The following is a 57671-nucleotide window of genomic DNA, read 5'->3' as shown; positions in this document are numbered from 1 at the left end:
CTACAACAGCCACGGGGATGTCGTGAAGATCAAAGGTTCGAGCGGGAATGTGTTGAATACGTATGAGTACGACATCTGGGGCAACTTGATTGCGGACAAAGTCAAGGAAACGATGATGAACCCGTTTGCGTATGCAGGGGAAATGTACGACAAGGAGAGCGGTTTTTACTACCTGCGTGCGCGGTATTATGATCCGAAGATGGGGAGGTTTGTGTCGGAGGATACGGTTAAGGGACAGGTTGACAATCCGCTGACGCTCAACAGGTATACGTATACTCACAACAATCCGGTTAGGTATATTGATCCTACAGGACATGATGCATGGCTAGTTCATGGGACGTTTTCAGATAATTCTACTTGGAAAGATGATTTTGTTACGTATTTCAAAGGTTTATATAAAGAGGATGTAAGGAAATTTGAGTGGTCAGGTGATAACGATAATACGGCAAGGGTAAAGGCCGCACAATCTTTGGCAGCAGATATTATGAATTGGCGAAGTATTAAAGGGAATGAGAAGAAACCAATTCGGCTAATTGGTCACAGTCATGGCGGAAATGTATCAATATTAGCAGCTAATGTTTTGGAACATGAAGGAATTCAGGTGGAAACGCTTGTTACTATTGCTACTCCTGTAAGGGAACTTGAATATTATTTAGAGTATCCAGTGGGACAGCATCTACATGTTTACAATGAACGAGATGGTGTACAAGTAAATGGGGGAAGCGTATGGCTACTTGGCGAAGCCAAACGGGAGTTTACAAATGCAGCAAATATAAAAATTGAAGTAGGGGAGGAGTATGACCCAATTGCGGCTCACTCTGCAATGCACTCTAATGTTGAGACGTGGAAAAAATATATCACACCGTATCTCGAAAAATTTTATGTGGAACCAAAAAGATAAGAAATTATCTTACTACGAAACCAGATTAATTTAGAAGGAGGGGGAATGCCAATGCGATTGTGGCTGAAGTTAATTTGGATCATCACTATACTCGTTAATTTATCAGGTGTTATCTGGTTTGTACTTGGCTCGACTGCAAATTTTCAACGTGGCATAGACTTGATTTCCACGGTAATACTTTTGTATCTAGGTATACCCTCAATTTTATTAATAGTCGTTTCTTGTTTTCTATTATTAAAAAAGTGGAGTCCATATAGATGGTGGGAGTTCATTGGGGTTTTAATTATCATCATTGCCATGCTTTTAATGACACCACATTTGTATAAAAACGTAGAGACGAGTGGATGGTTAACAGAAAAAATAAGAACTGATTCCATACAGAAGACACCGGATGGTCGATTTGAATACTGCATGGAGCTGATTAATTTGTTTCAGAAAAATAGTTCAGCTCGTTTATATTTAAAGAATACCGAGACATTGGAGGAAATAAGAATTCATTTAGAGTTTCCTACAAAGGAGATCACAGGTGTATCTTGGGGTGATGTTAATTATTTTGTTAAGCTCGAACCAACTACTAGCTCAAATATTTACATTCTTAATACTACCGAGGAGTTTCCTTTTCCAAATGAGAAATTTGAAATTAATATACTGGAGAAAACAGCAGTAAAAATAAACAATCAATAGAACTACCTTTATCCCCCAAACGAGTAATCTATACTCGTTTGGGGTTTTTTATTAGTGGCTTTAGCCAGTTGAGTGCGTGAAACGCACGAAACAAAAAACCACCCGCTATGCGGGTAGAGGGATCGAGGGTTTGACCAACAAGACCATTCCGATAAAATTGAGATGTTCAGGCTCAATTTTATCGGAATGGTCTTAGATGGCAAACAAGAGCTATAGTTTAGCTCACACGAAGTGGATGTGCAAATACCACATTGTGTTCACCCCGAAGTATAGACGGAAAGAGATATATAATCAAGTGAGGAAACTTTTAAGCCCCAAAATTGGATTTGAGTCATACCCCCTTATCTTGTTAAGCTGATATCAGAAGAACAGAGGGGGATATTTTTATGCAACGGAGACGCTATTCAATCGAGTTCAAACAACAACTGATCCAGGAAGCCCACGAAGTAGGAAACGCTAGCCAAGTAGCCAGACGGCATGGGATAGACCCTAAAATGCTGTATCGATGGATACGTGACTCCAAACACGCAGATTGGCAGAATACGTCTTCCGAAGCTAAAGCTGTAACAAGCTATACACCAAGTCCAGGAGAGTTTCGGGAACTGGAAACGGAGAATGATAAACTGAAGAAATTACTGGGAGAAAAGGACTTGGAAATCGCGATCCTTCGTGATCTTGTAAAAAAGGTGAACCCAGCTTATCGGACAAAATGGAGATAGCCGACAAGTGGATACAGCTGGGGTACACAGCCAAACTAGTGCTACGTATTGTCGGCATCCTGGAAGCAACCTACTATTACCGAAAAAACAAAGCCTCCCAAAAACCTCGCGTTTATCACGGAGGAAGACCTATACCCGGTTATTCGTTGTCAAAAGACGGACAACCTGTCAGTGACGAACAAATCAAAGAATGGCTATCCGAGCTGATTGCCGATGAAGAATCTGCTTATGGATATCGAAAGCTTACCGTCTGCCTACGGCGAGACCACCAACTGGTCATCAACAAGAAAAAGGTTTACCGCTTGCTGAAAGAAGAAGAACTCCTGCAACCACAACGACAAAAGAAAAGGAAACATCCTCGAAAGTTGGCAAACAACCGAGAGATTACCGCTCCGAATCAATTGTGGGAGATGGACGTAAAATACGGATTTATCGTAGGAGAACAGCGTTTCTTTTTCCTGATGAGTCTCATTGATGTCTATGATCGAGCGATCGTGGACTACCATTTCGGACTGACCTGCGAAGGAAAACATGCTGCTCAGATTCTCCAACGTGCTTTGTGGAAACGGCAGCAATTCAATTGTGATGATCGCCCTGTTATCCGTACGGATAACGGTCCACAGTTTATTAGCCATGCCTTTGAAGAAGCCTGTCAGCATTTCCAAACGGTGCATGAGCGAATTCCTCCAAAGACACCCAATAAAAACGCTCACATTGAGTCATTTCACAGTGTTTTGGAGAAAGAATGTTTGCAGCGGAATGAATTTCAGAGCTATCAAGAAGCCTATGAAATCGTGACAAACTATCTGCTCTTTTATAATCAGCGACGGATTCATGGAAGCTTGTACGATTTATCACCTGTAGAATTTGGTAAAGCCTTTGCCTTGCAACTCATTACACCATTTGTTGTGAAAGTGTAGTATGGCAAAGGATTGCAGAATGATCCCTACTTCAACCTAGCTGACAAGCAGGAAGGAAAACGTCTGGGGTCAAGTGATCTCCTTGACGCTAGGCGCTTTCCTTCCTAGACTCCTAGGTGGTTGAAGGAGGGAAGAAGCATATGAAAATGCGAGAATAAGGGAGAAAGACTCAAATTTTAAGGGGTTAAACCGGAACGTGAAACTAACTGGGAGTATATTGGAACAAGAAATAAGGGAGCAACTTAAAGAATCCAATCAATCACTATTTAAGAGTGAAGAGAAACGAAGACTACTTGAAGTGATTAGAAGTTCATATCCAGAAATGAACACAGCTTATATTGTTCACTGGATACCCGAGCAGGGTGAGGATATTTATAAGATTTTAGTTAACGATAGCATTATCGCAGAAATTGAATTAGACCGCTATAACGCTGAAATTGAACCAATTATTGTAACTAAACGATTTCCCAATATTTACAAGGACTCAGTAAACAGTGTCGAATTAAATTAGCGGTTGCTCTTGATTTAGGGAAGCAAGACTTGAAGAATGTGGACTGACCATTGAATAAGTTACTTGATTGGCTTAATGCCTTTCAAGGAGTCTTATCTAATAGAAGCTACCCAGTACCGAACAATGATGCTTTGTGCGGAGGAAAAAATATTAACGGGTTTACTTCTGAGAAGCAGGATCCTACAATAAAACCAATAAACCAAACCACTAGCGTTGCATTAATCTTTTCATACCATTCAAAATCATCATAACTTTCAGCGTTCAAGTGTTCTCAGGCATAAAAAAATCCTTTACACTGGAAAGGTCAGGTAGTTCCTGTCCAAATCCAACGCAAAGGATAGACCATGGACAAGAATACCCTATTTTCTTCATTTGGTAAATACATTTCACCCATTAATATTGTGAAATTTCAACAACGGATAGACGAAACGGATCAGGACAAGTACGTGAAAAAGTTAACGACCAAAGCATATCTACTCCTGTTTTTGCATGCTCAACTTCAGCAACGAGAAGGACTCCGAGCCATTGCAGATGATGTTTTATCAAAGAAATTCCAGCGAGAGTTAGGACTGTCGTCGATTAGTCCCGCTCAGCTTAGTCGCAAAAACAATCGAGTAGATCCAGCTTTGCTTGAAGAAATATTTGTTGACCTTGTAGGGCAAATTCAGAGACACTCGGGCAACACGTATTCCCTTCGAAAAGACATGAAAATCATTGATTCTACAACGATTGGGCTGTGTTTGCAGAAGTACAAATGGGCAACTTTCCGTAAAACCAAGGCTGGCATCAAACTTCATCTTCGTCTCGTCTTTGCCGACCAGGGGGATGTGTATCCTGAAAAAATAACCATCACGGGTGCCAAGTCCAATGACCGCACTCAAATGGAATCGTTGATTGATGAGATCGGTATGATGTACGTCTTTGATCGAGGGTATGTGGATTATGAAAAATTTGATGAATACACGGACAAAGGCATCTTTTTCGCTTCTCGTCTAAAAGATAACGCCGAAATCCGTCATCTTTATGAATTCAAAATCCCCTTGGAAAGCTCCGTTTTATCGGATTCCATGATCCTTCTTGGAACGCCTCAAAAGCGGGTAGATAACGTGCTGCGACTCATTGAAACGCTTGATTCGAAGGGAAATCTCATTCGAATCATTACGAATCGGTTCGACCTGGAAGCAGAAGAACTCAGCGACATCTATCGTTGGCGTTGGCAAATTGAGCTGTTTTTCAAGTGGATAAAGCAGCATGTAAAGATCAAGAACTTCTATGGAACGAGTGAAAATGCGGTACGAAACCAAGTATTACTCGCACTCATTGCCTACTGCCTGTTGCTCCTTGTCAAACTGGAACAAAACAGTCAGCACAGCTTGTTGCAGATCAGGAGATGGCTAAAAGTGTTTCTTTGGCAAACGTTCGAACAATGGATAGGTAGAATGAATTACCAGTCCAAACGAACATCCAGAGGGCGACAGAAAAGGAATTAGGTATTGGTTGCTGTTATCACGATTGTAATAAATGTATAAAACTACCAAATGGACAGTGGCTACCTTTTGCTTGGTTGCTGCCGTTTTTGGTTGTGTAGCTGAAAATGTCATTCAGAATACTTCGACAAATTACGAACGCATTTTTTATGCAACGCTAGTGAAACCAAACACAAAAAACTTGACATCCACAGTTGATAAACTTTCAAAGGCTTATTCCAACTTGAACGATAAGGAGGAATGAGCCTTTTTGGCATGTCCAAAATCAAAAGAGGAAAAGGAAAATGGCTAAACAAGTACAGGAAGTAGAGGAAAAGGTAGGTTTAATTGCAAAGGCGGAAGCAGAGTATGAGGCGATAGTTGAAGAAGTAAGAAACTATTACAGCCACAACATAAATAGAATAATCATCATCCTCGGAGGCTTGCCAATATCCGAGAGATCACCGCTCCGAATCAATTGTGGGAGCTGGACGAAAAATACGGATTTATCGCCGGGGAACATCGTTTCTTTTTCCTGATGAGTCTCATTCACGTCTATGATCGAGCGAATGTGTACAATGGAATGAATTTCAGAGCTATCAAGAAGCCTATGAAACCATGATAAACTATCTGCTCTTTTACAATCAGCGCCGGATTCATGGAAGCTCGTCCGATTTATCCCCGGCAGATTTGGTAAAGCCTATGCCCTGCAACGCATTGCACCATTCGTTGTGAAATTGTAGTATAGCAAAGGATTGCAGAATGATCCCTACTTCAACCTAGCTGCCTAGACTCCCAGGTGCTTGATGAAGGAAGAAGCATATGTAAAATGCGAGAATAAGGGAGAACGACTCAAACTTTGAGTGGTTAAACCGGGGCCAAACTCATTTGAAGTTAGGTTAGCGGCCCCGAAAGGTCAACTAAGACCTCAGATGCCGTCTGCCACCAACATAAGAATAGTAGGTGAAAAATAATGCTTGATAATTTTCAAATTTGGGCTAGAGAGATAAAGGGATGGTTACAAGCTAAGGGAGTTGAGACGGAAGAAATAAATATTGTAGACTCAACAATCTCTGATAATCCTAGTATCACTGTACATCACTATTCCCCTGAAAAATTCATTGGTTTGATTACACTCTGGGAAACCAATACCGCTTATGTTGAGATACTCGAATATTCAAGTGGCGAAACGGTGATATCCGAACATCTACAGATACAAGCAAATTCGGATTTTAATGAGGTTTTCAAAAGTTATCTTTCTACAATTTCAAAATGAGTTTAATACCGTATTCCCTGATTTAAAATGTCAGGGATTTCTTTTATGGGGGAAAGCCAGTGCAATTAATCGACCACCGATTGGAACAAGAACAGGCGGGTAACATCAGATAGGTTGAGTTTGATATAGATTCTCTTTGTGACGATCTGAACATACGATCTGGAGAGCAAAAAAGGCTTCCGGGCGTTTTCCCAGTTGAAGGCCATGCGAACGCAGGCGACCTCCGCGTCCGGCGAGCCGTACTATTCGAACATTTCCTACGAGTACAACGACCAGTATTTGCTGCGAAAAGAAACGGAAATTCACTCGTTCCCGGTGAACGTGTCGGGCTACAAAAGCCAGATTACCGAGCGAACCTATGAATACACGAATGCGCAGCTTTATTCGATCACGGAAAACTTTGGCGGAAAGACGAGAACGCAGACGTTTTCCGCGTACGATTCGTACGGCGTGCAACCTACACAAATATCTCTGACTGGCATCGAGCTGGAGAGCGGGAAAACGGACGTCCTGAACTTCTCGCTGGAGATCGACAACCAAAGCCAGGTAAAAAGCCAGACGTACCCAAACGGCAGCAAAGTCACCTACGAATATGACACGCTGGGAAGAGTCCTCACCGAGAGCTTCCGCCACCAGGGCGCGACCCGCACCACCACGTACGTGTATCGGGACGGCGACGCATCCGGCACGAGCGCGGAGGGGCCTGGGATCGTCGAGAGAATTTTGCCCGATTCGTCTCGGGTCATCACCTACTACACGCCATACGGAGACATCGCCTATCAGGAGCAGCGAGGGACGAGCGGAGGCAAACGCCCGCTGGTAGAAAACGAGTTTACCCCGAACGGTATGCAGATCAGCCGCACGATTCCATACGGAAACCAGGCGCAGAGCACCACATATGCCTACGATTGGGACGGCTTCGTCTACCAGACCACGAACGCCCTGGGAACGACCCGCTCCCATCGGGCCAATGCGTATTCAGACGGCACCAGCTATTTGCCGCGCCTGACCGAGCAAACGTTGTCCCCGAACGGCTACATCGTCACCACCTACCGCGACCTGTACGGGCGGGTAGAGAGCGTGGAAGAAACGACCCAACGAGGCAGCCACCGCCGCGTGACCACCTACCAGACCGACCGCTTCGGAAAAGTCACGGACAAAGAAGTCTCGGACGGCAGCACCTCCCAACGCTGGACGATGCGCTACGATCACAACGACCAGTTGGTCTATTTGCGCGACCCGGAAAACAACATCAACGAATACAGCTACGACGGACTCGGCAACCTGACCACCGTGCTCGAAAACGGCACTCCTACTGCCGTGTACGCGTACAACGCGCTGTCCTGGAAGCTGTCCGAGAAAAACCCGGAGACTAAAGCCGAGCAGTACACCTATGACAAAAACGGTGCCGTCAAAACTTTCAAAGATAAAAACGGCGTCCTTTTCAGCTACCAATATTCGCCGTTCAACGAAAGGACGAAAGTGTCTGCGGGCAGCGGCTTCTACGAAGAACGCACCTACGATCCGCTCTCCGGCTCGCTTTTGACGGAAACAAACAACAACGGCCAAACCGTCCGCTACGGCTACGACGAATACCGTCGCCTGAACCGCCAAAAGATGATGGGAAAAGACTACCAGCTCGTCTACACCGACTACGATGAGGCCATCGACGCCATCGTCTATCCATCCCGCAGAGCATTAGATTTACCCAGAATAACATTAAGGGTGAGTTTAAAAGTGGAGGAAATGTCTACGATGTTATTGAAGGATTGAAATCAGGTAAAATCAATCCTAATGATATACCTGTAATTGAAATATTTGAGTTAGATGGTAAAATTTACACGCTTGATAATAGACGATTATTTGTATTTCAACAGGCAGGCATAAATATCCGGTATGTAAAAGCACCTTTAGAAAAAGTAATGAGTCAGAGCAGTTGGAAGTTCACTACAATTAACGATGGGGCATCAATTAAGGTTCGGATTGGAGGAAGCAAAAAATAATGAATGTTAAAATAGCTATGAGTAATGTACAAATTCATGAGACTCCATTAGAGGAAATTAATTTTGATTCCAATACAATAGTAGTTACATTTGATGATAATAACGAGAAAAGATGGAAATTGACATTCAGCCCATACCAAGCTATCAAAACTACTACAAAAGATTGTTACCCATTCTCAAATCTCGTAATAAAAGATGCGATTGACGAGATTGGCATTTACCGAAGCTATTTACTTGAAGTAACTGACTCCCAATGGAAAAAATCTTTATACGACGAACTAAAGTTAAACGACTCGAACGCTACTTTCTTAGATAAATCAAATCACTACATTTTACCTTTTCAGGACATTGTATTAGAGATTATAGCCTGGGACTATCACTTAGAAGAAGTATAAAGGAAGGAAAACGGCTGATGTGCCTCAAACGAGAAATCAACTACTCGTTTGGGGCTTCTTTAATTTATTTCTGAAAGAAGTAAAAAACTCACTATTGTTGAACTCGCCGTTCAACGAAAGGACGAAAGTATCTGCGGGCAGCGGCTTCTACGAAGAACGCACCTACGATCCGTTATCCGGCTCGCTTTTGACAGAAACAAACAACGACGGCCAAACCGTCCGCTACGGCAACGTCGAAGACGGTCGCCTGAACCGCCAAACGATGATGGGAAAAGACTACCAGCTTGTCTAACAACGGAGAGACAAACACCGTCTCCTACCCCGGCCAGTCGTCGGTGATGCAAAAGACGATCAGCTCCTTTGCCGAGATCACAGGAATGAACCACGCCGACGGCTGGAACGAGACCAACGGCTACGACCTGTTCGGCAACATCACGAGCCAAAAGCGCGGCGGAGCCAACTACGGCACGTTCGCTTACGACAAGCTGTCCCGGATCAAAGAAGAAACCATCCAGGGCAACACCCGCCAGTACGCCTACGACCGCCGCGGCAACCGCCAAATCTATGCCAACGCACCCGCCGATTCGACGCGCAGCTACGAACTGAAACACGACTTGCTGAATCGCCTGACCGAATAACAAGGACGCCAAAGGCACAACGGCGTACACGTACTATCCAGGCGGTCTGCGCGCGACGAAACAGCAGACCGGAAGCGTAACGGACACGACCCACTATGTGTACCTCAATGGGCAAGTGATCGAGGAACTGACCCAGGACGGCCGGGTCAAAGCCCGCAATGTCTTTGGCAACCAGTTGATCTGGCGCAAAGACTACACGACGAACCAGGAAGGCACGTACTACTACAACAGCCACGGAGATGTCGTGAAGATCAAAGGTCCGAGCGGGAATGTGTTGAATACGTATGAGTACGACATCTGGGGCAACTTGATTGCGGACAAAGTCAAGGAAACGATGATGAACCCGTTTGCGTATGCAGGGGAAATGTACGACAAGGAGAGTGGGTTTTACTACCTGCGTGCCCGGTATTATGATCCGAAGATGGGGCGGTTTGTGTCGGAGGATACGGTTAAGGGGCAGGTGGATAATCCGCTTAGTTTGAATCGATATACGTATGTGAGTAATAATCCGTTAAAGTTTGTGGATCCGAGTGGTCACATACAGGAGATGACGGGAGGAGTAGGTGGCTTTTCCTCACCGGCAGAAGAGTACATGCATTGGGCAAAGGTTGCTGCACGAAGGGCATACGAAGAGGGGATAGAACCCGAAGATGCGGTAAGAAAGTATGTACCAACGCAGTATCAGAGGGAAGTTCTTTCGACAGCTATCGTCACATTTAATAATACGGTTGGCATGAATCATGGGGATGCTCCTGATTTGGGATTGGGTGTTGCTGGAGCAGGTGCGGTAGCAGGTATAATAAATAATGTAGAAAAACCTAAACTTCTGTTAAATCAAGCCACTAAAGTAGCAGATCATCACATTTTCCCAAAATTTAGAGGGAACGATAAGTATGCTAAATTTTTTAAAGAAAAAGGAATAAATGTGGATGATTTTACGGTAACATTAGCTCATGGGAAAGATAGCCACCATCTAAAATTCATTCATGGACAAGGAAAGTGGAACGAGACTTGGAAAGCATGGATAGATGCGAATCCAAATGCAACAGCTAAGGAAATATTCCAACAAGCAGGGAAAATGATGGATGAGTATGGACTCTCGGGTATCAGGATTCATCCATATAAAAAGTAGGGGAGGTACTATGCAAATAGTAAATATTTTAAACGAGACTTACGAAAAATTGTCACGAATTCCAGATTTATCATTGGATCAAATAATCATTGCCCCTCCTATTGATCCGTATGAATTAACTGAAATCGAAAATACTATTGGCTTTACTTTTCCCAACGTTTTAAGAGAGTTTTATTTAAATGACTCTCAATCTGTTACATTTAACTGGACTTCCTCAAACGGTAACTATGGTGAGGAGTGTAAGATAGGAGGGATTAAGATTCTCTCACCAAGCATGATTAGAGATGATTACAATGAAATGCTTCAAATGGTCGAAGAAGCCAAAGAAAATGATGAGGATTTAAAAGATAATGCTGGATTAATGGCACTAATAAATGATTGGCCAAACTGGATACCAATTATTAGGTTTATGAATGGTGATGCATTTTGTATAAATAAAAAAGATACTTTACAAACAGTAGTCTTTTTAGAACATGATGTAATGGATGGTGGGCCCTATATTCATGGTCTTACAGTAGCTTTAAATATTATTGATCTGATGGAAAAATGGTCGAAAGTGGGTTTTGTGGAGCTATTTGATTGGTCCCAATATGTAAAAGATAACAGTTTAGATGTAACACATGCTGAACTGAGTAGGCTTAGAGAAGCTTTGGCACTGGCCTGAAAATTATATTCGGCGTTGGATTTAATCTACCCCAAACGAGTAACCAACTACTCGCCTGGGGTTTTTTATTTAGCGACAGGCCGCACAAATAAAAATGGTTAGCGTCATGGAACTCTGTCAATAACCGCCCGTATCAACTGGAGCAAACCTCCTTCAAGGACGGGCTGGTGCGACTTTTTCAGGACAGATACGCGTTAAGCTACGCGTCAACAAAGTGACGTACAGCTACACATTAAAAACACCAAAGGGCACGAACACATACAGGCTGGAAAAAAGCTATGCGGACAACGGCCAGTTTTACGAGCTGTGGAAAGTGCCCAAGGACCAGTTACCTCGTCGGGCGAGCCGTACTATTCGAACATTTCCTACGAGTACAACGACCAGTATTTGCTGCGAAAAGAAACGGAAATTCACTCGTTCCCGGTGAACTTGTCGGGCTACAAAAGCCAGATTACCGAGCGAACCTATGAATACACGAATGCGCAGCTTTATTCGATCACGGAAAACTTTGGCGGAAAGACGAGAACGCAGACGTTTTCCGCGTACGATTCGTACGGCGTGCAACCTACACAAATATCTCTGACTGGAATCGAGCTGGAGAGCGGGAAAACGGACGTCCTGAACTTCTCGCTCGAGATCGACAACCAAAGTCAGGTAAAAAGCCAGACGTACCCAAACGGCAGCAAAGTCACCTACGAATATGACACGCTGGGAAGAGTCCTCAGTGAAAGCTTCCGCCACCAGGGCGCGACCCGCACCACCACGTACGTGTATCGGGACGGCGAAGCATCCGGCACGAGCGCGGAGGGGCCGGGGATCGTCGAGAGAATTTTGCCGGACTCGTCTCGGGTCATCACCTACTACACGCCATACGGAGACATCGCCTATCAGGAACAGAGAGGGACGAGCGGAGGCAAACGCCCGCTGGTAGAAAACGAGTTTACCCCGGACGGTATGCAGATCAGCCGCACGATTCCATACGGGAACCAGGCGCAGAGCACCACGTATGCCTACGACTGGGACGGCTTCGTCTACCAGACCACGAACGCCCTGGGAACGACCCGCTCCCATCGGGCCAATGCGTATTCAGACGGCACCAGCTATTTGCCGCGCCTGACCGAGCAAACGTTGTCCCCGAACGGCTACATCGTCACCACCTACCGCGACCTGTACGGGCGGGTAGAGAGCGTGGAAGAAACGACGCAACGAGGCAGCCACCGCCGCGTGACCACCTACCAGACCGACCGCTTCGGAAAAGTCACGGACAAAGAAGTCTCGGACGGCAGCACCTCCCAACGCTGGACGATGCGCTACGATCACAACGACCAGTTGGTCTATTTGCGCGACCCGGAAAACAACATCCACGAATACAGCTACGACGGACTCGGCAACCTGACCACCGTGCTCGAAAACGGCACGCCCACTGCCGTGTACACGTATAACGCGCTGTCCTGGAAGTTGTCCGAGAAGAACCCGGAGACTAAAGCCGAGCAGTACACCTATGAAAAAAACGGTGCCGTCAAAACGTTCAAAGACAAAAACGGCGTCCTTTTCAGCTACCAGTATTCGCCGTTCAACGAAAGGACGAAGGTATCCGCAGGCAGCGGCTTCTACGAAGAACGCAGCTACGATCCGCTATCCGGCTCGCTTTTGACGGAAACAAACAACAACGGCCAAACCGTCCGCTACGGCTACGACGAATACCGCCGCCTGAATCGCCAAACGATGATGGGAAAAGACTACCAGCTCGTCTACACCGACCACGATGAGGCCATCGACGCCATCGTCTATCCATCCCGCAGCGCTGTTTCCGGCTCGGCTCCCGCCTTGCGCGTCGATTACACCTACGACAATGCCAGCCGCCTCAGCGCCGTAACCATTCCCGGCGTAGGAACGACGAGCTACACCTACGACATGAACAACAGTGGAGAGACGAACACCGTCTCCTACCCCGGCCAGTCGTCGGTGATGCAAAAGACGATTAGCTCCTTTGCCGAGATCACAGGAATGAACCACGCCGACGGCTGGAACGAGACCAACGGCTACGACCTGTTCGGCAACATCACGAGCCAAAAGCGCGGCGGAGCCAACTACGGCACGTTCGCTTACGACAAGCTGTCCCGGATCAAAGAAGAAACGATCCAGGGCAACACCCGCCAGTACGCCTACGACCGCCGCGGCAACCGCCAAATCTATGCCAACGCACCCGCCGATTCGACGCGCAGCTACGAACTGAAACACGACTTGCTGAATCGCCTGACCGAATACAAGGACGCCAAAGGAACAACGACGTACACGTACTATCCAGGCGGCCTGCGCGCGACGAAACAGCAGACCGGAAGCGTCACGGATACGACCCACTACGTGTACTTGAACGGGCAAGTGATCGAGGAGCTGACCCAGGACGGACGGCTCAAAGCTCGCAACGTCTTTGGTAACCAACTGATCTGGCGCAAAGACTACACGACGAACCAGGAAGGCACCTACTACTACAACAGCCACGGAGATGTCGTGAAGATCAAAGGTCCGAGCGGGAATGTGTTGAATATGTATGAGTACGACATCTGGGGCAACTTGATTGCGGATAAAGTCAAGGAAACGATGATGAACCCGTTTGCGTATGCAGGGGAAATGTACGACAAGGAGAGCGGTTTTTACTACCTGCGTGCCCGGTATTATGATCCGAAGATGGGGAGGTTTGTGTCGGAGGATACGGTTAAGGGGCAAGTGGATAATCCGCTTAGTTTGAATCGATATACGTATGTGAGTAATAATCCGTTAAAGTTTGTGGATCCGAGTGGTCACATACAGGAGATGACGGGAGGAGTAGGTGGCTTTTCCTCACCGGCAGAAGAATACATGCATTGGGCAAAGGTTGCGGCACGAAGGGCATACGAAGAGGGGATAGAACCCGAAGATGCGGTAAGAAAGTATGTACCAACGCAGTATCAGAGGGAAGTTCTTTCGACAGCTATCGTTACATTTAACAATACGGTTGGCATGAATCATGGGGATGCTCCTGATTTGGGATTGGGAGCTGCTGGTGCGGGGGCAGCAGTAGGGACAATTAGAAATCCAGGTAAAAATGTTGCAAACGGGACGGGTAATGAATTTAATAAAGCAAGTTATCAGAAACCTACAGCCAATAAAACAACATTATGGGATATTACTAAGATATGGTAAAGGCTAATTATAAAGGGAAGCCTATCAATGTTTATGAGGATTCCAATGGCCTTTGGTGGGCAAAGGATTTACAGGGTGATGGAGGTTCAGCATTTAAAGTATTTAAAAGATCAGGTAAAGAATTAAATTGGTATAGAGATGCTGATCCGTATGGAAATTTTATTCCTCTTGATTCAAAGCATAAAGGCCCTGTGGGATTAAAACTAAAAATTCAGTAGGTGTTAAGATATGTATTTGGGAGAAAAAGATGCAAAAAAATTAATATCATTAGGCTTTAAGAGAACATACTATGTGGATGAAATTGCACCATTTGATATTTACAAGCTTAACGATGATGAGTGGTGTGTAGGTGGGAGAATTATTCCCGATGAAATATTGTTATCACCCGAAGAAGTTTATAAAAATGGCTTATGGCTTCCAAACATCTATGACTTAATGTTATGGCTTGAGAGAAACGAATTTAAGTATATTTTAAGTCATAATTATGAAGGTTTATTATACAGAATCGAAGTCTTTGATGAGGATAAAAATATTCTAGTGAAAGCAAAAGGAGGCACAGTAGAAAACGTCTTATTTAAAGCGATTAGTAAATTGTTGGAAATGAAAATATAGAACTATATATAACTCGAAAGCCCCAAACGAGTAACCAACTACTTGTCTGGGGCTTCTTTTTTCCTCTATATGCAGCGCGAACAATATTGATTTTGTGGAACAATTAACAGAATAGAAGATTCTTTGGCATTATGTGTCGTCCAGCAAGTATCAGCAAGCGCCACTCACGATTACCGCTCCGAAGTCCAGTCCCACCAATTTCGCCCGCACAGTGGGGACAAGCAGGAGGTAGCAGATTTTGCCCAGGCGCTGGTGAAGCATCGGGCGAATCCGGCTGAGCTGGAGAAGCTGCTGGCCAAAGACTCGTTGAACCATTTTGCGATGCAAGACTATGTAAAAGGGTTGGCGCTGTTCAAGTCCGTTCAGGTCGTCGAGGCCGTGCCGGAGAAGCTGTACACGGTGACAAAGGAAGATGCCTACAACAATTACCGCGCCATCGTGAAGTTCAAATATGTCGGCTATACGGCAGACAACAGAGTGATCGAAAAAACAGATTGGATCGGCCTCGTCAAACGCGGCAGTATGGACGGGGCCGCCTGGCAGGCATGGGGCGTCATCTGGCAAGATTCCGGGATCGATGTGTCCGATGTGAGGCTGATCCAGCTCGAAAAGCCGCAAAAAGGAGAAGAAATAGGCGTGATGACCACAGATGCGGGGGTCATCAAGCTCAGGCTGTTTCCGGACAAGGCTCCGAAAGCGGTGGAAAACTTTAAGACGCTGGCCAAAAAAGGCGCCTACAACGACATGATTTTTCACCGGGTCATCAACGATTTCATGATTCAGGCAGGCGAACTGACAGGGCCGGATGGCAAGGAGCTGCCGAGCATATACGGCCAAGATTTTGAAGACGAGTTTAACCGCGACCTGTTCAATTTCCGCGGAGCGCTCAGCATGGGCAACGCGGGACCCAATACGAACAGCACACATTTTTATATCGTACAAAGTCCCAAGGTAGATCAGGAGTACCTCGATCTATCCGCGCTCCCACTGAATGCAGAAGCCAAGTACAAGGAAATAGGCGGACGGGCCTACCTGGACAACCGCCACACGGTATTTGGGCATGTGTTTGAAGGGATGGAAGTCGTCGACAAGATTGCCGCGCAAAAAACGGATGAGGCGGCAAGGCCGCTGAACAATCCGGTGAAGGTGCAGAAGATCGAGTTTGTCATTTACAATCCGTAAACGCAACAGAAACCAGGTACCCCCTTTCAGCCCGATGCTTTTGGGAGAACAGGGGGCTTTTTGCGAAAAAAAGCAGCTCAAAACGGTTCCCAGCGCAGTTTCCGCGCCTGCTGGAAGCGCTCCTGCACGTAGGGCCAATGGACGATGTTCCACCAGTTTTCCACGTATTTGTCCCGCTGGTTTTGATACTGGAGAAAATAGGCGTGCTCCCAGACGTCCAGCACGAGCAGCGGGACCGTATCCCATTGCGCCAGGTTTTGATGCTTTTCCGCCGTCAAGATTTCCAGGTGCTGGGCGCGCGGTGACCAGACGAGGATCGCCCAGCCGGGGCCTTCCACTTTTCCGGCTGCCTGGGAAAACTGCTGCTTGAATGCGTCAAAAGACCCGAAGTACCGCTGAATCGCTTCAGCCAGATCGCCTGTTGGCGTGCCGCCTCCGTGCGGGCTCATGGACGGCCAGAAAATCGTATGCAAATAATGGCCAGCTCCGTTAAAAGCCAGCTCGCGCTCCCAGTGGCGAATCAAGTCGTAGTTGCCGCTTTGGCGGGCTTCGACCAGCTTTCGCTCCGCCGTATTCAGATCGTCTACGTACTTCTGGTGCAGCTTCTCGTGATGAATGCGCATCGTCTGCTCGTCGATATACGGCTCAAGGGCGTTCGGCGCGTACGGCAGCGGGGGAAGCGTATGACGGCCAGGGGCGACGGGGCGTGCGACGCGAACCGGCTCGCGTGCGGTGTCTCGTACGGCCTGGTAGGCAGCAGGGGCGGGGATGGCGGCCTGGTTCATCTGAGCGGGTGTGACTGCGAGCGCCTCCTGTGCTCCTTGTACCGCTTCCGTTTCCAAAAGCTCCTCGTGCGCCATTGTCGGCTCGTCGAACCGTTCATCCTCCGTAAGCTGGGCCAGCCGCAAAAAATGGTGGAACTGCTCCTGTACTTGCTCTGCCCGCGCGATGAGCGCCGGGAGCAACTCTATTGCTTCGGTCTTATCCATCCGCGTAGCCTGTCTTCCTATTTTGGTAAAAGATTCTTCAAATTTGTGCAGATGCCGCTCCAGCTCCCGGTTCAGTGTTTTTTGTCTCCGCAAATGATCGATCCATTGGCAGCCCCACTGACTCCAATCCAGCAATTGCTTGGTTTTCTCTTCCAAAAAAATTCCTCCTCACTTGGGCGCATCTCATTTTCAGATTATGAACGCAGCCCAGAGAAGGTGCGACATTCGCGGAGTACAAGAAAATTAAACTCGGCATATGGTAGTAGCACAAATGTTTGAGTGGTATGCTGTACTATATTCATTACAACAGGGGAGACACATTTGCATGAGTAGAGATGGAGCGATTGCCGTCATTGATTCAGGAGTGGGAGGATTGACCGTAGCCAAAGAAGTCATGCGTCAGCTACCCGAAGAAACGATCATCTACGTAGGAGACAACGCGCGGTGCCCGTACGGCTCCAAGTCCCCGGAAGAGATTCGGACATACAGCTTTCAAATGATTGATTACGTCATGAATACGCCGCTCAAGGCGCTGGTGATTGCCTGCAATACGGCAACAGCGGTCGTCCTGGAGGAAGCGATGGCTTATTTGCCGCTGCCGGTGATCGGGGTGATCGAGCCGGGAGCGCGTGCAGCCGTTTCGGTGACCAAAAATGGACGGGTTGGCGTGATCGGAACCGAGATGACGATTCGCACGAAAGCATACGAACGTGCCCTCTTGCGTGCCGAGCCGGATTTGTATGTGGTGGGCAAGGCTTGTCCGGCGTTCGTGCCGCTGGTGGAAAATCATCAGGCGAACTCGGACCAGGCGCGCATGATCGTAAAAGAAGCATTGGCGCCTTTGCTCGCGGAGAATCTGGACACTTTGATTCTCGGCTGTACCCACTATCCGCTCTTGGCGCCCGTGATCCAGGAGGTCATGGGAGAGGGCGTCCGGTTAATCAGCTCCGCCGAGGAAACAGCGCGCGAGTTGTCCGTCCAGATCGCTCCGTTGGCTGGTCGCGGACAGCAAGAGCCGGGCCAGCATCTGTTCGTCACGAGCGGAGACGCTGAGCGCTTCCGGGCGATCGCCGAAGAGTGGCTGGCCAGCAAGGTGAACGTCCTGCATCACTCCCTGGAAAAATCGGTACAGCCGTAAAAACGCGGCTGGCTGTCCTTTTTGCCAGACAAACTTTCAACGCATAAACCCAAGCCCTGCTCGTATACATGGTAGTACAAAGTGTCTGGAGGAGGCTGGGGAAATGAAGATGGGACACATAGGCAAAATGACGGCCGTTCTGGGGGTAAGCGCCGTGCTTTTGTCGGGCTGCGGTCTGTTTGGCCCGGAATCGGAAACGAGCAGCATCGACGCACCGCCACAGTCACAGGTTTCAGCCGATCAGCCAAACGGTACAGTTTCACCCGATGTCGCCGTCCAAGGCAGCGAGCAAGCGGTCCAACAGACAAGTGACAAGACCGTCTATCTGCTCGACGCAAACGGCTACGTCGTACCGGTGTCGCTGACGCTTCCGAAATCAGAAGGTCCTGCCAAGCAAGTGTTGAGCTACATGGTCAAGGGCGGGCCTGTCGAGAGCATGCTGCAGGGAGGCTTTTCAGCCGTGCTGCCGGCAGGGACGGAAGTGAAAGGATTGGTTATCAAAGACGGCGTGGCGACGGTGGACTTTTCCAAAGAGTTCAAAACGTATGAGGAAAAAGACGAGAAAAAAATTCTCGACGCAGTGACGCGGGCGCTGACCGAGTTTTCCAACGTCAAGACGGTGCAAATCTGGGTGAACGGAACACCGCTTACCGAGATGCCGGCCGCCAGCACGCCGATTACGCAGTTGGACCGCAACCACGGGGTCAATCTGGAGCTGGCGGACGGAGCGACACCGGGCAATACGTCAGCGGTCACGGTTTATTTCCAGGGGCAACTGGATGACAAGCGCACGTACTACGTTCCGGTCACCCGTCTCGTTCCGGAGACAGCGGACATCGCCAAGGCGACCGTGGAGGAGCTTATCAAAGGGCCGAAGCAAGGCTCGCAACTGTTCAGCTCCCTGCTGCGGACGACCCGCGTGCTGGACGTAAAACAGGAGAAAGACCTGATTACCGTCAACCTGAGCAGCGACATTCTCAAGTACGACGACGGCAAGGAAGCAAGCCCGGAGGCGCTGCAATCCCTCGTGCTTTCCTTGACGGACTCGACGGGAGCCAAGCAGGTGCAGCTTCTCGTCGAGGGCAAACCGCTTGCCAGCGGCGATTTTACGAAGCCTGTGAGCCGTCCGTTGCAGCTCAATCCGATCGCGTTTTAATTCCGTCAAGCCTGCCTACCCACGCCCGAATGTTGCGAGCGTGGTTTTTTCTTTTCCAAACATTTTTTCGCGCCCCTTTACCGCCAAAAAAGAGTCAACCGAATATTTGCAATTGCTGTAAATAAGGCAGAGTCGTTTGGGCAGTGGCAGATCGTTTCCTGCCTCTGGTATAATGAGCGGAGTGTATCAAAGCGATTTAGGAGGAACTTGGAATGAGAGTGGATGGCCGTGCCCATGACCAGTTGCGCCCAGTAACGATTACGCGCAATTACATTAAACACGCAGAAGGATCGTGCCTGATCGAAGTCGGAGACACCAAGGTAATTTGTACGGCAACTCTGGAGGATCGGGTACCGCCTTTCATGCGTGGCGGCGGGAAGGGCTGGATCACAGCCGAGTACTCCATGCTTCCCCGCGCGACAGCGACCCGCAACGCGCGTGAGTCTTCCAAAGGCAAGGTCGGAGGACGGACGATGGAAATTCAGCGTCTGATCGGCCGCGCGCTGCGTTCGGTGGTGCATCTGGAGGCGATGGGAGAACGCACGATCTGGCTGGATTGCGACGTGATTCAGGCGGACGGCGGTACGCGCACCGCTTCCATCACGGGCGCGTATGTGGCGATGGTCGACGCGATGCAAAAGCTGGTGGAGAGCGGCGTCTGGAAGCAACTGCCGCTGAACGATTTTCTGGCGGCGACCTCTGTTGGGGTGATCGGCGAAGAGACCGTGCTGGATTTGAACTACAAAGAAGACTCGACAGCGACGGTGGACATGAATGTCGTCATGACAGGCAAAGGCAAGTTCGTCGAGCTGCAAGGCACCGGCGAGGACGCGCCGTTTTCCCCGGAGCAGTTGCAGGAGATGATCGCGCTTGCGAAAATCGGGATCGGCAATCTGATCCAGAGCCAGAAGCAGGCGCTCTCTGATGTTCCCCTGACGTTTGCCGAAAACGTAGCGGAGGAAAGCCATGTCTGATCGAAAAAAAGTCGTCCTGGCGACACGCAACCAGGGAAAAGTGAAAGAGTTCAACCGACTGTTTGCCGATTACGGCTGGGAAGGCACCAGCCTTGCGCAGTACGAGGGCGTGCCGGAAGTGGTGGAGGACGGGGACACGTTTGAAGCCAATGCGCTGAAAAAGGCAATCGAAATCTCTACATACTTGCAACTGCCGGCTCTTGGCGACGACTCCGGGCTGGAGGTGGACGCGCTGGACGGACGCCCGGGCGTCTACTCCGCCCGATACGCCGGGGAAGAAGCGACAGACGAACAAAACTGGCGCAAGCTGCTGCACGAGCTAGAAGACGTGCCGATGGAGCAGCGCACCGCGCGTTTTCGCTGCACGTTGGCGCTGGTCGTTCCGGGCGAGGAGCCGATTATCGCGACAGGCGCCTGTGAAGGGCTGATCGCTCGCGAGCCAAAAGGAACAAACGGCTTCGGCTACGACCCCGTCTTCTACATTCCCGAGCTGGAAAAAAGGATGGCGGAGCTTTTGCCGGAGGAAAAGAACCAGATCAGCCACCGGGCCAAAGCGATGCAGAAGCTCTTGGAAGTGCTGAAATAGCGGGCGCACAGCCTGACAGAAGAGAACACGGGAGAGTGAGGCGCGATGGGCATTCTCGTCGTAAGTGACAGCCACGGTCTTGTCCGCGAAGTTGCTCAGGTGGCAGACCGACATTCGGTCGACAAAATTTTGCATTGCGGCGATTTTTGCGTCGACCACAAGCGCGAGCCGTTTTCCCGGATGACGCTTGTGCGAGGCAACTGTGATGCGACTTCTGAGGTTCCTGTCGAGCAGCAGACCAACTGGCGGGACCTGCACATCCTGCAAACGCACGGGCACCTGTTCGGAGTCAAAAGCTCGCTCCTTCGCCTGCATTACCGGGCCGAGGAAGTCGGCGCAAACGTGGTCGTCTTCGGTCACTCGCACGTTCCGGCCTGTGGCGTGGAGCGGGATATTCTGTTTTTGAATCCGGGCAGCCTGCAGTTGCCGAGAGGCTTTGACGTGCCGACCTACGCGATCATCGAGGAGACGGGCGTCACGCCAAAAACGGTTCAGGTGGCCGTCACCTTTTACGACTACCAGGGCAACGTGGTGCGTGATTTGGGCGGAAGCTATTCGATTCGGCGCTGAATCGAGTGGCTTCTTGTCAAATAAAAGATTTATGCTATACTAGAATGGTTATAATGGCTAGAATATTATCATCCGAGCCTGCGAAGATACCATGGCGCGGCTGGCGATGTTCTGTTGATTCGATTTAGGAGGGGAAGTTTACGTGGCAGCAAATTGGGAAAAGGTAGAGAATAACCAGGGAGTCCTGACGGTTGAGGTAGATGCTTCGCAAGTAGACGCAGCATTGGATCAAGCGTTTAAAAAAGTTGTGCAAAAGGTTCAGGTTCCAGGATTCCGCAAAGGAAAAGTACCGCGCAAAATGTTCGAATCCCGTTTTGGTGTGGAGTCTCTGTACCAAGACGCGCTCGATATTCTGCTTCCAGCCGCTTACGGACAAGCTGTTCGTGAAACTGGCATCGAGCCGGTAGATCGTCCAGAAGTAGACGTAGAGCAAATGGAAAAAGGGAAAAACCTGATCTTCAAAGCTACTGTAACCGTGAAGCCAGAAGTGAAGCTCGGCGACTACAAAGGTCTGACCATCGAAGAAAAAGACTTCACTGTGACTGACGAGACCGTGGATGCTGAACTGAAGCGCATGCAAGAGCGTCACGCTGAACTGGTAGCAGTTGAAGAAGGCGCTGCCCAAGAAGGCGACATCGTTGTCATTGATTTCGAAGGCTTCCAAGACGGTGTTGCATTCGAAGGCGGAAAAGCAGAAGACTACTCTCTGGAACTGGGTTCCGGCACTTTCATCGCTGGCTTTGAAGAGCAACTCGTAGGTCTTGCTATCGGCGATGAAAAAGAAATCAAGGTAACCTTCCCGGAAGAGTACCATTCTCCTAACCTCGCTGGCAAAGAAGCGGTATTCAAAGTGAAATTGAACAGCCTGAAGCGCAAAAACCTGCCAGTGCTGGACGACGAGTTCGCAAAAGACGTGAGCGAGTTCGACACGCTGGAAGAGCTGAAAGCTGACACCAAGAAAAAACTCGAAGAAAAAGCTGCGCAAGAAAAAGAACAGTATGTTCGCGAACAACTGGTTCTGAAAGCAGCGGAAAACGCGGAAATCGATCTGCCGGCTGTGATGGTTGAGCACGAGCTGGACCAAATGGTGAACGAGTTCGGCCAACGCCTCCAATACCAAGGCATGACACTGGAGCTGTACTACCAGTTCTCCGGTATGGACGAAAGCCAACTGCGCGACCAACTGCGTGCAGATGCGACCTCCCGCGTGCGCACATCTTTGACACTGGAAGCAATCGGCAAAGCGGAAAAAATCGAAGCGACAGAAGAAGATGTAACCGAAGAGCTGAACAAGCTGGCTGGCGTTTACGGCCGTCCTGCTGACGAGCTGCGCAAAATCTTCACTGCCCAAGACAACATGCTGGCACTGTACCGCGACGTGCAAATTCGCAAAACAGTCGATTTCCTGGTTGCACAAAGCAAAGTAAGCGCATAAGCTTAGGAAGAACGCATGATTGGCCAGTGGTCAGGCTCTCTTGGCCACTGGCTGTACCAACTACAAGGCACGATGCACTCGTGCCTTGTTTTTCCACCATCGACTTTTTGGTAAAATCCTTCTCAACTAAAGGGCGACCCCTTTTACCGCAAAGGAGGAAAGATACATAATGCTGATCCCAATGGTCATCGAGCAAACAAGCAGAGGCGAGCGCTCCTACGATATTTACTCGCGCCTCTTGAAAGACCGGATTATTCTGCTCGGCACGGAGATTGACGATGAAGTTGCCAATCTGGTAGTGGCCCAACTGCTCTTTTTGCAGGCGGAAGATCCGGAAAAAGACATTTCGCTATACATAAACTCTCCAGGCGGTTCTGTAACAGCAGGTATGGCTATCTACGACACGATGCAGTACATCAAGCCGGATGTGTCCACGATTTGCGTGGGCATGGCTGCCAGCATGGGAGCGTTTCTCCTCGCTGCTGGCGCCAAAGGCAAGCGCTTTGCTTTGCCAAACAGCGAAGTGATGATTCATCAGCCACTCGGAGGCGTGCGTGGACAGGCAGAGGACATCCGTATTCACGCGGAATGGATTCTGAAAACGAAGCGCCAACTGAACCAGATTTTGTCCGAGCGTACAGGTCAACCGTATGAGCGGGTCGAGCTGGATACCGATCGCGACAACTTCATGAGTGCAGAAGAAGCCAAGGCCTATGGATTGATTGACACGATTATCGAACGCAAAAACTGACCCGTTGTGAGGTGAAGCGCATGTTTAAGTTTAACGACGACAAAGGCCAACTGAAGTGCTCCTTCTGCGGCAAGTCCCAGGAACAGGTGCGCAAGCTGGTAGCCGGTCCTGGCGTTTACATTTGTGACGAGTGTATCGAACTGTGCAACGAAATTGTGCAGGAAGAGCTGGGCACGGAAGAAGAAATCGACATGAAAGAAATTCCGAAGCCTGTGGAAATCCGCAAAATCTTGGACGACTATGTCATCGGCCAGGACTTGGCGAAAAAATCGCTGTCTGTAGCGGTGTACAACCACTACAAGCGGATTAACTCCGGGGCGAAGATCGAGGATGTGGAGCTGCAAAAGTCCAACATTCTGCTGATCGGGCCGACAGGTAGCGGGAAAACGTTGCTCGCGCAAACGCTGGCGCGCATCTTGAACGTGCCGTTTGCGATCGCGGACGCCACCTCTCTGACGGAGGCCGGCTACGTGGGCGAAGACGTGGAAAACATTTTGCTCAAGCTGATCCAGGCTGCTGACTACGATGTGGAAAAAGCCGAAAAAGGCATCATCTACATCGATGAAATTGATAAAGTCGCACGCAAGTCGGAAAACCCTTCGATTACGCGCGACGTTTCCGGCGAAGGCGTGCAGCAGGCTCTCCTGAAAATTTTGGAGGGCACGGTTGCCAGCGTTCCACCGCAAGGCGGACGCAAGCATCCGCATCAGGAATTTATCCAGATCGACACGTCGAACATTTTGTTCATCTGTGGCGGTGCATTCGATGGGGTAGAGCAAATCATCAAGCGTCGTCTGGGCAAAAAGGTAATCGGCTTCGGCGCTGATTTTGCCGATGGTGTCAAAGGCGATCTGAAAGCGGGCGAGTACCTCAAGTACATCCTGCCGGAAGACTTGCTGAAATTCGGCCTGATCCCAGAGTTCGTCGGCCGTTTGCCAGTTCTGGCTACATTGGAGCCGCTGGACGAGGAGACGCTCGTGCGCATCTTGACCGAGCCGAAAAACTCGCTGGTGAAGCAGTATCAAAAACTGCTCAGCCTGGACGGCGTCGAGCTGGAGTTTGATGCCGGCGCCCTCCTGCAAATTGCCAAAGAGGCGATCAAGCGCAATACCGGTGCGCGCGGACTGCGTGCCATCATCGAGCAGATCATGCTCGACATGATGTATGAGCTGCCTTCCCGCGAGGACGTGACCAAGTGCGTCATCACGGAAGAAACGGTGCGCGACAAAGTGAAGCCGCGCCTTATGACCAAAGAAGGCCGCGAGTTGCACGGCGAAACTGCATAATCGTTGTTTGAGCGAACCATCCCGCTTTTGCGGGGTGGTTTTTGTTTTTTCAAGAGACGTTGCTACCTTCTTCCATATTCATCCAGTTGGCTTTGCGGGTTTATGGTTTACGTACTCGTTTGCGGGGCAATACTACTTGATATCGTTGAAGAGACGCTTTTACATATGCGTAAAAAAGCTGCAAGGACGCATGGGAGGGACTGCATATGGACTATACCACGTTGGTCATTGCTGTCATTGAAGTGGTTGTTGGAATTGTGATTGGCACCTACTTCTGGAATTTGCTGCGAGCGCAGAGAAACACGAAAACTTCCACGGAAAAAGAATCGCGAAAAGATCTGGACACGATTCGCAGAATGAGAATGATCGCCTTGACAGAACCGTTGTCAGAAAAAACACGGCCCGCTACCCTGGAGGAAATCGTAGGGCAGGAGGATGGGCTGCGGGCGTTGCGTGCCGCGCTGTGCGGACCGAACCCGCAGCACGTCATCATCTACGGACCGCCGGGAGTGGGCAAGACCGCTGCTGCCCGGGTCGTGCTGGAAGAAGCGAAGAAAAACAAGCTTTCGCCTTTTAATGCGGACGCCAAGTTTATCGAAATTGACGCGACGATTGCCCGGTTTGACGAGCGGGGGATTGCGGACCCGCTGATCGGCTCTGTTCACGACCCGATCTACCAAGGGGCGGGCTCGCTCGGTCAGGCCGGCATTCCCCAGCCGAAGCCGGGCGCGGTAACGAAAGCGCACGGAGGCATGCTTTTTCTCGATGAGATCGGGGAGCTTCACCCTGTGCAAATGAACAAGCTGCTGAAAGTGCTCGAAGACCGCAAAGTCATGCTGGAAAGCGCCTATTACAGCGAGGAAAACAATCAGATTCCGTCGCATATTCACGATGTGTTCAAATATGGGCTGCCTGCCGATTTTCGTCTGGTCGGCGCGACGACAAGGCTGCCTGAAGAGCTTCCTGCCGCCCTGCGCTCTCGTTGTCTGGAGATTTTCTTCCGGCCGTTGAAAGGCGCGGAAATCGGCAGCATCGTGCGCACAGCCGTTCCCAAGATGCAGATGACCATCGAGGACAGTGCAGTGGCAGTCATCGAGCGTTACGCCACCAATGGCCGCGAAGCGATCAACACGCTGCAAATCGCTGCAGGGATTGCGCTAACCGAGGAACGCAATACGATCATCGCGCAAGATGTGGAGTGGGTCGTACACAGCAGCCAAAAATCGCCGCGCCCCGAAAAGCAGGTGCACGATACGCCACAGGTGGGGCTGGTGAACGGGCTTGCCGTTTACGGGCCGAACATGGGCAGCGTCATGGAGCTGGAAGTGACGGCTACGCCAACCGCCGTGCCTGGTCAGGGGCGAATGACGATGACGGGCATGGCCGAGGAAGAGGAAATGGGCAGCCGCAGCCGCACGATTCGCCGGAAGTCCATGGCCAAAGGGTCGATCGAAAACGTCCTGACCGTGTTGAACCGGATGGGAGTTCGTCCGTACGATTACGATCTGCATGTCAACTTCCCGGGCGGAGTCCCTGTCGACGGACCTTCCGCAGGGATCGCGATTGCGGTCGCCATCTATTCGGCGATTATGGAAGTGCCGGTAGACAACCTGCTCGCCATGACGGGCGAAGTGAGCATTCACGGCAAGGTGAAGCCGGTGGGCGGCGTGGTCGCCAAGGTCGAGGCGGCCCGGCAGGCGGGAGCGACGCGCGTGCTGATTCCCGAAGAAAACTGGCAGAGCATTTTCGCTGACATGAAGGGCATCGAGGTGATTCCGGTTTCGACCGTCTCGCAAGTCATGGAACTGGCTGTGCCGAAGGTCGCTGTGCAGGATGAGGAAGCGCCTGGATTTACCTTGCAGATTCCGGCGGAGGATTTGGCCTCCTCGCCAATGACGCTCTAACAGTCGCAAGCGCCCGCGGATTAGACATCGGATTGTGTTTGCGCTACAATGGTAAAAAGCTTCTGCTTGCAAAGAGCCCGGGGCCCTACCCGGCCTGTAACGGGCTCCCCAAATGCTGGGGATGGACGCGTCAGAATGACTGTCTGTTCTACGTGTCGTCTGGGGTGATTCGGATATGCCGGGTGGGCAAAAAACGGCTTTGGGAGCCGTTTTTGTCTGTTATCAGGCTCTTGGCAAGAAGGGATAGATCAACAAGGAGAGGTGCATCCGCTTGGGCGAACGTTCCGGTAAACGAGAATTACCGCTTCTCCCGTTGCGAGGATTGCTTGTGTATCCGACCATGGTACTCCACCTGGACGTTGGACGGGAAAAGTCCATCCGCGCACTGGAGCAAGCCATGGTGGACGATAACAAGATTTTGCTTGCGACACAGGAAGAAGTTCATATAGAGGAGCCAGAGGCAGAGCAAATTTACAGCATCGGTACCGTTGCGCGTGTGAAACAAATGCTGAAGCTGCCAAACGGCACAATCCGTGTGCTGGTCGAGGGACTGCAACGGGCCAAGATCGAGGAATATCTTCAACAGGAAGATTATTTCGTTGTGTCCGTTACATATTTGGAAGAAGAAAAAACGGAGGAAAATGAAGTAGAAGCTCTGATGCGTTCGCTGCTCAACCACTTCGAGCAATACATCAAGCTGTCGAAAAAAGTTTCCCCCGAGACGCTTACATCCGTAACAGACATCGAAGAACCGGGCCGACTGGCTGACGTGATTGCTTCCCATCTGCCGCTGAAAATGAAGGACAAACAGGAGATTTTGGAGACGGTCAACATCAAGGAGCGGCTCGAAATTCTTTTGGATATTTTGAACAACGAGCGCGAGGTGCTGGAGCTGGAGCGCAAGATCGGCAACCGCGTGAAAAAGCAGATGGAGCGCACGCAAAAGGAATACTACTTGCGTGAGCAGATGAAAGCCATTCAAAAGGAGCTCGGCGATAAGGACGGCCGTCAGGGAGAAGTGGATGAGCTGCGCGCGCAGTTGGAGAAATCCGACGCTCCCGAAAGAATCAAGGCGAAAATCGAAAAAGAGCTGGAACGACTGGAAAAGATGCCAGCCACTTCTGCGGAAGGCTCGGTCATCCGGACGTACATCGACACGCTGCTCGCTCTGCCGTGGACGAAGACGACGGTGGACAATCTCGACATTCACCACGCGCAAGAAGTGCTCGACGAGGATCACTACGGTCTGGAAAAGCCGAAGGAGCGCGTGCTGGAATATTTGGCTGTGCAAAAGCTCGTCAACTCGATGCGCGGGCCGATTCTCTGTCTGGTTGGACCTCCCGGCGTCGGGAAAACTTCCCTCGCGCGCTCGATCGCACGCGCACTGGAGCGCAAGTTCGTGCGCATTTCGCTCGGGGGCGTGCGTGACGAAGCCGAGATTCGCGGGCATCGCCGCACCTACGTGGGCGCGCTGCCAGGCCGCATCATCCAGGGGATGAAGCAGGCGGGCACGATCAATCCGGTCTTTTTGCTGGATGAGATCGACAAGCTGGCGTCCGATTTCCGGGGCGATCCGGCATCGGCGCTCCTGGAAGTGCTGGACCCGAACCAAAACGACAAGTTCAGCGACCACTATATCGAAGAGACGTACGACTTGACGAATGTTATGTTCATCACGACGGCGAACAGCCTCGACACGATTCCGCGCCCGCTTTTGGACCGGATGGAGGTCATTTCGATCTCCGGCTACACCGAGCTGGAGAAGCTCAACATCATGCGCGGCTACTTGCTGCCGAAGCAGATGGAAGAACACGGGCTTGGCAAGGATAAGCTGCAAGTGCACGAGGACGCCATGCTCAAGCTCATCCGCCTGTACACGCGCGAAGCTGGCGTGCGCAATCTGAACCGCGAAGCCGCCAACGTCTGCCGGAAAGCCGCCAAGCTGATCGTCAGCGGGGAGAAAAAGCGCGTCGTCGTCACCGCGAAGACACTGGAGACGCTGCTCGGCAAACCGCGCTACCGCTATGGCCTGGCGGAGAAAAAAGACCAGATCGGCTCGGTGACGGGCCTCGCCTGGACGCAGGCAGGCGGCGATACGCTGAACGTAGAGGTCAGCATCCTGCCAGGAAAAGGAAAACTCACCTTGACCGGAAAGCTCGGCGATGTCATGAAGGAATCCGCGCAGGCGGCCTTCAGCTACATTCGCTCGCGTGCCGAGCAGTGGGGGATTGACCCGCTTTTCCACGAGAAAAACGACATCCACATCCACGTTCCGGAGGGCGCGATTCCAAAAGACGGCCCGTCCGCAGGAATTACGATGGCGACCGCACTTGTATCGGCGCTCGCGCAAATCCCTGTGAAAAAAGAAGTGGGGATGACGGGCGAAATCACCCTGCGCGGAAGAGTTTTGCCGATTGGCGGCCTGAAGGAAAAGTGCATGTCCGCGCATCGCGCTGGCTTGACGACGATTATTTTGCCAAAAGACAACGAGAAAGACATTGAAGATATACCGGAGAGCGTGCGAAAAGAACTGACCTTCTATCCGGTCGAGCACTTGGATGAAGTGTTGCGCCACGCCCTGACCAGACAGCCGACAGCAGGTGAAAAATCATGAAAGTAACTTCAGCCGAGTTCGTCATCAGCGCTGTCGGACCGAAGCAATACCCGGAGGACGGCCTGCACGAGATCGCTCTCGTCGGCCGCTCCAACGTGGGCAAGTCTTCGCTGCTCAACAAAATGATGAACCGCAAAGGGCTCGCGCGCATCAGCTCGCGGCCAGGGAAGACCCAGACGCTGAACTACTTCCGCGTCAACCAGATGCTCTACTTCGTCGACTTTCCCGGCTACGGCTACGCCAAGGTTGCGAAGACGATCAAGGAACAATGGGGAAAGATGATCGAGGGCTATCTGAAAAAACGGAAAGAGCTGCGGTTCGTCATCCAGCTCGTCGACATTCGCCACGCTCCTTCCAAGGACGACGTGGCGATGTACGAATGGTGCAAACAGATCGGCATTCCGACGGTCGTCGTCGCGACCAAGGGCGACAAAATTGCCCGCGGACGCTGGCTGCAACATACGAAGATCATCCGCCAGACGTTGAACATGCGCGGTGACGATACGATCATCGTGTTTTCTTCGGAGACAGGTCAAGGCAAGGATGAGCTGTGGGGCGAAATCTTGCGCCGACTGCGGGAAAAAGACCAGCCTGCGCAGGTGGAAGCAGCGGAGGCGACTGACGCTTCTGTGTCGGCAGCAGCCGCGAGCGAGCGGGAACAGTAACGCAGATACCGTCAAAGACCCAATCCGCAAGTGGGAAGGGGAGGCAGCTTTTGTGAGCAAACTGGCTTGCTTTGCCGTACGCGGTGTGATCGAAGGCTTCTACGGAACGCCCTGGACGCATGCAGAGCGGCTGGACATGATTGATTTTTTGCATCGGCACGATTACAATGCGTATTTCTACTCGCCCAAAGACGATGTATATTTGCGGGAGCGATGGATGGAGCCGCATCCGGAAGCGGCGATGCGCCAACTGGACGAATTGATCGCAAGCGCCCTGGGACGGGGCATGCAGTTTGTGTACTGTCTAAGCCCCGGCCTCAGCATGGAATATGCGAGTCCGGCCCACACGGAGCTGCTTTTGAAAAAATATCGGACGATGTACGACAAAGGCGTCCGGTATTTTTCCTTGTTGTTCGACGACATCCCGATGCACCTGCTGCATGAACGGGATGTCGCGCAGTTTGCCCACCTGGCAGATGCTCACGTGCAGACTACCCGGCGCGTCTGGGAGTCGATGCAGGAGTGGGGAGAGCCAGTCAAGCTGGTCGTCTGCCCGACCCAGTACAACGGCATTGGCAAAGAGCCGTACATCCAGCACCTGGGCCGGCATTTGCCCGAAGAGATTGACTTGTTCTGGACGGGGCGGTTTGTCTGCTCGCCGTACCTGACGGATGGCGATGCGGTTCGCTTCGGCGAATATACGGGGCACAAGCCGTTTTACTGGGATAACTACCCCGTCAACGACCTGGCGATGGCAAGCGAGCTGCATATCGGCCCATTGCGCCATCGCGACCCGGACTTGTGGCAGCACGCCGCAGGCTACGTGGCAAACGCGATGTCGCTGCCTGAATGCTCGAAAATTCCGTTGATGACGACGGCCGCCTATTTGCGCGATCCGCAAGGCTACGATCCGGACGCGGCCTGGAAGCAGGCGGTGGAGGAAGTGGCGGGCAAGGACGATGCCGAAGCGTTCTTCACGTTTGCCGACAATGTGCAAAGCTCGTTTTTGTGCGAAGGCGAGTCGCCGCGCCTGCTCGAAGCGTTTCTTGCTTTTCGCTTCCAGTTTTTGCAGGGAGATCGGAACAAGGCAGTCTCCGAGCTGACCTTGCTGTTTCGCGAGATGGAGCAAACCGCCCACCAGTTGCTCGGCGGGATGAGCAACCTCAAGCTCGCGAAGGAAGCGCGGCCGTGGATTGAAAAATACCGCCATTGGGCCAAAGTCGGCCAGTCTGCCGTCGCGCTGATCGACCACGGAACGAGCGGCAAAATCCCGCAAGCCGCCTACCACCTGCTGCGGCTCAAGCAGTGGATCAAGCGCACGGAGCGCTTGCCGCAAAAAGTGTGCGGACAGGTCATGCAGTTGTTTGTGGACGCGATCTTGCAGGAGGTCAGAAAGAGCAACTGACCAGGCGATTGTCTTGCCGGGGGCTTTCGGCGTTTTCTTGAAAAAAGGTTCCTTTCCCTAGGGGGAGAAGGAACCTTTTTTGTGTAAGGCTGCGCCAATGGCTTGGCACAGCCAATGTTTCGAATCAGTCAGGCCGACTCGCGGCCTTCCTTTGCCTTGCCTTTGCGCGAGCGCGCTTGCGCAAGCCACTGTCCGATCGGAAGCTCTGCCAAAATCATCCCGGTAAAAATCATCAGGCAGCCGATCAACTGTCTGCCGCTCAGTACCTCGTGGATAAAGACGTACGAAGTCAGCGCGGCGAACACAGGCTCCAGCGCGAAAATGAGCGCCACGCGTGTGGAGCTAGTTTGCTTTTGCAAAGCCGTCTGGGCCAAAAAGGCGAGGGCCGTTGCAAAGATCGAGGTGACGATCAACCCTGTCGCTACTTCCGGGATGAACAGGATCGCCGGATCAAACGCCCGGCTCCAGTCCTCGAAGAAAAAGGAGTAGAGCCAGCTCATGACCGCAACCGTCCCGAGCTGAACGATCGCAAGCGGCAATGCCGCGAAGCGCGGCGCGTATTTTCCGGTAAAGACGATCTGCATGGCGAAGCAAATCGCACAGCCGAACACGAGCGCGTCCCCCAGGTTGAACGAGAAGGTCTGATTTTGTGTCAAAAGATACAAGCCTGCTGCTGCGAGGATGACGCCGATCACCGCCACAGGCTTGATCCTGTCGCGCAAAAGCAAAAAGGAGAACAGCGGAACCAGTACGACAGACAAGCCCGTAATGAATCCGGCTTTGGAAGGCGTCGTGTACAAAAGGCCGACCGTTTGCAGCGCGTAACCGAGACAGAGCCAAAAGCCGAGGATGATCCCGGCGCGAACGATCGGGCCGCGGAATGCTGCGAGCTGGTGGCGAGAGCGAATCAGGAAAATGACGAGCAAAAACAGGGCGGCCACCGTGAAGCGAACAGCGTTGAACGTGTTAGGGGGCAGTGAGGCGATTGCCTGCTGCACGATCAAAAACGTGGTTCCCCAGACCAAAGCGATCAGAAGCAGCGTTATATCTGCCATCCATGGTTTTTTCAATGCTTCTTTTCTCTCCTCCCGGTTTGTTTACGAAACTTTATTTTTGTAGACGTATAGCCAGCATCATACGTGATTCGCAACGGGATTTCAAGCGGATTCGTGCGCCATTTGTCGCTTTTTGCCGCCGTTTCAAGCTATGTTTTCGACTCTATCAGCGCCGAAAAGCGCGTTTCCGTTAATAAACTTTTCACAATTACTCGTGGCCGATTCGGGACATAATGTTATAATAATAGTGCATTTTACATATGGCGTATGCACGTATGTCATTCTGGGAGGACACTATGGATATTCTTTTGCTGGGCTTAAACTACAAAACGGCACCTGTCGAAGTTCGCGAAAAGTTTACATTCAGCGATGATGGGACTGCACGCGCTCTTCATCTTCTCTCCCAGACGAAGAGTATTGCGGAATGTGTCATCCTGGGGACATGTAACCGTACGGAACTGTATGTCGTCTGCGACCAGGCCAATATCGGCCGTGACTATACGCGCCGCTTTTTGGCGGAATGGTTCGGTGTGGAAAAAGAACGATTCAAAGATCACCTTTATATAAAAGAGAATGAACAGGCAATCGACCATTTGTTCAGAGTGTCTGCCGGTCTCGATTCGATGGTGATGGGAGAGACGCAAATTCTCGGACAAGTGCGCGACGCATTCCTGATGGCGCAAGAGCTGAAAACGACGGGAACGGTGTTCAACACGCTGTTCAAGCAAGCCATTACATTTGCCAAGCGCGCCCATACGGAGACGGCGATCGGACAAAACGCCGTATCGGTCAGCTATGCTGCCGTGGAGCTGGGGAAAAAGATTTTTGGCTCTTTCGCCGGGAAGTCCGTCCTGATTGTCGGAGCGGGCAAAATGAGCGAGCTGACAGCCAAGCATTTGCACGCCAACGGCTCCGAGCGAGTCATGGTAGCGAACCGCACGCTGGAGCGGGCACAGCTTTTGGCGGAAAAATTCAAAGGGGACTCCTGTACGATGGAGCAGTTGCCTGAGGCGCTGCTCACTGCCGACATCGTCATCAGCTCTACGGGAGCGACCGGATACGTCCTCGGCAAAAAGGATCTGGCGCCAATCATGAAGCAAAGAAAGCACCGTCCGCTGTTCATGGTGGACATCGCGGTTCCCCGCGACCTGAATCCTGACCTGCACGATCTGGATAATGTCTTTTTGTACGACATTGACGATCTGGAAGGAATCGTCGCGAGCAACGTCGCAGAGCGCTCGCGGGAAGCGGAGCGGCTGGATGCGATGATCGAAGAGGAGATTGTGGCCTTTACGACCTGGTACCAGACGCTGGGCGTAGCGCCGCTGATTGCCGCGCTGCGTGAAAAAACGCTCACCATCCAGGGTGAAGCGATGCGCAAGATAGAAAACAAGCTGCCGAACTTGACCGAGCGCGAAATGCACATCATCCGCAAGACGACCAAAGGGATCGTCAACCAGCTCATGCACGATCCGGTCGTGCGCCTGAAGGAAATGGCAGCTACCAAATACGGAGATGAAGTGCTGGACATTTTCACCAAGATGTTTGCCCTCGAAGAAATTTTGGAACGCAAAGAGCAGGAAGCGCTCTGGGCAGACGACAAAAGCAAGCAGCCAGCAGCTCGCGAGCAGGTCCTGGCTTCCCGTGTGCCGAAATAAAGACCTTCTCTTCTTTGCAAAAACGATACTGCCATCGATAGAAACCGATAGGGAAAGAGGGGAGAGAGTGCATGGCCGAGGTGAGATGGATCTACGACCTGACGATCTTTCTCTACGCTGCAAGTGTTCTCTTCTATTTTAACGACTTCTTGCAAAGCAACCGGAAAGTCAATCGTTTGGCTTTCGGGTTGCTTATTGTCGTTTGGGCCTTGCAAACTGCTTTTTTTGTGTCGCAGACAGTGATGAAAGCTTATTTTCCTGTCATTACGCTGTTTGAGACGCTCTTTTTTTACTCCTGGGTGCTGGTAAGCCTATCACTTGCCTTACACTATTTTTTTCGCATTGATTTGCTGGTTTTTTTTACAAATATTATCGGGTTTGTCGTCCTGGTCATGTCGATGTTCTTGCCAGAGACGCCCATCGTCGCAGTATCTGACGTTTTGACCTCGGAGCTGCTCTTGACGCACGTGACGCTTGCGATGTTCAGCTATGGCGCGTTTTCGCTGTCGATGATCTTTTCCGCGATGTACCTCTTGCAGCATAAGATGCTCAAGGAGCGGCGCTGGACTCCACTTCTGCGCAGGCTGCCCAGCCTGGACCAGTTGGAAGGCTACGCCTACCGGATGAACATGCTCGGCGTGCCGATGCTGCTGCTCTCGATTGTTCTGGGGATCATTTGGGGAAAAATGGTGTTGCCGGAGAAATTTTTGCTGGACTCCAAAGTAGTTACTTCCATGCTTGTCTTGGCCAGCTATTCGTTCTGGCTGTACAAACGCTATCGGGATACGCTGCAAATGCGCAGGCTCGCCCAGTGGAACGTCCTGGCGTTTTTGCTTCTGCTCATCAATTTTTTAGGCATTACGACTTCTACATTTCACAGCTGGTGGTAGTGGCTGTTCATCAAGGAGGCTGTCATGGGAAAATGGAAAGTAGGGACGCGTCGCAGCAAGCTGGCGCTCACCCAGACGAATTGGGTCGTACAAAAACTGAAAGAACTCGCGCCGCAGGCTGAGTTTGAGCTGCACGAAATCGTGACGAAGGGCGACCGCATTCTCGATGTGACGCTGTCCAAGGTTGGCGGAAAAGGGCTTTTTGTCAAAGAAATCGAACAGTCGCTGTACGATAAGGAAACGGATTTTGCCGTGCACAGCTTGAAGGACATGCCGGCTGAATTGCCGGAGGGCCTCGTGATCGGTGCGATTCCGAAGCGGGTTGACCCGCGGGACGTCCTCTTGTCCCTGGATGGCAAGACATTGGATGAACTGAAAGAAGGAGCGCTCGTGGGCACGAGCAGTCTGCGCCGCAGTGCGCAAATTCTCGCCCATCGCCCGGACATTCAGATCGAATCGCTTCGCGGCAACATTGATACGCGCATCCGCAAGTTGGAAGAAGGCAACTTCGATGCGATCATCCTGGCGGCAGCGGGACTTGCGCGCGTCAACTACGAAGGGAACATTTCGCAATTTTTGCCTGTGGAAATCAGCCTGCCAGCCGTCGGCCAGGGAGCGCTCGCCATCGAATGCCGCGCCGATGACGAAGAGACGCTGGCCCTGTTGAAGCAGCTCGACGACGAGCCGACGCGGCTGGCGGTGACAGCCGAGCGCAGCTTCCTGCACAAGCTGCAAGGCGGCTGCCAGGTTCCGATCGGGGCTTACGCGACGGTCGGAGAAGATAAGCAAATCACTTTGACCGGGATGGTCGGCTCGCCGGACGGAAAACAAATGTTCAAAAACACGGCGACTGGCCGCGATCCGCAGGCGCTCGGCGTGCAGGTAGCGGAAGCGCTTCTGGCGCAAGGAGCTGGCGAGGTGCTCGCACAGGTGCTGCGGGAGAACGAGCAATGACAGCCGTCGGATCGCGCGGGCCGCTTACGGGCAAGCGCATCATGGTGACGCGCGCGAAAAGCCAGGTGCAGGAGCTCGTGGACAAAATCGAGCGTTTGGGCGGAGGGGCGTATGCCTTTCCGCTCTTGAAAATGATCCCGCCCGCAGACAAAACAAAGCTCGACGAAGCGATCTCCGAGCTGCCGAGCTACGACTGGGTGATTTTTACCAGCGTCAATGGCGTGCGGTTTTTTCTGGAGCGCATGGAGCAGGTAGGAGTCGGCTTCGCGGCGTTTGCCGGGAAGATCGCGGCGGTCGGTCCCAAGACCGCGCAAGCGCTGACCAAGCACGGGCTTTCGGTTGCGGTCATTCCGTCCGATTACGTAGCGGAGGGCTTGCTTGCGAGCTTGCACGAGCAGCTTCAGCCGGGGCAGCGCGTGCTGCTGCCGCGGGCCGATATCGCCCGCAAGGCTTTGCCGGCAGAGCTGAAAGAGCTGGGGCTTGCCGTGACAGAGGTAGACGCCTACCAGACGGTCATCGACGGGTCACGGGCGCCGGAAGCGGCCCAACAGTTGCAAGAAGGCCGGATTGATGTCATTTTGTTTACCAGCTCATCTACCGTGACTCATTTCATCCAGGCGATGGCGCCGTTTGCCTCGCCAGGCTGGCTGGATCAGGTGCGGATTGCCTGCATCGGTCCGATCACTGCCGAGACAGCCAGAAAAAACGGGCTTGCCGTCGACGTGGTCGCGAGCGAGTACACCGTGGATGGACTGTTAGAAGCTTTACTAGAGAATCTGGGAGGGAATTGACATGGCACTAACATTTGATCGTCATCGCCGCTTGCGCAAAAGCGCGGCAATGCGCAATCTGGTACGGGAAAATCACGTTCGCGTGGAAGACCTGATTTACCCGCTGTTTGTAGTGGAAGGGACCGGCATCAAAAACGAGATTGCTTCCATGCCAGGCGTGTACCAGCTCTCTCTGGATATGTTGGCGGAAGAAATGAAGGAAATCGTGGAGCTGGGAATCCAGTCTGTTCTGATGTTCGGCGTACCGGAGCACAAGGACGCCTGCGGAACGGAAGCGTACAACGACGAGGCGATTACGCAGCAAGCCATCCGTCAGATCAAGGAAGCCCACCCGGAAATGATCGTGATTGCCGATACGTGCCTGTGTGAATACACCGATCACGGACATTGCGGCGTCATTCACGAGGGCGAAGTCGTCAATGACGAGACGCTTGCGCTTTTGGGCAAGACGGCCGTTTCCCAGGCAAAAGCCGGAGCGGACATCATCGCTCCATCCAACATGATGGACGGTTTCGTGATCGCCATTCGCGAAGCTTTGGACGAAGCGGGCTTCCAGCATATTCCGATCATGTCGTACGCAGTGAAATACGCGTCCTCCTTCTACGGACCATTTCGCGATGCGGCTGGTTCGACACCGCAGTTTGGCGATCGCAAGAGCTACCAGATGGACGCGGCCAACGCGCGCGAAGGACTGCGCGAAGCAGCTTCCGATGTGAAGGAAGGGGCAGACTTTTTGATCGTGAAGCCGGGCCTTGCCTTCATGGACATGGTGCTGCGCCTGCGCGAAAACTTCAACCTGCCGATCGTCGCCTACAATGTGAGCGCCGAGTATTCCATGGTCAAAGCCGCTGCGCAAAACGGCTGGATCGACGAAGAGCGGATCGTAATGGAAACGTTGGTGAGCTTCAAACGGGCTGGTGCGGACCTGATTATTACGTACCACGCCAAAGATGTAGCAAAATGGCTGGCGAGGTGAGGACGAGATGACAAGAGAAAAATCGACGCAGTTGTTTGCAGAAGCACAGCATTACATACCAGGCGGAGTGAACAGCCCGGTGCGGGCGTTCAAGAGCGTGGGCGGCAATCCGGTCTACATCGCCAAAGGGGAAGGCTCGCGAATTTTTGATGTGGACGGCAACAGCTACATTGACTACATCGGCTCCTGGGGGCCGCTCATTCTCGGACATGCGCATCCGCGCGTGCTGGCCGCGATTACGGAAGTGGCGGCACTTGGCACGAGTTTCGGTGCTCCGACAGAGCGCGAAACCGAGATGGCCAAGCTCGTATGTGAACTGGTTCCGTCCGTAGAAGTCGTGCGCATGGTCAACTCCGGGACAGAGGCGACGATGAGCGCCCTGCGCCTCGCGCGCGGCTATACGAAGCGCAACAAAATCATGAAGTTCGAAGGCTGTTACCACGGCCATGCGGACAGTTTGCTGATTAAAGCAGGCTCCGGTGTCGCGACGCTCGGTCTGCCGGACAGCCCGGGCGTGCCAGAAGGAACGGCGTTGAATACGATCACGGTGCCGTACAATGACCTGGACAGCGTGAAGCTCGCCTTCGAAACGTTCGGCGACGACCTGGCGGCTGTCATCGTTGAGCCAATTGGCGGCAACATGGGTGTCGTTCCGCCACAGCCCGGCTTTTTGGAAGGGCTGCGCGAAATTACCGCGAAATACGGCACGCTGCTCATTTTCGATGAAGTCATGACGGGCTTCCGCGTAGCGCTTGGTGGCGCCCAGCAGTTGTACGGCATCACGCCTGACCTGACGACGATGGGCAAAGTCATCGGCGGCGGTCTTCCGGTCGGGGCCTACGGCGGTAAGCGGGAGATCATGCAGCAGATTGCTCCGGCAGGACCGATCTACCAGGCGGGAACTCTTTCCGGCAACCCGCTGGCGATGGCGGCAGGCTTGACCACGCTGCAAGAGCTGAGCAGGCCGGGTGCGTATGAGTATCTGGAAAAATTGTCGGCGCGTCTCGGCGAAGGACTCGCAGAAAATGCGCGCAAGCTGGGGATCCCGCACACGCTCAACCGGGTAGGCTCCATGGTGTGCCTGTTCTTCACCGACACGCCTGTCATCAACTACGAAACGGCGAAAACGGCCGATCTGGAGCGCTTTTCCGCCTACTTCAGCCACTTGCTGGACGAAGGCGTCATGATCCCGCCGTCCCAGTTCGAGGGAATGTTCGTTTCGCTGGCGCATACCGAGGAAGATATCGAACGCACGATCGAAGCGAGCTACCGCGCTATGCAAAAAACGTTGGAAGCGTAAAGCGTGTACGAAAAACATAAGCAAGCACCTCCTGTCGGAAGGCAGGAGGTGTTTTTTTTCTGTAAAGAAACACGGCATTTAGCAGGAATTGGCAGGGCGTATGAGAATACAGTAGCGACGGTTCCTTCCCCTCCGCTAAAAGATGAGGGATCAACACCTGTTTTTCCTTTTGGCCAAAGGTCTTGTTCTTTTTGGTTTCACCATTCAGAACCCAAGTCCGTATGATGTAAAAAATGCAGGGACGAGGTGTACGAGTGGTGAGACTGAAGTGGCGCTATCGAAAGCGCCTGCGTAAAAAGTATGGCCGACTGATCTGGAAGGTGAAAAATCGCAAGGGGCGAAAAGGCTTTTTCAAGTCGACCGTTCATCGGTATCCTCGCAGAAATTACCGCATTCTCGTTGCCAACGAGTACATTGCCGCCCACCTGGCGAAAAGTCTCGGCTTGCCTGTGGCGCGAGTCATTCAGGCCCATGTGCGCGGACCGCGCGGCCGGATCAAGCGCGGCCTCATTTCGATGCAGGCCAAGGGCGGCCAGGTCATTCCGTGGAAAAAGGCGAAAAAGAAGCTGCTGAAAAAGCCGCACAAGTACGTCAAGCAGGCCAAAAAGCTGGCCCGCCTGGTCGCTTTTGACGCCTGGATTCTCAATCCGGACCGATCCGACCGCAACCTGATTCTCCACAAGAAAAAGTCGGGGAAGAAGTACAAGTGGTACGGAATCGATCATGGGATTTCCTTGTTTGGTAATCCTACTAAATGGAATCTCCGGCGGGCCAAGAAGAAGTTTTCCTGCAAAAAAGCCTACAAGTTTTGCCTGCATTCCGGCGACAAGAAAAAGCAGCGCATTCCGAGAGGCTTGAAGCGGTTTACGCGCGACAACCGCAAGCAACTGGGGAAAATGGTGAAAAAGATTCAGGCGATGCCTAAAGGAAAGCTGAAAAAAGCAATCAGAAGAGTACCGAAAGGGTTGCTGACCAAAGCAGAAAAAAAGTTCATCCAAAAAGTGCTGCTCTGCCGCCACAAGCACCTGAAAAAAGCGTTGAAGCGAGTTTCCAAGCATTTTGCCTGAACCGCGCTCTGCCAGGTGGTCGCTGTCAGCTTCCGGCGTGGGCGTCCAGCTCCCGTTCTACAAAGCTGTCCAGTTCGTCCATGACCGACTGCAATACGGCCAGAGAACGGGAAACATCAAGTCCCACGTCCAAGGAATGCTTGGCCCCGTCAGGCAGATAAAGACGAACGTTTGGCCTGGAGGAGGCTATTTTTTCAAGCGCAGTTGGCTGGTAGTAAGGGTCTTGCGTGCCGGAGACAAGCAGTACTTGCTGCTTGACAGAGAGCAGATCGGCTACGAGCGATTCCTCTGTCAGCAAGGGCGTCAACAGAACGGCTGACGTGCGGGAAAACGCAGAGGCATGGAGCAGGCCGCACGCAATCGGAATCGTCCCGATAGACTTTCCGAGGAAAAAAATTTGTTCGTACGCCCGCTTGCCGAGCACATGAGAGACAAGCCGCTTTGCGTCTGCTTGCAGCCACGCGCTTTTTTCGGCGAATGGACTGTTCCAAAAGGCCGCGTTGTCTTGTCCGAACGAATAGTGTACGTGGACGATATCTACCTGCTTGCGCAAAAAAAGCATCGTCGAATAGTACAAATACGGTTTGTCGAAGGAATAGCTGGCGCCGGGAAAGAAAAAGCAAAGTGCGCGGGACGGTGACTCGCCCGCCTGGATCAAGGTATAAGGAATGCTCTGTCCATCTGGGCCGGCGACGGAATCTGCTATTGTCTGAATCAACGAGTCAAGCACCTCTCTTTACCAAATTCGGTTGTGGGCATTTTTTCCAATCATACAGACAGCAAAATCTGCTGGCAAGCAAAAAAGACGGAAACGAAAGCAGAAAGGAGCAGATTCAGATGAAAAAAGAAGCACAACTGACAAACGGCGTCAAGCTCGCGTATGTGGAGGAAGGAGCAGGGGAGCCGCTCATCTTGCTGCACGGCTTCTGCGGCAGCCTGCATTATTGGGACAAGCTGGTGCCGCTGTTGGCCCGCTCGCATCGCGTGATCGCCGTCGATTTGCGCGGCCACGGACATAGCTCCGCGCCGGATGAAGCGTATTCGATGGAACGGTTCGCCGAAGACATTGCGCTTTTTGCAGCGGCAGCGGGTCTGGACAAGTTCCACCTGTTCGGGCACTCGCTCGGCGGCTACATTACGCTCGCTTTTGCCGAAAACTACGCGGACAAGCTGCTCAGCTTCGGACTGGTTCATTCCACGCCATATCCCGACGACGAGGCGGCCAAGGCCAATCGCAACAAAGGAGCCGACAGCATTCGCGAACACGGCATGGAGCCGTTTATCAAGGCGCTCGTCCCCAAACTGTTTGCCCCGCAGCATGTCGCGTCGATGACAGCGGAAGTCCAGGCTGCCAAAGAAATAGGCGTCGCGACCAGCCCGATCGGGGCGATTCAGACGTTGTATGCCATGCGCGATCGAAAAGACCGCAATCACGTCCTGCGGGAAACGACGCTCCCAGTGCTGTTGGTCGCAGGCGCAGAGGACCAGATCATTCCGGTAGCCAAAACGTTTACGGTACAAAAAAGCAACGTTGTCGAAGCGCTTTTGCCGGATGCAGGGCACATGGGAATGCTCGAAGCGCCGGAACAGCTTGCCGAAGCGATCGGCGGCTTTGTCGAAAACAACAGGAAAAGCGCACCATTGTCCTAGCAAATTTTGCTATAATAAAAGAGATATCCTATCTATTTTTACATATACGAGAGGGGAATTAGAGAATGAAAAAAGCACGTCGAATTATGATGACAGCGTTTGCATCTGTCGTATTTGCATCGCTCTTGTCTACCTCTGCACTCGCGGCTCCGCTGCATCCGGTCAAGCACGTGGACTGGATGGTGAAAAAAGCGATCGTCACCGCCGGACAAAATGGCGATTTGGCTCTGGATCGCGCTGTTACGCTTGCGGAGGCAGCGGTTGTTTTCTCCAAGCTCAAAGGCGCACAAATCGGGGCAGCAGCAAAAGGCGCGCACTGGGCGACTCCTTATCTGGACTGGGCAAAAGGACAGGGCGCGGTAAGCCAGGACGACTTCAAAAATCCGGGTCAAGTGCTGACCTCCGCGAAGCTGGCGCAAGTGGCCGAAAAGCTCGGCTACAAAATCGCGCTCGACAATAAAGCGACCGTGACGCGCGGCGAATTTTTCCAGGCGTTGGGCGATGCGGCAACGACCCACATCACGATCGCGCATACAAACGATACGCATGGACACATCCAGGAAGACAAAACGCAAAAGGAATACGGCTTTGCCAAAATCGCGACCTTGCTGAAGGAATGGCGCGCGGAAAACGACAACTTCCTCTTGCTGGACGCGGGTGATACGTTCCAAGGCACCATTTTCGTGAACCAGTTCAAAGGAGAGTCTGTCGTTCCGATCCTGAACAGCCTCGATTACAACGTGATGGCTGCGGGCAACCACGAGTTTGACTTCGGCTACGAGCAACTGCTTAAGCTGCGCGACATGCTGGAGCATCCGGTCATTTCCGCAAACGTGTTCAAGGCGGATGGCAAAGAGCTGCTGTTGCCGACCTTCAAGGCGGAAATCGGCGGCAAAAAGTTCGGGTTCGTCGGCTTTGTCGCGGAAGACACGCCTGTGCTGACACACCCTGACAACGTCAAGGGCCTGACCTTCAAAAATCCGGTCGAGGTAGCGAAAGTCGTTGTCCCTGAGCTGAAAAAAGAAGTAGATCACGTCATCGTCGTTTCCCACATCGGGGTGGACGTAGACCGCGAAATCGCGAAAAACGTGCCTGGCATCGACCTGATCGTCGGCGGCCACTCCCATACTCCGCTGACAACGCCTGAGCTGGTAAACGGCACCTACATAGTCCAAGACTGGGAGTACGGCAAATCGCTCGGACGCGCTGACCTGTACTATTTGGGCAAAGAGCTGGTAGCGTTCAGCGGCGGTCTGAAAGAATACGATGAATCCGTCGTGGCAGACCCGGAAATTGACAAAATGGTTCAGGAAATTGTGAAAAAAATTGATACCGTCATGAATGTGGTGATTGCGAAATCCGAGGTTCCGCTCGATGGCGACCGCACGCTTGTCCGGGCGAAGGAAACGAACGTCGGCAACCTGATTACCGACATCATGCTCGAGCGCACGCAATCCATCAAAGGATACGAAGCGGATGTAGCGCTGGCAAATGGCGGCGGTATCCGCACGCAGCTTGCGGCAGGCGACATCACGAAAAAAGACTTGTACACGCTGCTTCCGTTCGAAAACAACACGCTGGCGATCGTGGAAGTGACAGGGGCAGAGCTGAAGCAAGCGCTGGAGAACGGCGTGAGCCAGGTGGGAACAGGCGCAGGACGCTTCCCGCAAATCAGCGGCATGAGCTTTACGTACAACCCGACCAAGCCTGCAGGCGAGCGTGTTCTGGAAGTGAAGGTTGGCGACAAGCCGCTTGATCTGACCAAAACGTACAAAGTCGCGACCATCGACTTTTTGGCAGCAGGTGGAGACGGCTATGAATCGTTCAAAAAGCCGTTCTTCAACACAGGCTTGTCCATGTACAGCATCGTGGAAGAAGGTCTGATGAAGCGCAAAGTGGTCAATCCGAAAGTAGAAGGCCGCATCGTCGAAGTAAAATAAGCTGGCAGGGAAAACATGCGTGTGAGAGAGGACAGGGAGAAAAGCCGGCTCCCTGTCCTCTTATATCATAAAGTACCTTGCAATATACAGTACCTCTTTGGTAAGCTTTGACATGGGTGATGTGCATTGAACGTACAGTTTAAAAAAGGGGTCCTGGAGCTGTGTGTTCTCGTTTTGACAGCGAAGCAGGACAGATACGGCTACGAACTGGTTGCGAGCATCTCGGAGCGGTTTCATATCGCCGAAGGGACGGTGTATCCTTTGCTGCGGCGCTTGACCCAGGAAGGCTTTTTCATAACCTATTTGGCAGAGTCGCAAGAAGGGCCGCCGCGAAAATATTATCAGCTAACGGAGCGGGGGAGACAGTACATGAACGATCTCGTGCTGGAATGGCGAATATTCAATCGCGGCGTCAACGAAATGATAGAGGAGGGACTGGGCTATGACAAGGCGTGAGTTTATGGACGAGTTGGGGGCATTGCTTGGCGATTTGCCGGACAAGGAGCGTCTGGACATTCTCGCTGATTATACCGAACATTTTTTGATCGGGATCAAGCAGGGGAAAAGCGAACACGAAATTGCCGACAGCCTGGGCAGCCCCAAAGCGCTGGCGAGAGAGCTGCTTGCGGGCTACCGGATCGATCAGGCGCAGTCCAATGCGTCCGTGGGCAACATGTCCAGAGCGATCATTGCCACGATCAGTTTGGGCTTTTTCAACCTCGTGTTCGTCCTGGGGCCGTTTTTCGCGCTGATCGGCGTGCTGATCGCCTGCTACGCCGTCTCCTTGTCGCTTTTGGTGGCGCCGCTCGGCATTTTGATGGAATACGGGTTTCCCGCGCCGTCTCAGGAACGGCTTTTGCTTTTGTTCGGAAGTCTCGTTTCGCTTGGGCTGGGGGAATGCTGGCGGTAGGCTTGCTGCGGCTGACGAAGTGGCTGTACCGTCTGTTCCTGAAGTATCTGCAGTTTAACGTGCAGATGATTAGGGGGAAATAAGATGAAGAATTGGGGAAAAAAGCTGTTCGGCATAAGCTTGCTGCTGTTTGTCGTGGGAGTGTGCGGGCTCGTCTGGCTGTTTGCCAAGCAGGAGCACTTCGCGTTTTCCTTAAAGAAAATAGAGGAGCAGCGCATCATCGAGCAGCCGTTCAAGGCGGTGGCCGTAGAGACGGGAACAGCGGATCTCGTCATCACGCCTACGAAAGCGGCACAAGCGACCGTGCGTCTGACAGGGGAAATCTCGGAGCAGCAAAAGGAACGGCTGCAATGGACGAGCGAGGTCACGGAAGACGGAACCTTGCGCGTCCAGGTGCAGGAAAAGCTGCACGTCAGCCTGTTTTATCCAGGTAGCGGGGAGTTGAAGCTGGAAATCATGCTGCCGGAAAAAGAGTACGAGAGCATCCGGCTGGAAACGGCTACGGGGGATATCAAAAGCGGAGCGCTCACGGCGAAAACGGGGGAAGTGTCGTCCAGCACAGGTGATGTCGATTTGACCGGGTATGCCGGAGAGCGCCTGGACGTGCGGACAGATACGGGCGATCTGAAGCTGGCCGGTATTCGCGCCAGCCTGAACATCGACAGCTCCACGGGCGAAATCGACAAACTCGTCTTGCCCGAGTTGACGCGCGATGTAACCGTGCGCACGGATACGGGCGATGTGCGGATTGCGGTGGAAAAGCAGCCGGAAGCAGCGCAGTTGGAGCTGGCATCCGACGTGGGCGACATCGAGGTCAAATGGGCCACCCTTTCCTATGCGAAAAGAGAAGAGCAAAACATCAAGGCTTCCGTAGGGACTGGCGGTCCAAAGCTGTCCGTGAAGACTTCTACGGGAGATATCCGCATTCAATAGAAGAAGTTTGGCAACAATGATGGATAGGATTGGAAACGCGCGAAACGAAAAGATTTTGACACAAAAGAGCCATTACTTGTCGAATGCCCAGTGGTATCATATTGGTGGGATAGATTATTGTGCAAAGAGAGGTTTATTCATGACTTCCAAACCATTTAACGATACGTTTTTGAAAGCATGCCGCAAAGAGGCGACAGAGCGTGTCCCTGTCTGGTACATGCGCCAAGCCGGACGCTATCAGCCCGAATACCGCGCCATCCGCGCGAAGTATAGCTTTTTTGAGATGAACTACATACCGGAAGTATGCGCCGAAGTGACCCGTCTGCCTGTCGAGCAGTTGGGCGTGGATGCTGCGATTTTGTTTGCCGACATCATGACGCCGCTAAAGCCGATTGGAGTCGACGTGAACATCGAGTCGGGAATTGGGCCTGTGATCGGCAATCCGATTGAATCGTTGGCGGATGTAGAGCGTCTGCTCGATCTGGAGCCGGAAACGCACGTGCCGTATATTTTGGAATCGATCAAGCTGTTGCGCGAGCAGTTGTCTGTTCCGCTGATCGGCTTTGCGGGAGCGCCATTCACGCTCGCCAGCTACATGATCGAGGGCGGTCCTTCCAAGCATTACCACAAGACAAAGGCGTTCATGTACACCGAACCTGCTGCGTGGCAGGCATTGATGGAAAAGCTCGGCGACATGACGATCACCTATCTGAAGGCACAGATCAAGGCCGGCGCCCAAGCGGTACAGGTGTTTGACTCCTGGGTAGGCGCATTGAACGACGAAGATTACCGCGAGTACATAACGCCTGTGATGACGCGAATTTTCCAGGCGCTGAAAGAAACCGGAGTGCCGACGATCTACTTCGGAATCGGGGCAGGCCATCTTTTGCTGGATTGGAACCGCTTGCCTGTCGATGTTGTCGGTCTGGACTGGCGCACCTCGATTACGACTGCGCGCAACATGGGCGTGACCAAGACGTTGCAGGGCAACCTCGACCCGACGCTGTTGCTTGCTCCGTGGGAGAAGCTCGAAGCCAAAGCAAAAGAAATTCTCGACGAAGGCACGAAGCAGCCGGGATTCATTTTCAATCTGGGGCACGGTGTATTCCCTGACGCCAAAGTAGAAACGTTGCAAAAACTGACCGCATTCATCCATAGCTACAAAAGGGACGTGTGACCAGGAGGGGTATGAGATGTCAAAGCCAAAAACAGGGCTTTTGCTGATGGCGTATGGAACGCCGCGCAGTCCAGAAGAAATTGAGCCGTACTACACGCACATTCGCCGTGGCCGCAAGCCGCCGCAGGAGCTGCTTGACGACCTGCGGGCGCGCTATGAGGCGGTAGACGGCCTGAATCGGTTTGCGGACATCACGGACGAGCAGGTGCGCGCGCTGGAGCGGGAAATGAACGAGCGCTACCCGGACCGGGAGTTTGTCGGCTACCTGGGGCTGAAGCATATTGCGCCGTTCGTGGAGGATGCGGTGGAGCAAATGAAGCGCGACGGGATTACCGAGGCGATCAGCCTGGTGCTCGCTCCGCATTACTCCAGCTACAGCGTCAAAGAATACAACGGCAGAGCTTGCGAGCATTCGCAAGCGATCGGCGGACCGACAATCAAGAGCATCGACAGTTGGTACAGGGAGCCGGGCTTCATTGAGTACTGGGCAAAAGCGATCGAGGACACGTTTGCCTCGATGCCAGCCGAAGAACGCGAACAGGCCGTAGTCATCTTCTCCGCGCACAGCCTGCCGGAAAAAATCTTGAAATCCGGGGACCCGTATCCGCAGCAACTGGAGGATACCGCCAAGCTGATCGCCGAGCAGGCAGGGATTGCCCGGTACGCCATCGGCTGGCAGAGCGCCGGCAATACGCCGGAGCCGTGGCTCGGCCCGGACGTCCAGGATTTGACGCGAGAGCTGTACGAGGCGCATGGCTATCGCTCCTTTGTCTACTGCCCGGTCGGCTTCGTAGCGGAGCATCTGGAAGTTTTGTACGACAACGATATGGAGTGCAAGGCAGTAACGGAAGAGCTGGGTGTTCATTACCATCGTCCGCCGATGCCTAACGCCAGACCTGCGTTTATCTCCTGTCTGGCTGATGCCGTCGGGAAAAAGCTGGCGAACTAGGGGATGAAGCACATGAACGAGAAAGCTTGTCATGTCACGATTGTGGGCGGCGGCATCACTGGATTGACCGCTGCTTTTTACTTGCAAAGGGAGATCGAGGCGAAGCGCCTGCCGATCCGCTTTCAACTGATCGAGGAACAGGACCGTCTTGGCGGCAAAATCAAGACGTGGCGGCACGAAGGGTTCGTCATCGAGCTGGGCCCGGATTCCTTTTTGGAGCGGAAAACAAGCGCAGGCGAGCTGGCGGCTGACCTCGGGCTTGCCGATGAGCTGGTTCGCAACAGTACGGGGCAGGCGTACATCTGGCACAAGGATCGGCTGATGGCGATTCCGGAAGGGGCCGTGATGGGCGTGCCGACCAGGCTGATGCCTTTTGTGACGACCGACCTGATCTCCTGGCCGGGCAAAATTCGCGCAGCGCTTGATCTGATTTTGCCCGCTTCCAAAGGCAACGAAGACATTTCCGTAGGGGAGTTTTTTCGGCGCAGGCTCGGTGACGAGGTCATTGACAACCTGATTCAGCCGCTTTTGTCCGGCGTCTACTCCGGCGATCTCGACAACCTCAGCTTGCTCGCGAGCTTCCCGCAGTTCGCGCAAATGGAAAAGCAGCATCGCAGCCTGATTTTGGCGATGAAGCATTCCCGCCCGCAGGCGAAGGCGCAGGGCAAGCCAAAAGGCATTTTCCTGACGCTCGCGAACGGATTGCAGTCGCTCGTGGAAGGCATCGAAAAAAGCTTGCCTAGTGAAGTGTTGCAAAAAAACAGCGGGATAGCCAAGCTGGAAAAGCAGCCGAACGGCAAGTACACCCTCGTTTTGAAAAACGGCCAGGTGATCGAGACGGACGCTGTCTTGTTCACCGTGCCGCACGCGGTTTCGGAGCCTCTGCTCAGGCCGTACGCCAGCGTGCCTGCTCTGCCGACCGCCAAGCCGCACATGGTGGCGACGATTGCGATGGCATTTCCGGAGAGCGGGATCGAGCTGGGGATGGAAGGGACAGGCTTCATCGTGCCGCGGCACTCGGGCGCGACGATCACGGCGTGCACGTGGGCGCATCGCAAATGGCCGCACATGGCGCCGCCAAACAAAGCGCTCTTGCGCAGCTTTGTCGGAAGAGCGACAGAGCAATCGTTCATGCAGATGAGCGACGAGGAGATTTTGGAGGTCGTGCTGCGCGATTTGCGCAAGATCATGACGATTCGCCAGCAGCCCGAGTTTTACAGCGTGACGCGCCTGCAAAATGCGATTCCGTACGTAGTCGGCCATCAGGCGTGGGTGAAAGATGTGAAGCAGAAGTTGCAAACGAATTTGCCGGGGGTACTGGTGGCAGGCGCCTCCTACGACGGAGTGGGCGTGCCTGATTGTATCGCGCAAGGAAAAAAAGCCGTTTCGGAATTGATCGCATCTGTGCAACCGGGGAGATAACCCCGGTTTTTCCTTTTTTCGGTGCTAAACGGCTCGTCCTGTCCATATAGTATAGGGAAATGTCCTGCACTTGGTCGAGAAAAGGCGGGTTGCCTTGAGTATCGACCTTGGCGCAACAAGGCGTCGCCCAAAAAAAGCTTGGCGAAGCCAAGTTTTCGAAAAAGGAGGAGCACGAATGGCGTTACAGGATGGGCTGCTTTCGTTTGCCATCAAGGAGACCATTTTCCTCTCATCCGATAGAGCCGGAATCGGCGAATTGCAAGAGCTGGAATTGGTACCCGATGTAGAGGTTCTGGAAAACGACTCCTACGTCTCCATCACGGGCTGCTTGCAATTGGTAGGAAAATACGAGCCGATCAGGGAAGCCGCAGAAGCGAACAGCGGCGGGACGGAAACGCTGGTTGAGGCCTTCACTTTTCCGCCATTTCGCCAGGAAGTGTCGGAGGAGGCGCAATACGGCTGGGAGGAACAGATCGGCCATCGCATACCGTTGAACATCACCATTCCGTTGGACCGGATCGCGGAAATCGGCGACATTTATGCCATCGTGGACAGCTTTGACTACAAGCTGGAATCCCCGCATCAAATGTTGATTGACGCCGACCTGAAGATCATGGGGATACTGCTCGGCGACAGTCAGACACAGCCGGCTTCCGCCAACCAGGAGTCAGCGGAGGGGGCACAGGCCTGGGAGTATGCCCGTGTAGCGGACGAGACGCTGCAAGCGCACGCTGCGCCTTCTTCCTTGGACGAAATCGAGGAAAAGCTGAGCGCTTTGGAGGAGGAGCTGGAGCGGGAAGCATTGCCGGCGTCCTATGATTCGGCTGAATCGCCTTCCGTGTTCGACGCCCCTGCGATCGCCTACAACCAGCAGGAGGAGTACCAGCAGCAATACGGGGAAGTGCAGGAGCAGTACGGCGAGGTGCAGGAGGTGTCCAGGAGCGAATCGCAGCAGCCTTGGATCGCAAATCCGGCCGCCTACGGCTCAGATGCGCAGGCAGAGGCCCAGTATGATTCCCCGGCGTACGATGCGCTTGCCTATCGCGATATTCAGACGACAGAGCCTGTCAAAAGGCAGCCGGAAAAAGAAGAGCCGATTTTGGCGATTCACGAGCAGGACGATGTGGATTACGCTCAGGTCGCTACCGATCCAGCCGAGTCCGAGTCTCTCTACGAAGCGGAGCAGGTGCAGGAAGTGCATGCGGACGGCGAGGAAGAAGCGGCAGAGCCGGTAGTCGCGCAGCCGGAAGCGGTGGAGGAGACAGAGCTCAAGGTAGCCATCTCGGGCAAGGCATCCCGCGAAGAGCAGAGCAACGTCAACATTACGTCGATTTTCTCGCAGGCTACGCGCGCCAAGCAGGAAGCGCAGGCGATCGAGGCGGAATCCTCGTCCAGTTCCTCCCGGCAAAGCGCGTCCGTCAGCACCAGCCCGGCGACCGTGGAGGCGATGCAAAATCTCACTTCCTTTGTGCGGCGCAAGGAGGAGAGCACGAGCCAGTTGAAAATGTGCATCATCCAGCGCGACGAAACGCTGGAGCATATTTCCCAGAGATACCAACTGCCCGTTTCCAAAATCGTCGAAGTGAACAGGCTGGCTTCCGAGCAGGTTGTCGCGGGACAAATTTTGTACATCCCACAATAAAGGAGTGGGGGACCGTGGATAAGATCGATCTCTCCGAAGTGTGCCAGCATTATCGAGCGCGCGTGATCCGCATCACGCCGCTCGATGACTGCTATTTACTGGAGACTAACCGGGGCCCCAAGGAACTCCACGTCTGGCCGCGTGTGGATGTGATGCGCTGGTCGTTTGCCTGGCGCGAGCGATTGGCTCGTCAGGGGTTTCGCGCAGTGGAAAGGTTTATACGGACGCGAGACACCAAGCCGTTTCTGGTTGTGGGCAAGCGCGGTGTAACGATGACCGATCACGTCAGGCACATCGAAGCCTGCGAGCCTCGCGCCGAACTTGCCCGAAGCTGCGGCAGAGTCATCGGGATGATGCATCTGTCCCAGCAGGAGAGTCCGCTTCTCTCCGGCGCGGATTACTTGAAGCAGGAGCAGATCGCCGCCGACGCAAAGTGGACGCGGACCAAGGCTTTCGCCGAAGCGTTCCGCAGCAAGCACGGACGCGAGCCGGGAGAAAAAAGGTGGGTAGCCGAGCTGATGCAGCCGATGCTGCAGCGCATGGAGCGTTCCTCGGCCATGCTTTCGCATGAAAGCGTAGCGCCGGATACGGTCAGCGTGTCGCACCGGGAGTTGCAGCGGGACAATTGGGGCATGGTGAAGGGCGAGCTGTACTTGCGGGGCTTTTTTCGGCCAGCTTTGTCCGTGCAGCAGCGCGATGTGGCAAGCTTTTTGCGGGATCATTACTTGACGCACAAAGACATCGGCCAGATTGACGCCTTTTTGGACGGATACGAGGAGGTCAAGCCGCTCAGTTACGGAGACTATATTTTGCTGCTCGCCTTCATGGCTCGTCCGCGCGAGGTGTACAGAAGCATCGAAGCTTATACGAAGCGGGTTGCAGGCAAGGAAGAGGCTTCTGTCAAAGCGATTGAACAGGCTCTGCGCATCCAGGAGTCCGTCGACCAACTGCTGCAGCACATTGCCTACCGGGCAGAGCAATCGAGGAGGGAGGGAGTACATGAGCCGCTATGACGAGATCTACCCGTTGTTCCAGGAGTACGACATGTACGCGCAGAGCATCGAGCCGCTGAAGGAACCGAACGTGTACAAGGCGGCGACTCCCTATGGCTCCTACGTCTGCAAACGGTCCAATATGCCTGCCAAGCGGCTGGTTTTCGTAAGCGACATGCTGCGCCAGTTGCAGCAGCGCGGCTGGGACGGGGCGGTTCCGTTCACGTACACGAAGTTCGACGATCCGTTTGTTGCGCTCGGGGACTCGCTGTACTACGTGACGCCCTTTCAGCCGGGGAACGAGGAGTGGACCGAGCAGCCGCTGGCCTGGGCTACCCCGGCGATCGAGCGGCTCGCGGAGTTGCACCATCTGACGCAAAATTACCGCTTTGACGACCCGCGGCAGGTGGAGCCGCTGATCGACTCGCTATTAAACCGTTGGCAGTATTGGCAAAACCAGATGGAAAAAGCGGCGGAGGTAGCGGGAGGGCGGCAGTACCAGTCGCCGTTTGACCTGGTGTTTTTGGCCAACAAAGGGTTTATTACGGAGATGAGCCAGACGGCGACCGAGCTGTTGACGGACTGGAAGGAGCGGCACGAGACGCATGCGCATTTTCGCTTGTCGCTCATTCACGGCTATCCGCATCCGGCGCATATCGTGCCGGATCGCTTTGGCAAAGGAAAGCTGCTCAATTTTGACCGGGCCAGCTTCGATACGCCTGTGCGCGACCTCACACTGTTTTACCGGACGTATTTTCAACTGGCGGGAGATGAAGCAGGCGCCTCCCAGCTTTATCATCGCTACGCTGCCATCTTCCCGTTGCGGCCGGAAGAAATCGAGCTGTTGGCATCGTTTCTCTCGTACCCGGAACGGATCATGAGAGACATCGACATCTACTACCACAACCGCAGGGAGTGGAGCGAGCTGTACGCGGTGAAGCGCCTGGAAAAAGATATGGACCGCCTGATGCGTCTGCATCGCTGGGTCCAGCAAGCCTTTTAACGAGCAACGTCTCACAAGGTGGGGCGTTGCTTTTTGCATTTACAGCCACTCCAGGACGATGGCGACGTACAGCACGGCAAGCAGACCGAGCAGAATCACGTCAAACGAGGTGGGAAACAGGACGGTGCGGATGAACTGAAAAATCATCAAAGGGATCAGCACTTGTTTGCACCCGTATTTGATTCGCAGGTAGGTAGGGTTATACTTCCAGCGAAAATTCATCATCGGCATATCACCTCATTTCAGCATATGCGAGGCTTCCTGGGACAGTGCCTATATTTCCTCGGACAAAGGCCGGTTTCGCCCGAGGCGTATTTTCTCTACGCCAGTTGTGACACAGGTTTGAGAATGGGAGGAAACGGGAACGTATAGGGCAGGAAGGCCAGGACGAACTTGTAAAGGTGAGCAGATGATCTGGAAAATAGCACTCTACTTGTCAGGAATAGGTGCAGGTGTGTACTTGATTCGCTTATCCTACGGCTTGCAACGGCAAGCGCAGAGAGGGTTTGACCTGTCTTTGCTGCACGGCATCGGGCTGGTGGCCTGGGGGATCGGCAGCTTGCTCGTGCTGTCTTTTGCCTGGTGGGGCCACGGGCTGGGGGTGCCGGTCTGTACAGGGACGTATCTCGCAGGGATCATCTCGCTTGTCTTTTTGCTGCAGACGCACAGACGCTTGCGCCAAAAGACGGAGAGCGAAGGCGCACACGTGGAGTCGCAGCTTTTGCTGGACTGGCAGAGGATCACGCGGCAGCATACGGGGATGGTGCAGGTCATTCTGCTGGTCATAGCCGCGTCTTTGCTCGCGCTGCCCGAGATGCCGCTTTATGTTAAAGGGGGACTGGCGGTCGCCATAGCTTACATGAGTGTTCTTGCATACTTAAACAATCGGGACCATCACTATTTGATGACGGAGACATTGTCATCGGTGAGCACGCTCGAATCGAGGCTGACCCAGCAGCTCGCGCATTCCGAATGGATGAACCAGCAATTGTCGCTCGTCGGGGAACTGAAGCAAAGCTATGAGGGACTGTTGATTGCCAGCAACAAAATCAGCGTGAGCGACGTCCATTACGATAGCATTCACCAGTTGACCAGCGAGCTTGTCGACGCCTGGTTTGGCCAGATTCATACGCTCGTCTATTTGGGCATAAGCTGGGAGTCCGAGCAGGGGGATGTCTATTTTCACACCGAGCGCGGCAAAAGAGCCGATCGAGGTGCGGTTCAGTTTATCGAGGAGCGCATCGTCGTCTCGGAGCAATGGGACACGGCCAAAACGCCGCGGTACGTCAGGCTGGTGGCGCAAACCGCTATCGGCGAGCACGATATGGAGACAAAAGAGCTGGAGCAGTCCTTTTTTCAACTGCTGCTTGTGAACGTGAGAGGACTGATCTTGCGGTGTCTGCACGAACATCAGTCGACAGAGCTGAAGGAGCTGGAGCTGGGAATGGGCCTGGCCCGCCGAATCCAGTCGATGCTGATTCCAAAAGAGGAATGGCAAGTGAACGGCCTGCGCGCCAGGACGGTCTACGTGCCCGTCACCTACGTCGGGGGAGACTACATTGATTTTGTGCGCATCAATGAGCGCTACACCTGTTTTATCGTGGCAGACGTATCGGGACACGGCTTGCCCGCGAGCATCTGGGCGACGGGGATTCGGATTGCGGTTCGCGCCGTTTTGCAGACGAGCTGGTCACCCGATGAAATTTTGCAGCGGCTAAACCAGCTACTGTATGCCGATCTGGCGAAAACCCGCTCGTACATTACGATGCTTGTCGCGGTCTACGATGCGACCCGCCACGAGTTGCTGCTTGCCAGGGCGGGCCATCCGCAGCCGATCTATTTGTCCAGCACGCAAAAAAACGTCTTGCGCTGCCGGGGCGGGGTAGGACTAGGGCTTTTGTCCGATAGCACCTATCAACTGGAAGAAGTACCCTTATTAGAAGAAGGTATATTGCTACTATACACAGATGGATTGTTGGATACGGGAAGAAAAGACGTGCTGCGCAGCTCTCACGGCCTGCTCGAAGATCTTGCCGCCCTGCTGGACGAGCCAGGCAAAGAAGAGACGATGGAACGCGTCGAATCGTACCTGTGGGCGATGACGCGCCAAGGCCAGCAAACAGACGACATCTCCGTTTTGATTTTGCAGTTTCAATCCGGCTCTCATGCCGGACAACGAAGAAGTGAAACTCCCGCACTGATGGAGTACCCGAGCTGAAGCGCCCGTGAATAGGAGGATGAACGGTGATTCTGTGTGAACAGTGTCCGGACAATCCCGCTTGTCGCAACTGTCTTCTTGAGCTCCGTTCCGGCGGGTCTGCCCAAAAAGTGCTGCCGCCGCGCAAGGTGAAGGTGACGGAGCTTGCGACAATGGAAACAAGTCAAGCCCAATTGATAGCAGTCAGCCGGACAGCTATCGGCCTGCTTAGTTCGACCAAAAAGTTGCATGGACGCATGGAGGTCGAGCTCGCTTTCGATTTTCGCATTATCGGCAGCGGGCTGCAGGGAATCAACGGTGTTCCTTACTATGTCGTTGATATCGAGAAGGTTTTGCGCAAGGAAGAAGTGCTGGAACGGTTGCTTCTGGAAGAATTTCATACGTGGCATATGTGCAACGAGCTGAATCCTACAGACGTATTGCATAGTTATAAAGATCGGGATGACGAGCGAGGCCGTCTCATCAAGCAGGAGCTGCAGAAGCTGTCCATCCTGCGCCAGATCGAGACGATTTTCCTCTATCTGCTTGACGATGGCAAAGTGCGTCCGCTCGGCTCGAACCGTGCGGCCCCCGATGTCGAGGGGGAAATGCAGCGCCTGATTGGTGAGGCGACCGTCCACGGCAACTCCTTGCGGGAACAGATTGTCAGTCACGACGGGAAAAAAGTGTTTGAAATGTACGCGTCGATTTTGCCGGATCGCACCTGTGGGATCGCCCTGATTGACGTGACGGCTGCCATCGCGGAAGAACGCAGAAGAAAACGGCGCGAGTGGGAAATATACAGAGACATTCTCGGCGTGGTCACGGCAGGCAAGCTGCTGTTGCTAAGCGACGAGGAGCTGTTTTTTCTGCTGCGCGAGGGGCACAAATCGCTCGCGATGGACATTCAGGCGCCGGAGGATTTGGCTCTGCTCAGAAGGTCGTTCAAGCGCACGCTGGAGCCGCTGGGGTTTGTCGCCAAACGTTTTTTGCACTTTCTCGTCGCCGTCAACGAGGCGGCTTCGAACACGCTCAAGCACGGCAGCGGAGGAACGATCACGCTCTATATCGCCCACGATCAAGATTTGTGCCGGGTGGTCATCCACGACCAGGGCCAGGGCATTTTGCTCGAAGATTTGCCGCGGGCGACGTTGCAGCAAGGATTCTCGACGCGCAATTCGCTGGGAGCGGGCTTTCACGTCATGTTGCAATACTGTGACCGGATTTATTTGAGCAGCACGGCGGCTGGAACGAAGCTGATTTTGGAGTGTGCGCTGACAAGCTGATGAACATTGGAGAAAATACCAAATGTTTGCAAGTCGCGTGAAGCGGGTAACATGAGTGAGAGAGAACAAAATCAGCTACACCGATACCTATTGAGAGGAGTTTGAGCATGGACTACCGAGCAACAGAGACGAACGGACAGGCTACGCTGTTTTTCGCCGGAGAGCTGGACATGGCTGTGGGAGATCGAGTGGGTGAATTGCTCCAGCAGTACGGAGGGCGCAATCATTCCGTTACCGTCGATTTTCAAGGTGTATCCTTTGTAGATTCTTCCGGTATTGGAAGTCTGTATTTTACTACGAAAGAACTGCTTGCTTCTGGCAAACAGGTAGAGATTGTCAATGTCCGCGAAGAAATTTTGGATATTTTAAGCGTACTGGGCTTTACCGAGGCGCTGGGCATTACGGTGGGAAAAGTGGGCGAAACCGGGTTTGACGCGAAACAGCGTGATTGTATATAATAAGCAAAGGCAACGATACCACAATTACATATCGAATCAACGATGATCGGGAAGAGTAAGTCAGGAGCCCTTTGCAGAGAGGAGAATCAGATGCTGGAAGATTCTCTAAGGAGAGATGGACTGAAGGTCGCCCGGGAGTTGTTTTTGGTGAACACGATGTGTCTAGCCAAAAGCGGTTCGCAGCCGTTATCTTGTTTGAGGGAACATACGCTGGACTCTTCTTGCCGTATGTTAACAAAGGTGGTACCGCGAAATAATCCTTTCGTCCTTTGGATGAAGGGTTTTTTTATTTTTCCTAGAGGAGGAAGCCTACCCATGTCAACTCAGCCAACAACCGACATCGACCAATTGCTGCCGAAGAACTACGACCCGAAGGCAGCCGAAAGCAAATGGTATCCGTACTGGATCGAAAAGCAGTTTTTCAAGGCGGAACGCGACCCGGCGAAGCGTCCGTTCACCATCGTGATCCCGCCTCCGAACGTGACGGGCAAGCTGCACTTGGGCCATGCGCTCGATACGACGCTGCAAGACATCATCACCCGCGCAAAGCGGATGCAAGGCTACAGCACGCTGTTTTTGCCTGGGATGGACCACGCCGGGATCGCTACGCAAGCCCGCGTAGAAGCGACGCTGCGCGAAGAGGGCATCTCGCGTCACGACCT

At 52.8% G+C, this 57671-nt stretch carries 57 protein-coding genes, 2 pseudogenes and 1 other annotated feature (2 of these 60 only partly in view); of the genes and pseudogenes, 55 read left to right on the top strand and 4 right to left on the bottom strand.

Features of this window, described 5'->3' with window-relative positions; genetic code table 11:
• The 21 genes and pseudogenes from BA6348_RS20130 to BA6348_RS20040 all read left to right on the top strand — a co-directional run.
• Positions 1-901, top strand: the 3' portion of a protein-coding gene (locus BA6348_RS20130; RefSeq protein WP_242507386.1) for an RHS repeat domain-containing protein. Its footprint begins 2177 nt before the window's first position; the window shows 901 of its 3078 coding nt (coding positions 2178-3078); the start codon falls outside the window, past its left edge; its stop codon occupies positions 899-901.
• Positions 902-952: 51 nt separating this feature from the next.
• Positions 953-1585, top strand: a complete 633-nt coding sequence (locus BA6348_RS20125) for a hypothetical protein (RefSeq protein ID WP_007784863.1) — start codon at positions 953-955, stop codon at positions 1583-1585.
• 196 nt (positions 1586-1781) lie between these two features.
• Positions 1782-1889, top strand: a pseudogene (locus BA6348_RS20120) (IS200/IS605 family transposase); the annotation flags it as partial.
• An 82-nt stretch (positions 1890-1971) separates the two neighbouring features.
• Positions 1972-2304 (top strand): transposase, encoded by a 333-nt coding sequence (locus BA6348_RS20115; protein WP_005837502.1) that lies wholly within the window; start codon positions 1972-1974, stop codon positions 2302-2304.
• Entirely contained in the window at positions 2295-3224 is a 930-nt protein-coding gene (locus BA6348_RS20110; protein ID WP_005837504.1) for an IS3 family transposase, read from the top strand. Before BA6348_RS20115 ends, BA6348_RS20110 begins: the two co-directional genes overlap by 10 nt.
• Before the next feature lie 196 nt (positions 3225-3420).
• Entirely contained in the window at positions 3421-3735 is a 315-nt protein-coding gene (locus tag BA6348_RS20105) for a hypothetical protein (RefSeq protein WP_242507385.1), read from the top strand.
• Positions 3736-4079: 344 nt separating this feature from the next.
• Positions 4080-5225: an IS4 family transposase gene (locus BA6348_RS20100; protein ID WP_005837477.1), complete on the top strand. Its 1146-nt coding sequence runs from the start codon at positions 4080-4082 to the stop codon at positions 5223-5225.
• Positions 5226-5506: 281 nt separating this feature from the next.
• Positions 5507-5740, top strand: coding sequence for a hypothetical protein (locus BA6348_RS20095; RefSeq protein WP_122953531.1), 234 nt, complete (start codon positions 5507-5509; stop codon positions 5738-5740).
• A 37-nt stretch (positions 5741-5777) separates the two neighbouring features.
• Positions 5778-5936: pseudogene (locus tag BA6348_RS28065) on the top strand (hypothetical protein); the annotation flags it as partial.
• A 238-nt stretch (positions 5937-6174) separates the two neighbouring features.
• Positions 6175-6477, top strand: coding sequence for an immunity protein TriTu family protein (locus BA6348_RS20085; protein WP_129552224.1), 303 nt, complete (start codon positions 6175-6177; stop codon positions 6475-6477).
• 195 nt (positions 6478-6672) lie between these two features.
• Positions 6673-8250, top strand: coding sequence for a hypothetical protein (locus BA6348_RS20080; RefSeq protein ID WP_423734670.1), 1578 nt, complete (start codon positions 6673-6675; stop codon positions 8248-8250).
• Complete coding sequence (locus tag BA6348_RS20075; RefSeq protein ID WP_122952841.1) at positions 8247-8480, top strand: hypothetical protein; 234 nt, start codon at positions 8247-8249, stop codon at positions 8478-8480. The genes BA6348_RS20080 and BA6348_RS20075 overlap by 4 nt, the downstream gene beginning before the upstream one ends.
• Positions 8480-8875, top strand: a complete 396-nt coding sequence (locus BA6348_RS20070; RefSeq protein WP_005837236.1) for a hypothetical protein — start codon at positions 8480-8482, stop codon at positions 8873-8875. The genes BA6348_RS20075 and BA6348_RS20070 overlap by 1 nt, the downstream gene beginning before the upstream one ends.
• 94 nt (positions 8876-8969) lie before the next feature.
• Positions 8970-9167 (top strand): hypothetical protein, encoded by a 198-nt coding sequence (locus BA6348_RS27460; protein WP_039972059.1) that lies wholly within the window; start codon positions 8970-8972, stop codon positions 9165-9167.
• Positions 9160-9513: a hypothetical protein gene (locus tag BA6348_RS27455; protein ID WP_242507384.1), complete on the top strand. Its 354-nt coding sequence runs from the start codon at positions 9160-9162 to the stop codon at positions 9511-9513. The genes BA6348_RS27460 and BA6348_RS27455 overlap by 8 nt, the downstream gene beginning before the upstream one ends.
• A 115-nt stretch (positions 9514-9628) precedes the next feature.
• Positions 9629-10645: an RHS repeat-associated core domain-containing protein gene (locus BA6348_RS27450; RefSeq protein ID WP_242507383.1), complete on the top strand. Its 1017-nt coding sequence runs from the start codon at positions 9629-9631 to the stop codon at positions 10643-10645.
• 10 nt (positions 10646-10655) lie between these two features.
• A complete protein-coding gene (locus BA6348_RS20060) occupies positions 10656-11309 on the top strand; it encodes an SMI1/KNR4 family protein (protein WP_165329003.1) in 654 nt (217 codons plus the stop codon).
• A 306-nt stretch (positions 11310-11615) separates the two neighbouring features.
• Positions 11616-14492 (top strand): RHS repeat domain-containing protein, encoded by a 2877-nt coding sequence (locus BA6348_RS20055; RefSeq protein ID WP_242507382.1) that lies wholly within the window; start codon positions 11616-11618, stop codon positions 14490-14492.
• Positions 14486-14710 carry a hypothetical protein gene (locus BA6348_RS20050; protein ID WP_129552222.1) on the top strand — a complete coding sequence of 75 codons (225 nt, stop codon included), beginning with the start codon at positions 14486-14488 and terminating at the stop codon, positions 14708-14710. Before BA6348_RS20055 ends, BA6348_RS20050 begins: the two co-directional genes overlap by 7 nt.
• A gap of 10 nt (positions 14711-14720) precedes the next feature.
• Positions 14721-15104, top strand: coding sequence for a hypothetical protein (locus BA6348_RS20045; protein WP_005826558.1), 384 nt, complete (start codon positions 14721-14723; stop codon positions 15102-15104).
• A gap of 123 nt (positions 15105-15227) precedes the next feature.
• Positions 15228-16286 carry a peptidylprolyl isomerase gene (locus BA6348_RS20040; protein WP_005826556.1) on the top strand — a complete coding sequence of 353 codons (1059 nt, stop codon included), beginning with the start codon at positions 15228-15230 and terminating at the stop codon, positions 16284-16286.
• Between the two features lie 77 nt (positions 16287-16363).
• Here the strand turns inward: BA6348_RS20040 and BA6348_RS20035 are convergent, their stop codons facing one another.
• A complete protein-coding gene (locus tag BA6348_RS20035) occupies positions 16364-17431 on the bottom strand; it encodes a superoxide dismutase (protein ID WP_122952964.1) in 1068 nt (355 codons plus the stop codon).
• Positions 17432-17600: 169 nt separating this feature from the next.
• Here BA6348_RS20035 and racE point away from each other — a divergent pair, with 169 nt between their 5' ends.
• The 12 genes from racE (at position 17601) to BA6348_RS19975 (ending at position 31759) form a co-directional block, all read left to right on the top strand.
• Positions 17601-18413, top strand: a complete 813-nt coding sequence (gene racE / locus BA6348_RS20030) for a glutamate racemase (protein ID WP_122952965.1) — start codon at positions 17601-17603, stop codon at positions 18411-18413.
• Positions 18414-18516: 103 nt separating this feature from the next.
• Positions 18517-19569 (top strand): GerMN domain-containing protein, encoded by a 1053-nt coding sequence (locus BA6348_RS20025; RefSeq protein ID WP_026558434.1) that lies wholly within the window; start codon positions 18517-18519, stop codon positions 19567-19569.
• Positions 19570-19781: 212 nt separating this feature from the next.
• Positions 19782-20543, top strand: a complete 762-nt coding sequence (gene rph, locus BA6348_RS20020) for a ribonuclease PH (protein WP_007782491.1) — start codon at positions 19782-19784, stop codon at positions 20541-20543.
• Positions 20536-21129, top strand: a complete 594-nt coding sequence (locus tag BA6348_RS20015; RefSeq protein WP_026558433.1) for an XTP/dITP diphosphatase — start codon at positions 20536-20538, stop codon at positions 21127-21129. Before rph ends, BA6348_RS20015 begins: the two co-directional genes overlap by 8 nt.
• A gap of 45 nt (positions 21130-21174) precedes the next feature.
• Positions 21175-21699, top strand: coding sequence for a metallophosphoesterase family protein (locus BA6348_RS20010; RefSeq protein ID WP_005826546.1), 525 nt, complete (start codon positions 21175-21177; stop codon positions 21697-21699).
• Between the two features lie 142 nt (positions 21700-21841).
• Positions 21842-23134 (top strand): trigger factor, encoded by a 1293-nt coding sequence (gene tig, locus BA6348_RS20005; protein ID WP_005826545.1) that lies wholly within the window; start codon positions 21842-21844, stop codon positions 23132-23134.
• A gap of 169 nt (positions 23135-23303) precedes the next feature.
• Positions 23304-23885, top strand: a complete 582-nt coding sequence (clpP, locus tag BA6348_RS20000) for an ATP-dependent Clp endopeptidase proteolytic subunit ClpP (RefSeq protein WP_005826544.1) — start codon at positions 23304-23306, stop codon at positions 23883-23885.
• 20 nt (positions 23886-23905) lie between these two features.
• Complete coding sequence (gene clpX / locus BA6348_RS19995; protein ID WP_005826543.1) at positions 23906-25171, top strand: ATP-dependent protease ATP-binding subunit ClpX; 1266 nt, start codon at positions 23906-23908, stop codon at positions 25169-25171.
• Positions 25172-25377: 206 nt separating this feature from the next.
• Positions 25378-27075, top strand: coding sequence for an ATP-dependent protease LonB (lonB, locus tag BA6348_RS19990; RefSeq protein ID WP_005826542.1), 1698 nt, complete (start codon positions 25378-25380; stop codon positions 27073-27075).
• A 271-nt stretch (positions 27076-27346) separates the two neighbouring features.
• Positions 27347-29689 carry an endopeptidase La gene (lon, locus tag BA6348_RS19985; RefSeq protein ID WP_025846996.1) on the top strand — a complete coding sequence of 781 codons (2343 nt, stop codon included), beginning with the start codon at positions 27347-27349 and terminating at the stop codon, positions 29687-29689.
• On the top strand, positions 29686-30354 hold the full coding sequence (gene yihA / locus BA6348_RS19980) for a ribosome biogenesis GTP-binding protein YihA/YsxC (protein ID WP_005826540.1): 669 nt from the start codon (positions 29686-29688) through the stop codon (positions 30352-30354). Before lon ends, yihA begins: the two co-directional genes overlap by 4 nt.
• A 52-nt stretch (positions 30355-30406) precedes the next feature.
• A complete protein-coding gene (locus BA6348_RS19975) occupies positions 30407-31759 on the top strand; it encodes a protein O-GlcNAcase (protein ID WP_005826539.1) in 1353 nt (450 codons plus the stop codon).
• A gap of 128 nt (positions 31760-31887) precedes the next feature.
• On the opposite strand, the gene BA6348_RS19970 is transcribed toward BA6348_RS19975, so the two are convergent.
• Positions 31888-32829: a DMT family transporter gene (locus tag BA6348_RS19970; protein ID WP_005826538.1), complete on the bottom strand. Its 942-nt coding sequence runs from the start codon at positions 32827-32829 to the stop codon at positions 31888-31890.
• A gap of 281 nt (positions 32830-33110) precedes the next feature.
• Between BA6348_RS19970 and hemA the strand changes: the two genes are divergently transcribed.
• From hemA to BA6348_RS19935, 7 genes are all read left to right on the top strand, one after another.
• Positions 33111-34472: a glutamyl-tRNA reductase gene (gene hemA / locus BA6348_RS19965; protein WP_007782479.1), complete on the top strand. Its 1362-nt coding sequence runs from the start codon at positions 33111-33113 to the stop codon at positions 34470-34472.
• A 71-nt stretch (positions 34473-34543) separates the two neighbouring features.
• A complete protein-coding gene (locus BA6348_RS19960; protein WP_005826536.1) occupies positions 34544-35362 on the top strand; it encodes a cytochrome C assembly family protein in 819 nt (272 codons plus the stop codon).
• A gap of 24 nt (positions 35363-35386) precedes the next feature.
• The gene (gene hemC, locus BA6348_RS19955) at positions 35387-36316 is read left to right on the top strand and encodes a hydroxymethylbilane synthase (protein ID WP_122952966.1); all 930 of its coding nucleotides are present in this window, start codon (positions 35387-35389) and stop codon (positions 36314-36316) included.
• Positions 36313-37107 (top strand): uroporphyrinogen-III synthase, encoded by a 795-nt coding sequence (locus BA6348_RS19950; protein WP_007782471.1) that lies wholly within the window; start codon positions 36313-36315, stop codon positions 37105-37107. The genes hemC and BA6348_RS19950 overlap by 4 nt, the downstream gene beginning before the upstream one ends.
• A 1-nt stretch (position 37108) precedes the next feature.
• On the top strand, positions 37109-38083 hold the full coding sequence (hemB, locus tag BA6348_RS19945) for a porphobilinogen synthase (RefSeq protein WP_005826533.1): 975 nt from the start codon (positions 37109-37111) through the stop codon (positions 38081-38083).
• A gap of 7 nt (positions 38084-38090) precedes the next feature.
• Complete coding sequence (gene hemL, locus BA6348_RS19940) at positions 38091-39383, top strand: glutamate-1-semialdehyde 2,1-aminomutase (protein ID WP_005826532.1); 1293 nt, start codon at positions 38091-38093, stop codon at positions 39381-39383.
• Between the two features lie 257 nt (positions 39384-39640).
• On the top strand, positions 39641-40450 hold the full coding sequence (locus tag BA6348_RS19935) for a HipA family kinase (RefSeq protein WP_242507381.1): 810 nt from the start codon (positions 39641-39643) through the stop codon (positions 40448-40450).
• A 25-nt stretch (positions 40451-40475) separates the two neighbouring features.
• On the opposite strand, the gene BA6348_RS19930 is transcribed toward BA6348_RS19935, so the two are convergent.
• A complete protein-coding gene (locus tag BA6348_RS19930) occupies positions 40476-41168 on the bottom strand; it encodes an alpha/beta hydrolase (protein ID WP_005826529.1) in 693 nt (230 codons plus the stop codon).
• 119 nt (positions 41169-41287) lie between these two features.
• On the opposite strand from BA6348_RS19930, the gene BA6348_RS19925 reads away from it, so the two are divergent.
• The 11 genes from BA6348_RS19925 to BA6348_RS19875 all read left to right on the top strand — a co-directional run bounded on the left by BA6348_RS19925 (position 41288) and on the right by BA6348_RS19875 (position 53068).
• On the top strand, positions 41288-42100 hold the full coding sequence (locus BA6348_RS19925; RefSeq protein ID WP_122952968.1) for an alpha/beta fold hydrolase: 813 nt from the start codon (positions 41288-41290) through the stop codon (positions 42098-42100).
• 65 nt (positions 42101-42165) lie between these two features.
• Positions 42166-44040: a bifunctional metallophosphatase/5'-nucleotidase gene (locus tag BA6348_RS19920; protein WP_005826525.1), complete on the top strand. Its 1875-nt coding sequence runs from the start codon at positions 42166-42168 to the stop codon at positions 44038-44040.
• Between the two features lie 126 nt (positions 44041-44166).
• Positions 44167-44496 (top strand): PadR family transcriptional regulator, encoded by a 330-nt coding sequence (locus BA6348_RS19915; protein WP_005826524.1) that lies wholly within the window; start codon positions 44167-44169, stop codon positions 44494-44496.
• On the top strand, positions 44483-44950 hold the full coding sequence (locus BA6348_RS19910) for an HAAS signaling domain-containing protein (RefSeq protein WP_242507380.1): 468 nt from the start codon (positions 44483-44485) through the stop codon (positions 44948-44950). The genes BA6348_RS19915 and BA6348_RS19910 overlap by 14 nt, the downstream gene beginning before the upstream one ends.
• 84 nt (positions 44951-45034) lie before the next feature.
• Positions 45035-45883 carry a DUF4097 family beta strand repeat-containing protein gene (locus BA6348_RS19905; protein WP_005826520.1) on the top strand — a complete coding sequence of 283 codons (849 nt, stop codon included), beginning with the start codon at positions 45035-45037 and terminating at the stop codon, positions 45881-45883.
• A 139-nt stretch (positions 45884-46022) separates the two neighbouring features.
• Positions 46023-47060, top strand: coding sequence for a uroporphyrinogen decarboxylase (gene hemE, locus BA6348_RS19900; protein WP_005826518.1), 1038 nt, complete (start codon positions 46023-46025; stop codon positions 47058-47060).
• 16 nt (positions 47061-47076) lie between these two features.
• Positions 47077-48009 carry a ferrochelatase gene (gene hemH / locus BA6348_RS19895; protein ID WP_005826517.1) on the top strand — a complete coding sequence of 311 codons (933 nt, stop codon included), beginning with the start codon at positions 47077-47079 and terminating at the stop codon, positions 48007-48009.
• Positions 48010-48021: 12 nt separating this feature from the next.
• Positions 48022-49431: a protoporphyrinogen oxidase gene (gene hemY / locus BA6348_RS19890; protein ID WP_005826515.1), complete on the top strand. Its 1410-nt coding sequence runs from the start codon at positions 48022-48024 to the stop codon at positions 49429-49431.
• Positions 49432-49606: 175 nt separating this feature from the next.
• Complete coding sequence (locus tag BA6348_RS19885) at positions 49607-51073, top strand: LysM peptidoglycan-binding domain-containing protein (RefSeq protein WP_025847016.1); 1467 nt, start codon at positions 49607-49609, stop codon at positions 51071-51073.
• Positions 51074-51087: 14 nt separating this feature from the next.
• Positions 51088-52086 (top strand): hypothetical protein, encoded by a 999-nt coding sequence (locus BA6348_RS19880; protein ID WP_005826512.1) that lies wholly within the window; start codon positions 51088-51090, stop codon positions 52084-52086.
• Positions 52073-53068, top strand: coding sequence for a protein kinase family protein (locus tag BA6348_RS19875; protein ID WP_122952969.1), 996 nt, complete (start codon positions 52073-52075; stop codon positions 53066-53068). Before BA6348_RS19880 ends, BA6348_RS19875 begins: the two co-directional genes overlap by 14 nt.
• 39 nt (positions 53069-53107) lie before the next feature.
• On the opposite strand, the gene BA6348_RS19870 is transcribed toward BA6348_RS19875, so the two are convergent.
• The gene (locus tag BA6348_RS19870; protein ID WP_025847019.1) at positions 53108-53293 is read right to left on the bottom strand and encodes a hypothetical protein; all 186 of its coding nucleotides are present in this window, start codon (positions 53291-53293) and stop codon (positions 53108-53110) included.
• Positions 53294-53477: 184 nt separating this feature from the next.
• Here BA6348_RS19870 and BA6348_RS19865 point away from each other — a divergent pair, with 184 nt between their 5' ends.
• From BA6348_RS19865 to BA6348_RS19850, 4 genes are all read left to right on the top strand, one after another.
• Entirely contained in the window at positions 53478-55286 is a 1809-nt protein-coding gene (locus BA6348_RS19865; RefSeq protein WP_026558428.1) for a PP2C family protein-serine/threonine phosphatase, read from the top strand.
• Between the two features lie 26 nt (positions 55287-55312).
• Positions 55313-56551, top strand: coding sequence for an ATP-binding protein (locus BA6348_RS19860; RefSeq protein ID WP_007782442.1), 1239 nt, complete (start codon positions 55313-55315; stop codon positions 56549-56551).
• 107 nt (positions 56552-56658) lie between these two features.
• Positions 56659-57009: an STAS domain-containing protein gene (locus BA6348_RS19855; RefSeq protein ID WP_005826498.1), complete on the top strand. Its 351-nt coding sequence runs from the start codon at positions 56659-56661 to the stop codon at positions 57007-57009.
• Between the two features lie 33 nt (positions 57010-57042).
• Positions 57043-57282: a binding site (T-box leader), on the top strand.
• Positions 57283-57324: 42 nt separating this feature from the next.
• Positions 57325-57671 carry the beginning of a valine--tRNA ligase gene (locus tag BA6348_RS19850; protein ID WP_122952970.1) on the top strand. It continues 2326 nt past the right edge of the window, so 347 of the gene's 2673 nt are visible here — the first part of the coding sequence; it begins with the start codon at positions 57325-57327; its stop codon lies off the right edge, out of view.

Source organism: Brevibacillus agri, assembly GCF_004117055.1.
Taxonomy (GTDB): Bacteria; Bacillota; Bacilli; order Brevibacillales; family Brevibacillaceae; genus Brevibacillus; species Brevibacillus agri.
The sequence above is the reverse complement of the archived record's forward strand: the minus strand, read 5'-3'. Positions and strand labels throughout refer to the sequence as shown.

Excerpts from the sequence above, each read along its gene's own strand:
- BA6348_RS20010 (WP_005826546.1), top strand. The coding sequence starts at position 21,175 with ATGGGCATTCTCGTCGTAAGTGACAGCCACGGTCTTGTCCGCGAAGTT.
- BA6348_RS19925 (WP_122952968.1), top strand. The coding sequence starts at position 41,288 with ATGAAAAAAGAAGCACAACTGACAAACGGCGTCAAGCTCGCGTATGTG.
- hemA (WP_007782479.1), top strand. The coding sequence starts at position 33,111 with ATGGATATTCTTTTGCTGGGCTTAAACTACAAAACGGCACCTGTCGAA.
- BA6348_RS19920 (WP_005826525.1), top strand. The coding sequence starts at position 42,166 with ATGAAAAAAGCACGTCGAATTATGATGACAGCGTTTGCATCTGTCGTA.
- BA6348_RS20045 (WP_005826558.1), top strand. The coding sequence starts at position 14,721 with ATGTATTTGGGAGAAAAAGATGCAAAAAAATTAATATCATTAGGCTTT.
- yihA (WP_005826540.1), top strand. The coding sequence starts at position 29,686 with ATGAAAGTAACTTCAGCCGAGTTCGTCATCAGCGCTGTCGGACCGAAG.
- BA6348_RS19960 (WP_005826536.1), top strand. The coding sequence starts at position 34,544 with ATGGCCGAGGTGAGATGGATCTACGACCTGACGATCTTTCTCTACGCT.
- BA6348_RS19910 (WP_242507380.1), top strand. The coding sequence starts at position 44,483 with ATGACAAGGCGTGAGTTTATGGACGAGTTGGGGGCATTGCTTGGCGAT.
- BA6348_RS19855 (WP_005826498.1), top strand. The coding sequence starts at position 56,659 with ATGGACTACCGAGCAACAGAGACGAACGGACAGGCTACGCTGTTTTTC.
- hemY (WP_005826515.1), top strand. The coding sequence starts at position 48,022 with ATGAACGAGAAAGCTTGTCATGTCACGATTGTGGGCGGCGGCATCACT.
- BA6348_RS20050 (WP_129552222.1), top strand. The coding sequence starts at position 14,486 with ATGGTAAAGGCTAATTATAAAGGGAAGCCTATCAATGTTTATGAGGAT.
- hemE (WP_005826518.1), top strand. The coding sequence starts at position 46,023 with ATGACTTCCAAACCATTTAACGATACGTTTTTGAAAGCATGCCGCAAA.
- BA6348_RS20100 (WP_005837477.1), top strand. The coding sequence starts at position 4,080 with ATGGACAAGAATACCCTATTTTCTTCATTTGGTAAATACATTTCACCC.
- hemL (WP_005826532.1), top strand. The coding sequence starts at position 38,091 with ATGACAAGAGAAAAATCGACGCAGTTGTTTGCAGAAGCACAGCATTAC.
- BA6348_RS20015 (WP_026558433.1), top strand. The coding sequence starts at position 20,536 with ATGTCTGATCGAAAAAAAGTCGTCCTGGCGACACGCAACCAGGGAAAA.
- clpP (WP_005826544.1), top strand. The coding sequence starts at position 23,304 with ATGCTGATCCCAATGGTCATCGAGCAAACAAGCAGAGGCGAGCGCTCC.
- BA6348_RS19950 (WP_007782471.1), top strand. The coding sequence starts at position 36,313 with ATGACAGCCGTCGGATCGCGCGGGCCGCTTACGGGCAAGCGCATCATG.
- lonB (WP_005826542.1), top strand. The coding sequence starts at position 25,378 with ATGGACTATACCACGTTGGTCATTGCTGTCATTGAAGTGGTTGTTGGA.
- clpX (WP_005826543.1), top strand. The coding sequence starts at position 23,906 with ATGTTTAAGTTTAACGACGACAAAGGCCAACTGAAGTGCTCCTTCTGC.
- hemC (WP_122952966.1), top strand. The coding sequence starts at position 35,387 with ATGGGAAAATGGAAAGTAGGGACGCGTCGCAGCAAGCTGGCGCTCACC.
- BA6348_RS20085 (WP_129552224.1), top strand. The coding sequence starts at position 6,175 with ATGCTTGATAATTTTCAAATTTGGGCTAGAGAGATAAAGGGATGGTTA.
- BA6348_RS20110 (WP_005837504.1), top strand. The coding sequence starts at position 2,295 with ATGGAGATAGCCGACAAGTGGATACAGCTGGGGTACACAGCCAAACTA.
- BA6348_RS19905 (WP_005826520.1), top strand. The coding sequence starts at position 45,035 with ATGAAGAATTGGGGAAAAAAGCTGTTCGGCATAAGCTTGCTGCTGTTT.
- BA6348_RS19870 (WP_025847019.1), bottom strand. The coding sequence starts at position 53,293 with ATGATGAATTTTCGCTGGAAGTATAACCCTACCTACCTGCGAATCAAA.
- BA6348_RS20095 (WP_122953531.1), top strand. The coding sequence starts at position 5,507 with ATGGCTAAACAAGTACAGGAAGTAGAGGAAAAGGTAGGTTTAATTGCA.
- racE (WP_122952965.1), top strand. The coding sequence starts at position 17,601 with ATGAGTAGAGATGGAGCGATTGCCGTCATTGATTCAGGAGTGGGAGGA.
- BA6348_RS20125 (WP_007784863.1), top strand. The coding sequence starts at position 953 with ATGCGATTGTGGCTGAAGTTAATTTGGATCATCACTATACTCGTTAAT.
- rph (WP_007782491.1), top strand. The coding sequence starts at position 19,782 with ATGAGAGTGGATGGCCGTGCCCATGACCAGTTGCGCCCAGTAACGATT.
- hemB (WP_005826533.1), top strand. The coding sequence starts at position 37,109 with ATGGCACTAACATTTGATCGTCATCGCCGCTTGCGCAAAAGCGCGGCA.
- BA6348_RS20025 (WP_026558434.1), top strand. The coding sequence starts at position 18,517 with ATGAAGATGGGACACATAGGCAAAATGACGGCCGTTCTGGGGGTAAGC.
- BA6348_RS19865 (WP_026558428.1), top strand. The coding sequence starts at position 53,478 with ATGATCTGGAAAATAGCACTCTACTTGTCAGGAATAGGTGCAGGTGTG.
- BA6348_RS20070 (WP_005837236.1), top strand. The coding sequence starts at position 8,480 with ATGAATGTTAAAATAGCTATGAGTAATGTACAAATTCATGAGACTCCA.
- BA6348_RS20060 (WP_165329003.1), top strand. The coding sequence starts at position 10,656 with ATGCAAATAGTAAATATTTTAAACGAGACTTACGAAAAATTGTCACGA.
- BA6348_RS19875 (WP_122952969.1), top strand. The coding sequence starts at position 52,073 with ATGAGCCGCTATGACGAGATCTACCCGTTGTTCCAGGAGTACGACATG.
- BA6348_RS20115 (WP_005837502.1), top strand. The coding sequence starts at position 1,972 with ATGCAACGGAGACGCTATTCAATCGAGTTCAAACAACAACTGATCCAG.
- BA6348_RS19885 (WP_025847016.1), top strand. The coding sequence starts at position 49,607 with ATGGCGTTACAGGATGGGCTGCTTTCGTTTGCCATCAAGGAGACCATT.
- hemH (WP_005826517.1), top strand. The coding sequence starts at position 47,077 with ATGTCAAAGCCAAAAACAGGGCTTTTGCTGATGGCGTATGGAACGCCG.